Source organism: Gilliamella sp. Choc6-1, assembly GCF_001690385.1.
In the GTDB taxonomy this organism is placed as follows: domain Bacteria; phylum Pseudomonadota; class Gammaproteobacteria; order Enterobacterales; family Orbaceae; genus Gilliamella; species Gilliamella apicola_A.
Genome location: NZ_LZHI01000013.1, coordinates 56,161 through 113,831 on the forward strand (window position 1 = coordinate 56,161; position 57,671 = coordinate 113,831).

Annotated in this window: 45 protein-coding genes, 1 tRNA gene and 1 other RNA gene (2 of these 47 only partly in view); 24 read left to right on the forward strand and 23 right to left on the reverse strand. The window is 32.3% G+C overall.

Annotated features, from left to right (window positions below; genetic code table 11):
- The 8 genes from rpmI to A9G36_RS01440 all read left to right on the forward strand — a co-directional run.
- Window positions 1–121: the 3' portion of a 50S ribosomal protein L35 gene (rpmI, locus tag A9G36_RS01405; protein ID WP_034945602.1), read on the forward strand. Its footprint begins 77 nt before the window's first position; only the last 121 of its 198 coding nucleotides appear in the window; the start codon falls outside the window, past its left edge; the stop codon is at window positions 119–121.
- A gap of 32 nt (window positions 122–153) precedes the next feature.
- The gene (gene rplT / locus A9G36_RS01410) at window positions 154–507 is read left to right on the forward strand and encodes a 50S ribosomal protein L20 (RefSeq protein ID WP_024496189.1); all 354 of its coding nucleotides are present in this window, start codon (window positions 154–156) and stop codon (window positions 505–507) included.
- Window positions 508–716: 209 nt separating this feature from the next.
- Window positions 717–1,700, forward strand: a complete 984-nt coding sequence (gene pheS / locus A9G36_RS01415) for a phenylalanine--tRNA ligase subunit alpha (RefSeq protein ID WP_065569281.1) — start codon at window positions 717–719, stop codon at window positions 1,698–1,700.
- 16 nt (window positions 1,701–1,716) lie between these two features.
- On the forward strand, window positions 1,717–4,104 hold the full coding sequence (gene pheT / locus A9G36_RS01420; RefSeq protein WP_065569282.1) for a phenylalanine--tRNA ligase subunit beta: 2,388 nt from the start codon (window positions 1,717–1,719) through the stop codon (window positions 4,102–4,104).
- A gap of 5 nt (window positions 4,105–4,109) precedes the next feature.
- The gene (locus tag A9G36_RS01425) at window positions 4,110–4,403 is read left to right on the forward strand and encodes an integration host factor subunit alpha (protein WP_034945619.1); all 294 of its coding nucleotides are present in this window, start codon (window positions 4,110–4,112) and stop codon (window positions 4,401–4,403) included.
- Between the two features lie 139 nt (window positions 4,404–4,542).
- Window positions 4,543–4,638: signal recognition particle sRNA small type (gene ffs, locus A9G36_RS01430), an RNA gene on the forward strand.
- A 1,992-nt stretch (window positions 4,639–6,630) separates the two neighbouring features.
- Entirely contained in the window at window positions 6,631–7,344 is a 714-nt protein-coding gene (locus A9G36_RS01435; protein WP_065569182.1) for a helix-turn-helix domain-containing protein, read from the forward strand.
- Window positions 7,345–7,408: 64 nt separating this feature from the next.
- On the forward strand, window positions 7,409–8,458 hold the full coding sequence (locus A9G36_RS01440) for a YdgH/BhsA/McbA-like domain containing protein (RefSeq protein WP_034945625.1): 1,050 nt from the start codon (window positions 7,409–7,411) through the stop codon (window positions 8,456–8,458).
- Window positions 8,459–8,535: 77 nt separating this feature from the next.
- On the opposite strand, the gene hrpA is transcribed toward A9G36_RS01440, so the two are convergent.
- Entirely contained in the window at window positions 8,536–12,414 is a 3,879-nt protein-coding gene (hrpA, locus tag A9G36_RS01445) for an ATP-dependent RNA helicase HrpA (RefSeq protein ID WP_081296649.1), read from the reverse strand.
- Window positions 12,415–12,488: 74 nt separating this feature from the next.
- On the opposite strand from hrpA, the gene A9G36_RS01450 reads away from it, so the two are divergent.
- From A9G36_RS01450 to A9G36_RS01465, 4 genes are all read left to right on the forward strand, one after another.
- Window positions 12,489–12,911: an META domain-containing protein gene (locus tag A9G36_RS01450; RefSeq protein WP_065569180.1), complete on the forward strand. Its 423-nt coding sequence runs from the start codon at window positions 12,489–12,491 to the stop codon at window positions 12,909–12,911.
- A gap of 314 nt (window positions 12,912–13,225) precedes the next feature.
- Window positions 13,226–14,638, forward strand: coding sequence for a pyruvate kinase PykF (gene pykF / locus A9G36_RS01455; protein ID WP_034945631.1), 1,413 nt, complete (start codon window positions 13,226–13,228; stop codon window positions 14,636–14,638).
- Window positions 14,639–14,763: 125 nt separating this feature from the next.
- On the forward strand, window positions 14,764–16,827 hold the full coding sequence (ppk1, locus tag A9G36_RS01460; protein ID WP_034945634.1) for a polyphosphate kinase 1: 2,064 nt from the start codon (window positions 14,764–14,766) through the stop codon (window positions 16,825–16,827).
- Between the two features lie 9 nt (window positions 16,828–16,836).
- Window positions 16,837–18,360, forward strand: coding sequence for a Ppx/GppA phosphatase family protein (locus A9G36_RS01465; protein ID WP_034945637.1), 1,524 nt, complete (start codon window positions 16,837–16,839; stop codon window positions 18,358–18,360).
- A 72-nt stretch (window positions 18,361–18,432) separates the two neighbouring features.
- Here the strand turns inward: A9G36_RS01465 and A9G36_RS01470 are convergent, their stop codons facing one another.
- From A9G36_RS01470 to A9G36_RS01480, 3 genes are all read right to left on the reverse strand, one after another.
- The gene (locus tag A9G36_RS01470; protein WP_034945640.1) at window positions 18,433–19,902 is read right to left on the reverse strand and encodes a DASS family sodium-coupled anion symporter; all 1,470 of its coding nucleotides are present in this window, start codon (window positions 19,900–19,902) and stop codon (window positions 18,433–18,435) included.
- A gap of 85 nt (window positions 19,903–19,987) precedes the next feature.
- Window positions 19,988–20,947, reverse strand: coding sequence for an FAD:protein FMN transferase (locus A9G36_RS01475; RefSeq protein ID WP_065585304.1), 960 nt, complete (start codon window positions 20,945–20,947; stop codon window positions 19,988–19,990).
- 28 nt (window positions 20,948–20,975) lie between these two features.
- Complete coding sequence (locus tag A9G36_RS01480; protein WP_065585305.1) at window positions 20,976–23,747, reverse strand: flavocytochrome c; 2,772 nt, start codon at window positions 23,745–23,747, stop codon at window positions 20,976–20,978.
- Window positions 23,748–24,242: 495 nt separating this feature from the next.
- On the opposite strand from A9G36_RS01480, the gene A9G36_RS01485 reads away from it, so the two are divergent.
- A complete protein-coding gene (locus tag A9G36_RS01485; RefSeq protein ID WP_034946208.1) occupies window positions 24,243–25,304 on the forward strand; it encodes a dihydroorotate oxidase in 1,062 nt (353 codons plus the stop codon).
- A 523-nt stretch (window positions 25,305–25,827) separates the two neighbouring features.
- Here the strand turns inward: A9G36_RS01485 and A9G36_RS01490 are convergent.
- A tRNA-Asp gene (locus A9G36_RS01490) sits at window positions 25,828–25,904 on the reverse strand.
- A gap of 116 nt (window positions 25,905–26,020) precedes the next feature.
- Entirely contained in the window at window positions 26,021–26,755 is a 735-nt protein-coding gene (gene dnaQ / locus A9G36_RS01495; protein WP_034945649.1) for a DNA polymerase III subunit epsilon, read from the reverse strand.
- A gap of 180 nt (window positions 26,756–26,935) precedes the next feature.
- Here dnaQ and rnhA point away from each other — a divergent pair, with 180 nt between their 5' ends.
- From rnhA to A9G36_RS01510, 3 genes are read left to right on the forward strand one after another with little or no spacing between them, the layout of a single operon-like run.
- Window positions 26,936–27,415: a ribonuclease HI gene (gene rnhA / locus A9G36_RS01500; protein ID WP_034945652.1), complete on the forward strand. Its 480-nt coding sequence runs from the start codon at window positions 26,936–26,938 to the stop codon at window positions 27,413–27,415.
- A 23-nt stretch (window positions 27,416–27,438) separates the two neighbouring features.
- Window positions 27,439–28,167, forward strand: coding sequence for a hydroxyacylglutathione hydrolase (gene gloB / locus A9G36_RS01505; protein ID WP_034945656.1), 729 nt, complete (start codon window positions 27,439–27,441; stop codon window positions 28,165–28,167).
- 42 nt (window positions 28,168–28,209) lie between these two features.
- Entirely contained in the window at window positions 28,210–29,460 is a 1,251-nt protein-coding gene (locus A9G36_RS01510; RefSeq protein ID WP_051825216.1) for a transglycosylase SLT domain-containing protein, read from the forward strand.
- On the opposite strand, the gene A9G36_RS01515 is transcribed toward A9G36_RS01510, so the two are convergent.
- The 3 genes from A9G36_RS01515 to rlmC form a co-directional block, all read right to left on the reverse strand.
- Window positions 29,447–30,220 carry an endonuclease/exonuclease/phosphatase family protein gene (locus tag A9G36_RS01515; protein ID WP_065569177.1) on the reverse strand — a complete coding sequence of 258 codons (774 nt, stop codon included), beginning with the start codon at window positions 30,218–30,220 and terminating at the stop codon, window positions 29,447–29,449. The genes A9G36_RS01510 and A9G36_RS01515 overlap by 14 nt on opposite strands.
- A 1-nt stretch (window position 30,221) precedes the next feature.
- Window positions 30,222–31,784, reverse strand: coding sequence for a glutamate--cysteine ligase (gshA, locus tag A9G36_RS01520; protein ID WP_065569176.1), 1,563 nt, complete (start codon window positions 31,782–31,784; stop codon window positions 30,222–30,224).
- A 248-nt stretch (window positions 31,785–32,032) separates the two neighbouring features.
- A complete protein-coding gene (gene rlmC, locus A9G36_RS01525) occupies window positions 32,033–33,190 on the reverse strand; it encodes a 23S rRNA (uracil(747)-C(5))-methyltransferase RlmC (protein WP_034945666.1) in 1,158 nt (385 codons plus the stop codon).
- A gap of 209 nt (window positions 33,191–33,399) precedes the next feature.
- Here rlmC and map point away from each other — a divergent pair, with 209 nt between their 5' ends.
- On the forward strand, window positions 33,400–34,188 hold the full coding sequence (gene map / locus A9G36_RS01530; RefSeq protein ID WP_065561423.1) for a type I methionyl aminopeptidase: 789 nt from the start codon (window positions 33,400–33,402) through the stop codon (window positions 34,186–34,188).
- A 58-nt stretch (window positions 34,189–34,246) separates the two neighbouring features.
- On the opposite strand, the gene A9G36_RS01535 is transcribed toward map, so the two are convergent.
- Together A9G36_RS01535 and A9G36_RS01540 are read right to left on the reverse strand one after the other, a co-directional pair.
- Window positions 34,247–35,116 carry a co-chaperone YbbN gene (locus A9G36_RS01535; protein WP_034945671.1) on the reverse strand — a complete coding sequence of 290 codons (870 nt, stop codon included), beginning with the start codon at window positions 35,114–35,116 and terminating at the stop codon, window positions 34,247–34,249.
- Window positions 35,117–35,143: 27 nt separating this feature from the next.
- Entirely contained in the window at window positions 35,144–35,914 is a 771-nt protein-coding gene (locus tag A9G36_RS01540; protein WP_034945672.1) for an SDR family oxidoreductase, read from the reverse strand.
- Window positions 35,915–36,014: 100 nt separating this feature from the next.
- Between A9G36_RS01540 and A9G36_RS01545 the strand changes: the two genes are divergently transcribed.
- Window positions 36,015–36,707 carry a 5'-methylthioadenosine/adenosylhomocysteine nucleosidase gene (locus tag A9G36_RS01545; RefSeq protein WP_034945673.1) on the forward strand — a complete coding sequence of 231 codons (693 nt, stop codon included), beginning with the start codon at window positions 36,015–36,017 and terminating at the stop codon, window positions 36,705–36,707.
- Window positions 36,708–36,734: 27 nt separating this feature from the next.
- On the opposite strand, the gene rnd is transcribed toward A9G36_RS01545, so the two are convergent.
- Together rnd and A9G36_RS01555 are read right to left on the reverse strand one after the other, a co-directional pair.
- On the reverse strand, window positions 36,735–37,817 hold the full coding sequence (gene rnd, locus A9G36_RS01550) for a ribonuclease D (RefSeq protein WP_065574000.1): 1,083 nt from the start codon (window positions 37,815–37,817) through the stop codon (window positions 36,735–36,737).
- Between the two features lie 9 nt (window positions 37,818–37,826).
- Window positions 37,827–38,969, reverse strand: a complete 1,143-nt coding sequence (locus A9G36_RS01555; RefSeq protein WP_034945678.1) for a metallophosphoesterase — start codon at window positions 38,967–38,969, stop codon at window positions 37,827–37,829.
- 72 nt (window positions 38,970–39,041) lie between these two features.
- Between A9G36_RS01555 and cmoA the strand changes: the two genes are divergently transcribed.
- Both cmoA and cmoB read left to right on the forward strand, forming a co-directional pair.
- Window positions 39,042–39,773, forward strand: a complete 732-nt coding sequence (gene cmoA / locus A9G36_RS01560) for a carboxy-S-adenosyl-L-methionine synthase CmoA (protein WP_065569172.1) — start codon at window positions 39,042–39,044, stop codon at window positions 39,771–39,773.
- A 36-nt stretch (window positions 39,774–39,809) separates the two neighbouring features.
- Window positions 39,810–40,781: a tRNA 5-methoxyuridine(34)/uridine 5-oxyacetic acid(34) synthase CmoB gene (gene cmoB / locus A9G36_RS01565; protein WP_065569171.1), complete on the forward strand. Its 972-nt coding sequence runs from the start codon at window positions 39,810–39,812 to the stop codon at window positions 40,779–40,781.
- A 253-nt stretch (window positions 40,782–41,034) separates the two neighbouring features.
- Here cmoB and A9G36_RS01570 read toward each other — a convergent pair whose 3' ends face one another.
- The 4 genes from A9G36_RS01570 to A9G36_RS01585 all read right to left on the reverse strand — a co-directional run bounded on the left by A9G36_RS01570 (window position 41,035) and on the right by A9G36_RS01585 (window position 48,879).
- On the reverse strand, window positions 41,035–42,018 hold the full coding sequence (locus tag A9G36_RS01570) for an AEC family transporter (RefSeq protein WP_034945687.1): 984 nt from the start codon (window positions 42,016–42,018) through the stop codon (window positions 41,035–41,037).
- 1,833 nt (window positions 42,019–43,851) lie between these two features.
- Entirely contained in the window at window positions 43,852–44,982 is a 1,131-nt protein-coding gene (locus A9G36_RS01575; protein ID WP_034945691.1) for an ABC transporter permease, read from the reverse strand.
- 5 nt (window positions 44,983–44,987) lie between these two features.
- Window positions 44,988–47,792 (reverse strand): ribosome-associated ATPase/putative transporter RbbA, encoded by a 2,805-nt coding sequence (rbbA, locus tag A9G36_RS01580; RefSeq protein WP_065569170.1) that lies wholly within the window; start codon window positions 47,790–47,792, stop codon window positions 44,988–44,990.
- Between the two features lie 13 nt (window positions 47,793–47,805).
- The gene (locus A9G36_RS01585; RefSeq protein WP_065569169.1) at window positions 47,806–48,879 is read right to left on the reverse strand and encodes an HlyD family secretion protein; all 1,074 of its coding nucleotides are present in this window, start codon (window positions 48,877–48,879) and stop codon (window positions 47,806–47,808) included.
- A gap of 262 nt (window positions 48,880–49,141) precedes the next feature.
- On the opposite strand from A9G36_RS01585, the gene argE reads away from it, so the two are divergent.
- Window positions 49,142–50,299 carry an acetylornithine deacetylase gene (gene argE / locus A9G36_RS01590; RefSeq protein ID WP_034946217.1) on the forward strand — a complete coding sequence of 386 codons (1,158 nt, stop codon included), beginning with the start codon at window positions 49,142–49,144 and terminating at the stop codon, window positions 50,297–50,299.
- 44 nt (window positions 50,300–50,343) lie between these two features.
- On the opposite strand, the gene rnz is transcribed toward argE, so the two are convergent.
- The 3 genes from rnz to A9G36_RS01605 form a co-directional block, all read right to left on the reverse strand.
- Complete coding sequence (gene rnz / locus A9G36_RS01595) at window positions 50,344–51,261, reverse strand: ribonuclease Z (RefSeq protein WP_065585306.1); 918 nt, start codon at window positions 51,259–51,261, stop codon at window positions 50,344–50,346.
- 98 nt (window positions 51,262–51,359) lie between these two features.
- Window positions 51,360–51,803 carry a lysozyme inhibitor LprI family protein gene (locus tag A9G36_RS01600; protein WP_034945745.1) on the reverse strand — a complete coding sequence of 148 codons (444 nt, stop codon included), beginning with the start codon at window positions 51,801–51,803 and terminating at the stop codon, window positions 51,360–51,362.
- A gap of 109 nt (window positions 51,804–51,912) precedes the next feature.
- Complete coding sequence (locus A9G36_RS01605) at window positions 51,913–52,140, reverse strand: YccJ family protein (protein ID WP_034945764.1); 228 nt, start codon at window positions 52,138–52,140, stop codon at window positions 51,913–51,915.
- Window positions 52,141–52,216: 76 nt separating this feature from the next.
- On the opposite strand from A9G36_RS01605, the gene yaaA reads away from it, so the two are divergent.
- Window positions 52,217–52,990: a peroxide stress protein YaaA gene (yaaA, locus tag A9G36_RS01610; protein WP_034945779.1), complete on the forward strand. Its 774-nt coding sequence runs from the start codon at window positions 52,217–52,219 to the stop codon at window positions 52,988–52,990.
- A gap of 10 nt (window positions 52,991–53,000) precedes the next feature.
- Window positions 53,001–53,954 (forward strand): AEC family transporter, encoded by a 954-nt coding sequence (locus A9G36_RS01615; protein WP_065569167.1) that lies wholly within the window; start codon window positions 53,001–53,003, stop codon window positions 53,952–53,954.
- A 13-nt stretch (window positions 53,955–53,967) separates the two neighbouring features.
- Here the strand turns inward: A9G36_RS01615 and A9G36_RS01620 are convergent, their stop codons facing one another.
- Complete coding sequence (locus tag A9G36_RS01620; protein WP_065569166.1) at window positions 53,968–54,825, reverse strand: carboxylate/amino acid/amine transporter; 858 nt, start codon at window positions 54,823–54,825, stop codon at window positions 53,968–53,970.
- 780 nt (window positions 54,826–55,605) lie between these two features.
- On the opposite strand from A9G36_RS01620, the gene A9G36_RS01625 reads away from it, so the two are divergent.
- Window positions 55,606–57,198 carry an ABC-F family ATPase gene (locus A9G36_RS01625; protein WP_034945790.1) on the forward strand — a complete coding sequence of 531 codons (1,593 nt, stop codon included), beginning with the start codon at window positions 55,606–55,608 and terminating at the stop codon, window positions 57,196–57,198.
- Between the two features lie 63 nt (window positions 57,199–57,261).
- Here the strand turns inward: A9G36_RS01625 and A9G36_RS01630 are convergent, their stop codons facing one another.
- Both A9G36_RS01630 and rhlE read right to left on the reverse strand, forming a co-directional pair.
- A complete protein-coding gene (locus tag A9G36_RS01630) occupies window positions 57,262–57,597 on the reverse strand; it encodes a YggL family protein (RefSeq protein WP_034945793.1) in 336 nt (111 codons plus the stop codon).
- A 17-nt stretch (window positions 57,598–57,614) separates the two neighbouring features.
- Window positions 57,615–57,671, reverse strand: partial view of an ATP-dependent RNA helicase RhlE gene (gene rhlE / locus A9G36_RS01635; protein ID WP_080715886.1) — the final stretch only. The gene runs 1,239 nt beyond the window's last position; the window shows 57 of its 1,296 coding nt (coding positions 1,240–1,296); the start codon falls outside the window, past its right edge; it ends in the stop codon at window positions 57,615–57,617.

Sequence of the window (57,671 nt, forward strand, 5' to 3'; positions counted from 1 at the left end):
AGCTAACAAGAGCCATATCTTAACTAAAAAATCAACCAAACGTAAACGTCATTTACGTGGTTTGACAACTGTGTCAAAAGGCGATTTAGGTTTAGTTACTGCGTGTGTTCCATACGCTTAATTCATTGGTTAATTATTTAGAGGATATAGTTTATGGCTCGTGTTAAACGTGGTGTTATTGCTCGTGCACGTCACAAGAAAATTTTAAAACAAGCAAAAGGCTATTATGGTGCTCGTTCACGTGTATATCGTGTTGCTTTTCAAGCTGTAATCAAAGCTGGACAATATGCTTATCGCGATCGTCGCCAACGCAAACGTCAATTCCGTCAATTATGGATTGTTCGTATTAATGCTGCAGCTCGTCAATGCGGTCTTTCTTATAGCCGATTTATCAATGGGTTAAAGAAAGCATCAATTGAAATTGATCGTAAGATCTTAGCTGATATTGCTGTATTTGACAAAAATGCATTTGCTGCATTAGTTGAAAAAGCAAAAGCGGCATTATAATGTTTTCATAAAAGCCGAGTTATCTCGGCTTTTGTCATCTTAGTAATTAATATTTTAAAAAGTAAATTAATTATGAAGTTAGTTATTTTTTGTTTCTTTTTTGACTTAATGAAAACTTTACTCATGAGGCAAATGAAAAACGAAAAATAATTATAAAAGCCTCAGAAGAGGCTTTTTTTATATGATGAATAATAAGCAGGAGAGAACCAATGTCTCAACTAGTTGAACTAGTAAATAATGCCAAATCCGCTATTGAAAGTACTAATGATACTAATATGATCGAACAGATTCGCGTGGAATATTTTGGTAAAAAAGGTCATTTTACAATGCAAATGGCTTCATTACGTAATGTTCCTGCCGATGAGCGCCCAGCTGTTGGTCAAAAAATTAATGACGCAAAGCAAGAGGTTATTGAGATATTAAATCAAAAGCGCAATTTTTTAGAGCGCCAGGCTCTTAATGTTAAATTAGCTAATGAAACAATTGATATTACATTGCCAGGTAAATCACTTGAATTAGGAGGGCTACATCCAGTAACAAAAACAATTAATCGGTTAACTGATTTATTTTGTGAACTAGGCTTTGTTGTTGAAACAGGTCCTGAAATTGAAGATGATTACCATAATTTCGATGCATTGAATATTCCTGCTCATCACCCTGCTCGTGCTGAGCATGATACCTTTTGGTTTGATACAAAACGATTGTTAAGAACACAAACTTCAACTGTGCAAATTCGTACTATGGAAAATCAAAAACCACCGATTCGAATAATTGCACCAGGTAGAACTTATCGTAATGATTATGATCAAACTCACACACCGATGTTCCATCAAATGGAAGGTTTGTTGATTGACAAAGATATTAGTTTTACGCATTTAAAAGGATTACTACATAATTTTCTGCAATGTTTTTTTGAAGAAAATATGGAAATACGTTTTAGACCAGGATATTTTCCATTTACAGAACCTTCAGCTGAAGTGGATATTAAAGCTAAAAATGGTAAATGGTTAGAAGTATTAGGCTGTGGAATGGTTCATCCTAATGTATTACGTAATGTGGGTATTAATCCTGAAGTTTATAGTGGCTTTGCTTTTGGTATGGGTATAGAGCGATTAACTATGCTACGTTACGGTGTCACTGATTTACGTTCTTTTTTTGAAAACGATTTACGTTTTTTAAAGCAATTTAATTAATTCTGGAGATCAAAACATGAAATTTAGTGAAAGTTGGCTACGTGAATGGATCAATCCAGAAATTAGTAGCGAAATGTTAGCCGATCAATTAACAATGGCTGGTTTAGAAGTTGATAGTATTGAAAAAGTAGCAGGTGATTTTACTGGTGTTGTTGTTGGTAAAGTTGTGGAATGTATGCCACACCCAAATGCAGATAAACTTCGTGTAACAAAAGTTGATATTGGTAAATCAGAATTACTTGATATCGTGTGCGGTGCAGCAAACTGCCGACAAGGTTTGATGGTTGCATGTGCTACTGTAGGTGCAATATTACCAGGCAACTTTAAAATTAAATCAGCTAAGTTACGAGGAGAACCCTCAGAAGGCATGTTGTGTTCCTATTCAGAGCTCGGGATTCCTGATGAACATAATGGCATTATTGAATTACCAAATGATGCGCCTTTGGGACAAGATATACGCGAGTATTTAAATCTAAACGATGTCATTATTGACATTAGTGTAACTCCTAATCGAGCCGATTGTTTTGGTATTGTTGGTATTGCTAGAGATATTTCTGCTGTTAACAATATTCCAACAAAGGAACTTAATATTGCAAACATACCAGTAAAAATTACTGATACCATTCCAATCCAAATTGAAGCACCCAAAGCTGCTCCTCATTATATAGGGCGAATAATTAAAAATATTAATACTAATGCAATTACACCATTATGGATGAAAGAAAAGCTTCGTCGAGGGGGGATTCGTTCAATTGATACAGTAGTTGATATAACTAATTATGTATTACTAGAACTAGGCCATCCAATGCATGCATTTGACTTAGCTAAAATTGAAAAAGGTATAGTTATTCGTTATGCTCAACAAGACGAAAAAATAACATTACTGAATGGCAATGAAATTAAATTGAATGATAAAACCTTAGTTATTGCCGATCATCATAAAGCATTAGCTCTAGCGGGCATTATGGGAGGAGATAAATCTGGAGTTAGTAATTCTACCAAAGATATATTCCTAGAATCAGCTTTTTTTGCTCCGTTGGCTATTGCAGGTAAAGCTCGTGAATATGGTTTACACACTGATGCTTCACATCGATATGAACGAGGTGTTGATCCAACTTTACAACTTACCGCTATGGAGCGAGCTACTCAATTAATAATTGAAATTTGTGGTGGGGAAGTTGGTCCAATTAATGAAGTAGTAGCCCAAGAAGAAATGCCAAAACAGGCAACGATTCGATTACGTCGTGAAAAAATAGATCGTATTATTGGCCATGTTATCGAAACACAAAAAATTACTGATATTTTAAATCGACTTGGTTGTAAAGTTGAATATATGAATAATATTTGGCAAGTCAAAGTTCCAAGTTGGCGTTTTGATGTGCAGATTGAAGAAGATTTGGTTGAAGAAATTGCTCGTATTTATGGATATAACAATATTCCAAACGCAACTTTAAAAATTGAATCTATTATGAAACCAAAACCAGAAGGAGAAATCTCGTTAGATCGATTGAAAAATTTATTGGTTGATAAAGGTTATCAAGAAGCTGTAACATATAGTTTTGTTGATCCTAAAATACAAAATATAATTCATTCTGAGCAACGTGCCATTAATTTAACTAATCCAATTTCAAGTGAAATGTCTGTAATGCGTTTATCATTATGGTCGGGGTTAGTAGGCGCTGTTTTATATAATCAAAATCGCCAGCAATCACGAATTCGCTTGTTTGAAACTGGATTACGTTTTATACCCGATGATAAATTTGAATTTGGTGTACTTCAAGAATTTATGTTATCTGGTATTATTACTGGAAATTTATATGAAGAACATTGGGAGCTTCCTAAAAGGGAGGTAGATTTTTATGATCTAAAAGGCGATATTGAATCTATTTTTTCACTATTAGGTTGTTTAGAAGATGTTCAGTTTAAGAGATCTGAGTTATCAATTTTACATCCTGGGCAAAGTGCAACTATCCACAAAAATAATGAAATTATTGGTTATTTAGGGGTGTTACATCCAGAAATTGAAAAAAAATTATCTTTAAATAGTAAAACGCTTGTTTTTGAAATAAATTTAGCTAAAATTAGTGGTAAAAAAGTAACTGTTGCTCAAGATTTATCGAAATATCCGTCAAATAAACGTGATATTGCTATTGTAGTTTCAAATGCAATTCCAGCTGCAGATATTATTTCTGAGTGTAAACGTGTTGGTGGAGAGCAGCTAGTAAAGGTGAACCTGTTTGATGTTTATCAGGGTGATAATATTAAAGAAGATCAAAAAAGTATTGCTATCAGTTTGATTTTACAAGATAAATCACGTACACTTGAAGAACAAGATATAACAGACATTGTAAGCAAATGTATTTCTGCTTTACAAATTCGTTTTAAAGCCCTATTAAGAGAATAACAAATATGACATTAACTAAAGCTGATATTGCAGATCGTCTTACCGATAAATTTAATATTGATCGTCAAGAAGCTAAAGTACTTGTTGAACTTTTTTTTGAAGAGATTCGAGTGGCTTTAGAAAAAGGGGAACCTGTTAAATTATCTGGATTTGGTAATTTTGCCATTCGTGATAAAAATTCACGTCCAGGTCGTAACCCTAAAACAGGTGAAAGTGTAGATATTTCAGCTCGAAGAGTTGTTACATTTAGACCTGGTATTAAATTTAGAGCAAGAATAGAAAATAATTTAGTAATTTAATACTAATTTTTATTATTTTTGTTGTATCAATAATAGCCTTTTTTGTAAAAGTCATAAAAGGCTGTTTAATTTTATTTTTAAAAAAGTATTTGTAATTATTTTATAATTCAAGCATAATATATCCGTTCAATGAAGATCCTATGGGTCCTCTTGCAACATTTTTTTGCTCACTAGGTCAGGTCCGGAAGGAAGCAGCCAAAGTAAAGAATATGTGTGTGGGATGTGGCTGATAGGGTCTTCTCCACATTGTTTCCCTTCAAGAATTATTTTTATTAATAATCAAACCGAGAATTTATCTCAAATGAAATAAATTATAATGATCACTTTACTAGTATACTAATTGATAAAACAAAAATAGGTTTATGTAAGAATTGTAGTTATACTTTATTTTGGCAATCATATAGTTATGATAATTATAGAAAAATATATTTTGATAAGTATTAAAAAATTATATTAAACTTTGTATTTCATAGGATTTAATATTGTTACTTACGAACAACACTTGTTATCAAAAAAGATAATAATCAATTAAATAATTTATATGCTTTATTCAAGTAGAAGTAAGATCTTTTAAAATAGAAGAGTGGTATAAAGATTTGAGCTATGTGAAGTTAAGAATATCATTGCTTTTTATCGTCAAAAATTAGATAAAATTTTATCTGAATAATCTACTTATGTGCTGCATCAATTGGTAACACAGAATATCTTTTCAAACCTAATTCTAACAAAACATTTCATCGAGATATTACAGACTATTTTGTAAATGGACGTAGCCCCAATATTGGTATTTTGATTCGTCTATCATTATATTAGATCTGAAAAAATATTAGCCAATGAGATGTTTTAAAGATCTTTATAAAAAGAGAATTTTTGGCTTTAGCTAATAAAGTTGAATAAATTTTAACTAATTTGTCCGTGTTTATCCTAATGAAATTCCTAAACAAGTTAATTACAAAAAGTGAGGATGGTGTTTGCGATAAACTAGAACTTAACGATAAATTTAATTTAGCCAATTATCTCGATAAAGTACTTAAAACTATAGGGATAGTTTGGGCGAACTATATATTATCCAACTGATTTTACTATTAATTTATTTAAAGTTTATTTTATTTCTAATAGTAAACTTAATCATTTTTGACGAGATATTATCCAAAATTTAACTACTATAAGATTAGCAAATTACAGACCTAAAAAACGTAAAACAGAAATCAAACCAATCCCAATATACCCAAATAATTAACTAAGTTATTTGGCTAATGTTTTATAATTATAGAGCTTGTGAATTTTATAAATAGCATTGTATCGAATTAATCGAAAGTGCTCATAAAATTGATAAAGTAAAACATGGCGTTCCTTTAATTTTAATAAAAAATTCATACACTATATTTAACATAATATACATTATTTACACATTAACATTTTGATTTATTTAATTATATTTTTATTTAAAGTTTGATTTTTAATCATAAACGTTAAATTAATAAAATTGGTTGGATTTTAATTAAAATTCAGTATTGTGAAATAATAATAGATTAGATGTGAAATTTCTAAAATCATAAGTTCAATAAATACTACAGAAATAAATGTAGGCACAAGTTTTTAATTTTGATAAAAAGTAATTTAAATCAGAATTATATATTAATATTATAAAAAATTAGTATTGATATAAAGCAGTGTCACAATTTAGCTAAGCTTAGTCTAGTAGTTGCAGATTTCCAAATATAAAATTTGTGTCTAAAGCCACAAATTTTTAAATTAGCGGCACCAATAATTTTATTGGTTGCATCTACAGAAATCACCTACGTTCATCATAGTTCGTATAATGTATATTATGTTAAATATAGTGTGCATTAATTAGTTTAAATATTTATTCTTTTTATCTATATCTAAAATAACAAACTACAGCTTTTAGTTTGAATTGACAATAACACTTAACAGAAATAACTTATAGATCTGGTAACATTATTTTAATTAATAATAATAGTCAATCAAATCAATTGATATTATATTAATTACCATTAGTGTATAATTATTAACTAGAACTAGTGTGCTTTTCATTATTTATATTTACTTTTGTTGTGTTTTCGATTTCTTACTTTCTTTTATTTAAATTAACTGAACGTTTTGTTGATTAATAATTTAAACAATATGAATTAGCTGATCGTTGTTTATTCTAGAATATACTACTTTTAGCTAGACCTGAACTTGGGCTAATGATTAATTTACTATGCAAACTATTAATAAGAATTTAAGATCAAAAAGTTATTCAGTTCCCTGCGAATTGTGCAGCATTGGTTCTTTATGCTTACCGATGTTGTTGAATAATACTTTAGAAACGATTTTAGAACGAAAAAAATCATATTCTAAAAATGAACTTTTAGTCACCAAGAATACTGAATTTACTAAACTCTATATTATTCATTCGGGAGCAGTAAAAACTTATGTTACGACACCGGATAATAAAGAACAAATTAATGGATTTTACTTGCCAGGTGATATTGTTGGATTAGATTCTATTTCTACTAAGTTATATAATAACAATATTAAAGCACTTACAAATACTTTGGTTTGTGAATTAAAATATAATGAACTTATGGCATTAGTCGAATCAAAGGAATGTGTTAGAAATATGGTGTTTAGATTATTAAGTACTGATATTTATAATTATCAAAAACTAGTTTTATTTTATTCACAGAAAAAAGCGGAAGAACGACTAGCCTATTTCATTTATTCTCTTTATAAACGTTATCAAAATCGAGGGCTTTCCTCATCAAATATAAAGCTATCCATGAGCAGAAGCGACATCGCAAATTATTTAGGGTTAACAATTGAAACCGTAAGTCGAATATTTTCTAAACTTCAAGAACAAGATATTTTGGAAGTAAAAGGAAGATATGTTTTTATAAAAAATTTAAATGCCTTAATTAGTTTAGGTAACTAATTTTTTATATGCTAGAATAGCAATAATATTATTTTAAGTCATTAAAATTGTGGGTTCATTAAATATGACAAGTTTAAAGAAGAAACTTATTGCTGTAACTATTGCAATTATTCCTATATATTCATTTGCCGCTCAACAATTAAATGAAGAGCAAGCAAATAGCATGCAATCTTTTAAACAAATATCTGTTAGAGGTGCTTTTTATACTGATAAAGATTATGTTTTAGCCATGTCGAAAGCTGCAGATAAAGAAGGAGCCTCTTCATTTTATATAACATCAACGAATATAAATCCATCCAATGATACTTTGCGTATAGTTTATGCAAAATTGTATAAATCTGACGCACCAAAAGCAGAGGAACAAGTTGATAGTCTTCGTAAATTTGAGGGTATCTATGAATATCCCAAATTTAAAGCTATACGATTAGAACCATTTGACATTGTTCGTATTAGAGGTTATTTTCCTAATGAATATGATATAAATCAAGCGATAGCAAAAGAAGCTTCTAAAAAATCAGCTTATGCTTTCTATATTGATAACCGTACAGAGCTTGGCAGTAATTTACAGATTATTGCATATCTATTTAAAAAAGATGCACCAGAACGTAAACTTCAACCTGAAAATGCTATTCCTTATGATTCAGAAGCTGGGCAATCTGCTTTAGCTCAAGGTGGAGAAGCTGCAATGCAAGTTGAGCGGCCTGGTTATTATTCTCCTTCTGCGTTTAATGAAAAGTTTTATGCTGATAAATTTAAAAATAAAGTTATAGATAAAACTAAAACAGAAAATGTAAATAACACAACAATGGATTCAAAACCTATAGCAAACATACCTCCAACTTCATCTGTTGTAGCCGAACCTCAGAAAATCAATCGTTACACTGTCACACTATCTGATGGTCGAAAAATACAAGAATTAAATGATGCTACTGCAGCGAAAATGGTGCCATTTAATACAATCAAATTTAGAGGATATTACGTAACGGATCAAGAAATTTCTTATCAGGCAGGAAAGCGAGCTATTGATTCCAATGCTAAGTATTACCATATAGCCAGAATAGCACAAGACTCAAATGGACCGAATATTACCGTATTTGTGGATCTGTACCGCTAATTTTATAAGGGTACATTAGTGCCCTTTCTTTTTTTATCATCTTATGTCTATTTTATAAAAAATAGAATCAAATTATCTTATAACGCGAGTTTTACCGCCTCTATTTTTTGTTTAATTCTTTTAGCAGAAACTTGATATGGCGTTCCGATTTGCTGAGCAAATAAATTGACTCTTAATTCTTCAATCATCCAATGGATATCAGTCACTTTTGTATCTAATCGTTGATTCTTTTGTAGACTATTAACCCAATTATCATACTGATTCTGAACATCTTCTATAATGCTCATTGATTGTCTATCTCTTGCCATATTTTGAAATAATTTTTCAATTCTTTTCTCAATTGCCGATAAATATCGATAGATATCATTCAATCTTTTATAACCTGATTGAGCAACAAATCCTTTATAAACCAATTTGTTAAGTTGCTGTTTAATATCTGACAAGGCAAATGCTAAAGATAAATCAACGCGCCCTTTTAACTTTTTATTAATGCTAAAATGCAAAGTTAGTATTGATTCGACTTGCTTAGCAATATCAACAACTATTTCATTAATATGAGTTTTAGTATAATCAAGTAATTGCTGATAATCATTAGCTGAATGTATTGCTTTATTATTTGTTTCAATTAAATAATCAACACCACAAGCAATACAATCATCAATAAGCATTAACACGTTACCAAACGAATTAAAATATAAACTTAATTTCGATTTATTGGGTAATTTTTCATGTAAATACTTGATTGGTGAGGGAATGTTAAGCATTAATAAACGTCTTAAACCTAATTTAGTTAATCTTTGTTGCTCTGATTGATTATCAACTAACTTTATACTTACGGAATTTTGATTATCAATAATTGCTGGATAAGCCTTAACTGTATAGTTTTTTTGTTTTTCTTCATAAACATCAGGAAGTTTTCCAAATGTCCAATCGGTCAAATTATTTTGCTCAATTGAGTTATCTTTTTTATTAATAGTAATAGATGACAAAACTTGTTCAAGTTGAGTTTTGAGTTGCTGTTTTAGCATATCAAGATCTTTACTTGAAGCAATTTCGTTATTATTACTATCAATAATACTAAAATTCATTTTTAAGTATTCAGGTACTTGTTCTAATTGCCAATTTTCTGATGTAATTTTCACACCAGTCATTTTATGAAATTCATTTTCTAAGCATTCAAGAAGTGGTTTTTCTGTGGTATCTACCCTACCTAAAAATACATCTGCATAATTTGGTGCAGGGACAAGGTTTCGTCGTAAAGATTTAGGCAATGATTTGATTAATGCAATTATTAAATCTTTTCTAAAACCTGGCACTTGCCAATCGAATCCCCTGTTTTTAATTTGGTTTAAGATATCAAGCGGAATTTTTATAGTGACACCGTCACGGTTATGACCAATATCAAACTGATAACTAAGTGCTAGCTTAAAATGATCTTGATACCAGAAATCAGGAAAATCATTTAAGTTAATTAATTGTGCTGATTGCCTGATCAGCATCTCTTTTTGTACATTAAGATAATTAGGATCAGATTTTTGCTTCAGCTTCCACCATTTATCAAAATGTCTAGATGAAATAACGGATTTATCTATGCGTTTATCATAGAAATCAAATAATTCATCACCATCAATTAAAATATCCTGGCGACGCGATTTATGTTCTAAATCTTCAACTTCATTAATCAATTTTTGATTTTGCTTGTAAAATTTATGACTTGTTAACCAAGCACCTTCGACTAATGCATGCCGAATAAACAGAGTGCGACTTAAAATAGGATCAATTTTACTGTAATTTACTATTCTATTAGTAACAATTGGTAATCCAAATAAAATTACTTTTTCGTTTGCTATTGTTGTGCCCTGCTTTTTAGACCACCTAGGTTCGTTATAGTTATATTTCACTAAATGTTTAGCTATAGGTTCAATCCATTCAGCTTCAATTTTTGCTGCTGTTCTCCCCCATAATCTATTTGTTTCAACAAGTTCACTAGCAATACACCATTTAGGTTGGTTTTTGAAAAGCGCTGAATTAGGAAAAATTGCAAATTTGATATTACGTGCACCGATATACTCACGCTTTTCAAGCTCTTTCATTCCAATATGAGATAGTAAACCGCTCAGTAACGAGATATGTAATGAATTATAATCAGCTGCTTTACTATTAATCGGAAATGCTAATTGTTTAATGGTTTGTCTAATTTGCGTATAGACATCTTGCCATTCTCGAATTCGAAGATAATTTAAAAACTCTTTTTGGCATAATCGTCTAAATTGATTTCCTGATAATATGTTCTGCTGTTCTTTAATGTAGTTCCATAAATTAATTAAAGAAATAAAATCGGACTCTTTATCAACAAAACGACGATGTTTCTCATCAGAAGCTTGCTGTTTATCAAAAGGTCTTTCTCTTGGATCTTGAATTGATAAAGCAGCAGTAATTATCATTATTTCTTTAATGCACCCCAAGCGTCTTGCTTCAACCAACATTCTGGCTAGTCTTGGATCAATAGGTAGTTGTGCTAAAATTTTACCTATTTCAGTTAAATGATATCGATTATGTTTGGTATGAATTGCGCTAAGTTCTTCTAATAACCGAATGCCATCACGAATATATTTTGAATCGGGTGGTTGAACAAAAGGAAAAGCAGCAATATCACCTAATCCCAATGATGTCATCTGTAATATTACGGAAGCCAAATTAGTACGTAATATTTCGGGTTCGGTAAATTCGGGACGAGATAAAAAATCTTGTTCATCATATAAACGTATGCAGATACCATTAGATGTTCGCCCACAACGTCCTTTACGCTGATTGGCAGAGGCCTGTGATATTGGTTCAATCGGTAAACGCTGAACTTTAGTTCGATAGCTATAACGACTAATTCTGGCTAAACCCGAATCGATCACATATTTAATGCCAGGAACGGTTAACGATGTTTCAGCCACATTAGTTGCAAGGACAATTCGACGTTTAGTATGCGATTGAAAAATTCGATTTTGTTCTGATGCTGATAATCTTGCATATAAAGGTAAAATATCTGTATGACGAAGATCTAATTTATTTAGTATATCAGCAAGATCCCGAATTTCTCTTTCACCTGTCAAAAAAATCAGTATATCTCCATAACTTTCTGCTGACAGTTCATCAATTGCATCAATAATGGGTTGAAAATCACTATTTTTATCGTTTGAATTATCATCATTATCCAATATCGGTGGTCGATACCTAACTTCAACGGGATAAGTTCTCCCCGATACTTCAATAATTGGTGCTTGATTAAAATGTTCTGAAAACCGTTCTACATCAATAGTTGCTGATGTTATAATAACTTTTAAATCAGGACGCTTAGGTAATAATTGTTTAAGGTAACCTAGAATAAAATCAATATTCAAACTACGTTCATGGGCTTCGTCAATAATAATAGTATCGTATTGTAATAACAGTTTGTCTTTCTGAATTTCAGCAAGCAATATACCGTCAGTCATCAATTTAATAAGTGTTGTGTCACTGACATGATCAGAAAATCTAACCTTGAAACCAACTAAATGCCCTACTTCTGTTTTTAGCTCTTCAGCAAGACGATTGGCTATTGAACGAGCCGCTAACCGGCGTGGTTGGGTATGACCAATATAGCCTTTGATTCCTAAGCCTAATTCTAAACAGATTTTGGGAATTTGTGTGGTTTTACCTGAGCCAGTTTCACCCGCAATTATGACTACTTGATGATGTTTAATTGCGTCATAAATTTCTTGTTTTTTTTCAACAACAGGTAAATTATTAGGATATATAATTTGATTTGGCAATGATCTTAATCTAGTTTGATAATGTGACACAGCTTGAGTTATGTCTAAATCAATTTCAACTATATTCTGGCTGTTTTTAAACAATCTTAAAATTTTATTCTTATCCAAGAAAGTCATTGATTCTAAAAATTTTAATTGCTGTTGAGATAACATAAAGAGTAAAATAATACCATCAAATTTTGTATAAAATTAATTATAACAAACTTTACCTATCATTAGGAGTGAATATGAAAAAGACATTAATACTTACCACAACGCTATTTGCTAGTGCTTTAATTTTGTCTGGCTGTGGTGAAACTAATAAAATAAAAGCAGAAGATCTTACTCATCATCGTTTTGTGCTAATAAAAGCAAATGGACAAGATGTTCCTGTTGATAAAGAAGCTGAAATAGAATTTGGCGAAAACATGAACATCATTGGAAAAATGTGTAATAGATTTGTTGCTAAAGTAACATTGGAAAACGAAAAAATCAAAGCTCCTGGTGTTGGTATGACAAAAATGATTTGCAATGATGATCAACTAGATAAATTAGATGGTATTATCACAAAACTAATAACAGAAGGGGCAACAATAAGCCTGAATAAAGAGCAGTTAACTTTGAAGAACCAGGAAAATGAACTTATTTATCAACTCAAAGATTTAATGTAACCCATTTAGAAACATCTTGTAAATAAACATCAAAACCAAGATGTTTCTCTTCTTAATTTTCATCAAAGACAATCCCTAGTTATTGATAAAAAACTTTATTTAAAATGTAGTTAAGACTATAATATACCCAGTTTTTAAAGAATCTAAATTTTTGATGAAAATAGTTAATTTTTCAAATATTGTATGTAAAAAAGTGACCTCTATCAGTTACTTATACCCTTTTATATGCCAATGCGTCAGCATTGGTTTTTTTTTGCGCAAATTCAGTTTATTTAAAATTTAAACATTAACCTTAACTATTAGTAGATAATATCATGAAAAAAACAAAAATTGTTTGTACTATAGGACCTAAATCGGAATCTAAAGAGATGCTAGCAAAGTTATTAAATGCAGGAATGAATGTTATGCGTTTAAACTTTTCTCATGGCGATTATCAAGAGCATGGTAATCGAATAAAAAACTTACGTGAAGTAATGCAAGAGACAGGTTTAAAAGCAGCTATCATGCTTGATACAAAAGGTCCTGAAATTCGCACTATTAAATTGGAAGGCGGGAATGACGTTTCGCTAGTTGCAGGTCAAACTTTTACCTTTACAACTGATGAATCAGTGATTGGAAACTCTGAGCGTGTTGCTGTTACATATAAAGGTTTTGCTCAAGATCTTAAACCAGGTAATCGTGTATTAGTTGATGATGGCTTGATTGCTATGGAAGTAAGAGAAATCAAAGGCAACGAAGTTGTTTGTACTGTTTTGAATAATGGTGATTTGGGTGAAAATAAAGGGATTAACTTACCTGGTGTTTCCATTAAATTACCCGCTTTAGCTGAAAAAGATAAAAATGATCTTATTTTTGGCTGTGAACAAGGCGTTGATTTTATTGCTGCTTCATTTATTCGTAAAGGTTCAGATGTTGAAGATATTCGTAACCACTTAAAAGCTCACGGTGGTGAAGATATAAAAATTATCTCTAAAATCGAAAATCAAGAAGGCTTAGATAATTTTGATGAAATTCTTAAAGCCTCTGATGGTATCATGGTTGCACGTGGTGATTTAGGCGTGGAAATTGCTGTAGAAGAAGTTATTTTTGCTCAAAAAATGATGATTCAAAAATGTAATAAAGCCTCAAAACCTGTTATTACAGCAACACAAATGCTTGATTCAATGATTAAAAACCCTCGTCCTACTCGTGCTGAAGCTGGGGATGTTGCGAATGCAATTATTGATGGTACAGATGCTGTCATGCTTTCTGGTGAAAGTGCTAAAGGTAAATACCCCCTTGAAACTGTTAATGTTATGGCGACTATTTGCACTCGAACTGATATTACAATTCCTGCTTCTTTAGAATTAACTTCGAAAGAAGAACCCCCTCGTATAACTGCGGCTGTTAGTTGTGGCGCTGTCGAAATAGCTGAACGTTTAAATGCACCATTAATTGTCGTTGCTACTCGCAGTGGGAAATCAGCTCGTGAAGTTCGCCATTATTTTCCTAAAGCGCGTATTTTGGCACTTTCTTCAAGCCAAAAAACAGTTAATCAGCTAGCATTAACTAAAGGTGTTGAACCAATTTTAATTGATTCAATTAATTCTACTGATGATTTCTATCGTTTAGGTAAAGAAATGGCGGTTAAAAATTGTGGATTAAAAAAAGGTGATATAATTGTAATGGTTTCTGGTGCATTAGTACCAAGTGGTACAACTAATACAACATCAGTTCACCGAATTTAAGAATTCATAATAAAACTTAATTTCTTTGAATATTTATCTTAAAAGCTAGCTATCAGCTAGCTTTTTTTATAACTTAAGTTATTCTGTAACACATAGTTGCAATTATGTATTGAAAGAGATAAAAAATGATAGAAGAAAAAGTGTATTTACCAAAAGAGTTAAGCTGGCTGGCTTTTAATCAAAGAGTTCTGCAAGAAGCAGCTGACAAAAGTAATCCACTTATCGAGAGGGTTCGTTTTTTAGGTATATATTCAAGCAATTTGGATGAATTTTATAAAGTTCAATTTGCTAATTTAAAAAAATATGTATTAATCGAACAAGAACAAGGTCATACCTCTACTTCCAATGCTAAACAATTGTTACGGCAAGTTAATCAAAAAGTAATTCAGCTTGAATTACAGTTTGATCAACTTTATAACGAACTATTATTAGAAATGGCTAGAAATCAAATTTTTCTGATTAATGAAAGACAGCTTTCATCTTATCAAGAAGATTGGATTAAAAATTATTATAAACAGAATCTGCAACAATATATCACTCCTATTTTGTTAGATAGCCATACTGAATTGATTCAATTTTTAAAAGATGATCATGCTTATCTTGCAGTGGAAATTATCTGTAAAGAGAATGTTAGTTATGCATTACTTGAATTACCGACAGGTCATGCCCCTCGTTTTGTTTTATTACCATCCGAAACTTCAACCAAAAATAAATCTATTATCTTTTTAGATAATATTTTACGTTATTGTTTATCAGACATATTTAAAGTTTTTTTTGATGCTACTGAATTAAACGCTTATTCTATCAATATTAATCGTGATGCGGAATATGAATTAAATACAGAACTAAATAGTTTAATAGAGCTGATGTCACAGGGTTTAAAACAACGATTAACAGCACAACCTGTCCGTTTTACTTACCAAAAAGATATGCCTAAAGCCCTGTTTGAGCTCTTAATAAATAAATTGAGACTAACTGAACAAGAAGCAATGCCTGGTGGTCGGTATCCTAATTTCAAAGATTTAATAAATTTTCCTGATTTAGGTGGTAAGAATTTATTAAATAAACGCTTACCAAGCCTTGCATATAATCGTTTTAAACAGTTTCGTAATGCATTTGCAACAATAAAAGATCGTGATGTATTGCTTTATTATCCTTATTATTCATTTGGTCATGTATTAGAAATAATGCGACAAGCATCATTCGATCCAGCTGTTACTCATATTCGAATGAATATTTATCGTGTTGCAAAAGATTCTCGTTTTATCCATGCAGCTATTAATGCAGCTAATAATGGAAAAAAAGTAACAGTTGTTGTCGAATTACAAGCTCGTTTTGATGAAGAGGCCAATATAAAATGGGCTAAACGATTAATTAGTAGTGGAATAAAAGTTATTTATTCGCAGCCTAAACTGAAAATTCATGCTAAACTTTTCTTAATAGATCGCCGTGAAGAAGATAAAATAGTTCGCTATGCTCATGTTGGATCAGGAAATTTTAATGAAAAAACAGCCCGAATTTATACTGATTTTTCACTATTAACTGCAGATCAAGCTATTACTGATGAAGTAATTAAAGTTTTCAATTTTATTGAAAATCCATTCAAACCTGTTTCATTTAACCATTTACTTGTTTCTCCTCAAAATACACGTTTACGATTTTATGAATTTATTGAACGTGAAATAACTAATGCCAAAGCAGGTAAAAGCGCAGGTATCTATCTAAAACTTAATGCTATTACCGATAAAGATATGATAGATCAACTCTATCGAGCATCTTGTTCAGGAGTAAAAATCAGAATGGTTGTTAGAGGAACTTGTGTTTTAATTCCACAAATACCAAATTTAAGCGAAAACATCTATATTACCAGTATTGTCGATCAATATTTAGAACATGCACGTGTTTATATCTTTGAAAATAATGGAAAAAAAGATACCTTTATTTCATCAGCTGATTGGATGCCACGAAATTTAGACAATCGAATTGAAGTAGGTGTGAAAATCTTCGATCCTATTTTGAAATCGACTATCCATGATATTTTCAACATTCAATGTAAAGATAACATAAAAGCTCGAGTTATTGATAAAGATAATATGAATAACTATGCTCAAAGAGGTAATAAGAAAAAAATTAGAGCCCAGCATGCTATCTATGATTATTTAAAACAATTAGAAGCCAGCCATAAATAAGGGGCAAATATGAATAAATTTAATGAATATGCAGTAGTGGATCTTGGTTCTAATAGTTTTCATATGATTATTGTGCGTAATATTAATGGTGCTACACAAATTATTTATAAAAATAAAAAAAATATTCATTTGGCAACAGGTTTAAATGAAAAAAATGAATTGAGTGAATCAAGTATCATGCGAGGTATAGAATGTTTAGCATTATTTGCTGAAAGATTAAATGGTTTTCCACCAGAAAACGTTAGAGTTGTTGGAACTTATACTTTGCGAGTAGCAAAAAATCGCCATAAATTTTTAATGGCGGCAGCTAAAGTATTCCCCTTTCCTGTTGAAATAATTTCAGGCCAAGAAGAAGCTCGCCTGGTTTACTTAGGTACAATGACATCTGAACCTACATCTTCTACTGATACTAAATTTGTGATAGATATAGGTGGAGGTTCCACCGAAATAGCTGTTGGTAAAGGTAATGATCTTAAACCTTTAATCGTCACAAGCCATTCAATGGGATGTGTTACTTATACAAAGCGTTTTTTCCCAGAAAAAAAAATTGATGCTATATCATTTCAGCGTGCTAAATTAGCAGCTGAACAACAAATTGAAAATATAATTAATACAATAAAAAAACAAAATATTACCGTTTCATTTGGTACTTCAGGTACAGTCAAAAGTATTTGTAACATATTACTCGATCTTGGTGTTAATGATAGTATAATTACACCTAAGAGGTTAGATGATTTGATTAGCTATATTTTAGAGTTTAAATCTTTCCACGATATAAAATATCCGTCTCTTTCTGAAGATCGAAAAAATGTATTTGTCAGTGGTCTTGCAATATTTGCTGGTGTGTTTAACGCATTGGGCTTAAAGGAATTACAATTTAGCCCTTGTGCATTACGAGAAGGTGTATTATATGAACTTATTGATGGGCAGAATTATCCTGATATAAGACAAAATACGGCTGAATCATTAGCTCAACATTACAACATCGATCAGCATCATGCACAACAAGTTGTTAAAACTACAAATTATTTCTTTTTGCAATGGCAAAAACAGGTGTCCATTTGTATATCGGAAAATCTCGAAACAATTTTATATTGGGCAGCACAATTGCATGAAGTTGGATTAAAAATAAATTTTTCTTCCGTTCATAAACATTCGAGCTATATTTTAAAAAATAGTAACCTTCCTGGTTTTAATGAAGAGCAACAGTTACTTTTATCGACTCTTGTTCGTTATCATAGAAAATCAGTAAATATTAATGATTTTCCATATTTTAGCCTATTTGAATATAAGCATATTATTTCAATGCTACAGATACTTAGGTTATCTATACTTATTAATAATCAACGAAATACCGATCTCGACCTAAGTGCATTTCATTTAAAAATAACAAAAAATAAACTCTGGGAAATAACATTAAATATTAGCCAAAAATTTGTTGAAAATAATAAATTGATATTGCTTGATCTAGAACAAGAGAAAAAATATTGGGAACTAGTGAATGACTGGAAATTATCGATAAGAATTTTTTAGTTAATTCTAAACTGTCATAACAATAAGTATTGCTAATAGAATAGCAATACTTATTGTTAAGTAGGCTATTTTCTAATTAGTCACTCCTAGATCAATAATACTCCACCATAGAAGACCAACAGTAAAAACAATAAATAAATTCACAACACTACAAACAAATCCAACTTTCCACCATGTTTTAACTGGAACAAAACCCTCTGCAAATAATAGCGGATTTCTTGCATTAGCAAATTGTGTAATAGAACCAAAATAATTTGTACAGATAACTAAAGCAAAAATAGCAATCATTTCTGGCACCCCTAGTGTAATTGCTACAGATAAAAATACAGGGAATAACGCAGCGATATGCGCATTTCCACTGGCGAAAAAATAGTGTAAATAAACATAAGCAATACATAAAACAATTAAAACAACGACCCAGCTACTTTCACCTAAATGACCTTGAACGGCATTGCCAATTGTATTGCCTAGCCATTTTGTTACACCAAGTTTATTTACTTGTCCTGCCATCATCAATAATGCTGCAAACCAAATCAATGTATCCCAAGCGGCTTTTTCCCCTTTAATGTCATCCCAACTTAACACACCAGCTAAAATCAAAATGGTCAAACCAATAAATGCAGTAGTTGTTGAATCAATACCAAAGTTTTTACCGGCAATCCAAAGTACTAATAATAGAACAACTGTTAAACCCATAATGATTTCTTTGGCAGTAATTGCCCCCATTTTTTTTAGCTCTTCAGCCGCTAATTTTGATGCTTCTGGTGTTTTTTTAAGTTCAGGATTGGTTAAAAAGTAAATTACCAAAGGAATTACAATGAATGATACTAAACAAGGTATAATTGATGCTAAAAACCATTGCCCCCAACCTAATGTAATATTTAATGAAGTTGTTACTAATTTAGCAGCTAATAGGTTTCCTGTAAAAGCAGTTAAAAACATAGCAGAGGTAATGTCATTTACATGGCTAATTGTTAACATTAAGAATGTACCAATGCGGTTTCTTGACTCATCTTTTGGGCTAGATTTGAAATTAATCGCTAAGGCTTCAGCAATAGGATAAATTACGCCGCCAGCACGCGCGGTTGTACTTGGAATAGCTGGAGCTAAAGCAACATCAGTAACTGATAAACCATAGGCCAGTCCTAAAGTGTTTTTACCTAACAATTTAACAAGATAATAAGCAATTCGTTTACTTAGTCCTGTTTTAATAAAGCCCCGCGCAATCATAAACGCAATAACAATTAACCAAATTAAACTACTGTTTAATTCACTTAATGCTATTTTGATTGCATCAGTAGCACTACCTGCACCAGATGGTCTTAAAACAGCAAATATTGTTATAGCTAAAAGACCAATAGCGCCTATTGGCATTATTTCAGCAACGATACAAGCAATAGTTGCAACGAAAATAATACTAGTTTGCCAACCCTGAATACTGATTCCTTCTGGAGGTGTAACCATTAACCATAACACAGCTGAAATGGCAGCAATAATTATGAGTGGCAGCCATTTTACTGGCATTTTTTTTACTATGTTCATAGTTTTTTCCTTCTAATTTAAAAATTATCAATCTATAACCAAATTCTATTCTCAGACAATAACAGGTTAATTTGCCAGCTATTTTTTAAACTATTTCATATTCATCATCTAAAAGTTGAAAAGAAAAATTATCACAATTTACTAATTTTATAGTTTTATTTTTTAATAAAAATATTGCTGATAAATGTCTATTTTTTTTCAAATATTCACTTCCTTTTAAAACTCCTAATCCATATAAAATAGTTGAATAAATATCGCCTTCTAGTGAGGTATTAGAAATAATTGTGACGCTTTCTAATTCATTATTTAGTGGGTATCCCGTTAATGGATTAAATATATGATGATAGAGAATATCATTTTGCATAAAAAAGCGCTCATAGATACCAGAAGTAACAATTGATTTATTTTTTACCTTAACAATTCCTGCTAATTCATTATGATGAGAAAATGGTTTTCTTAACCCAACATGCCAATAACCATTATCATTTATTGGGGAATGACCTAATGTAAGAACATTACCACCTAAATTAATGATAGCCTGATAAATATGATATTGATGTAAAATATGCTTAACTACATCAGCTATATAACCTTTAGCAATTGCACCTAAATCAATTTTCATACCTGCTTTTTTCAAAAATACAGAATATGTATTTGCATCGAGTTCAATATATCGAGGATTGGTTAACAAGAGTTGTTGCTTAATTTGCTCAGAGTTTGGCACTTGGTATCCTTTAAATCCAATTTTCCATAGTTTTACAACTGGTCCAATTGCCAAATTAAAATAATCAGTGAAATGTAAACTTACTTTAACTGCTTGTTCAATAAGAGAATACACTGGTGGACTCACTTTAACTGGATGTTGACCTGCAGCTAAATTAATTGACATTACTTCTGATTCAGGACGATTAACTGTCAATTTATCTTCAAGTATTTTAATAGAATTAAAAACGGTTTGGGCAGCGATTTCATCAGGTTCGAAAAGTATTAATGAAACCTCTGTTCCCATTAAAGTTTGAGTATATTTATAGCTCGAACTTGCCATATTAAATTAGTTCAACTACTGAAATAAATTAACTATTAATATAATCTGTGGCTTTTTTACCAGCTTGAATACCAAATATTATGATATCAGCAACAGCATTTCCACCAATACGATTTGCTCCGTGAATACCTCCTACAACTTCTCCTGCCGCAAACACACCTTGAATTACTTTTTTATGAGTATCTAGTACTTGTGTTTGTGTATTAATCGTCACACCGCCCATAGTATGATGAACTCCCGGAGCTATTTTAATAGCATAAAACGGCCCTTTATTGATAGGGTGGCGCATACCTGTTGTTCTTCCAAAATCTTCATCTTTTTTATTTTCGGCAAATTGGTTATAACGGGCCACTGTTCTAGTCAAAGTTTTGCTATCAATAGATAGTTTCTGTGCCAATTCTTCTATGGTATTAGCTTGAGTAACAAGCTCGTGTGAAACATACTCTTCAACATTCTTATTTTCATCCCGAATTTGCTGATCAAATAAAATATAAGAATAATGTTCAGGTAATTTGATAATCTCAGCCGAGACCTTATCACGAGTATCAAGCTCATTGATAAATCGTTGACCGCTTTGTGAAACTAAAATAGCTCCACCACCACGTATAGATTCAGAAATTAAATATGAGGTCGTTTGTTCAACCGTTGGATGGATTTGGATTTCTCCCATATCAACAGTACCAGCGCCAAGCTTTTCCAAAATTACAATACCAGAACCGGTTGCTCCTTTATGATTGGTAGTTACAAAACCCTTAAGATCAGGACGATATTTTTCAACCATTTTTTCATTAGCACTGAAACCTCCAGTGGCAATAATTACTGCTTTGGTTTTAATAGTTTGGCTAGAGCCATCTTCTTCTAAAATTTTCACTCCCACTACTTTATGGTTTTCTGTAATAATTTCAGTTACGGAAGTTTCTAACATAACTTCAATGCCACGTTTATTAATATTTTTTACCAATCCGCTAATCAAAAATCCCCCCACAGCCGCACCATTGGCAGGGCGATGAGTTCGATCTATACTCATTCCACCAGTAGTTGTAATGCCACTTAGTTCTATACCATTATCATCTAACCAATTTATTGCATTAGGTGCATTATCAACAAAATAACGGAGTAGATCAGTGTTATTTTTATTTTTACCACCTGCCAGCGTTTCTTTATAAAATAGATCTTTGCTATCTACAATGCCTTTAAGTTTTTGAAATTTCGTTTCTGCTGCGTTCATACCAGCTGATGCTTTATTTGTATTTCCGCCAATTACTGGCATTTTTTCAATAATAATAACATTTGCTCCGAGATCATAAGCTTGAATAGCAGCAGCTAAGCCTGCTCCACCACTGCCTACGACAACAACATCGTAAGATTTATCGTTAGGATCCCCTCCTTCAGCTAGAATTGCTTCTTTGTTAGATTTTGCCATAGCTTTTGTTACGGCTTTCTTAAATGCCTCACATTGCGTGGTTGCACCAGAAATTGCATCAACATGTGGGCTATTAGAATCGATAATTCGACTTTTGATAGCAACAAAATTATTTAACACTTCATTATTAAATTCATTTGCATTGATTAATTTTAAATCTTTGATGAAGTCTTTACCTAATTCAACATTAATCAAAAACTCATAAGTTTCATCATTAACTTTTTCCTGATAATTGCCAGGTTTGAATTTTTTAACATTGAGATTAACATCACGAATTAAGCTTTCAACAAGTGAAAAATGCCATAGAGGTTCTGGAATATTGAGTGCTTCACGCTTATCACTATTTATCGTTAATTCTAATGTTTCTCCTTTCTTTATACGATTAACCCAATCTGGATAGGCAATGCAAGCTCGACCAACAGCAACTAAATCATAGCCATTATCGATTGCAGTATCAATATCACTTTTATTAACAACATTACCAACACCAACAACCGGAATTTTAGCTAATACATCAGAACGCATCGCAATGAACTTCTTGATTAATGGTGTTGGATCTTGAGTATCAACAATCGATGATCTAAGGGTTGTTCCCATTGAAAAATGAACATAATCAAGTCCTTTTTTAGCTAATTTTTCAAGTAAATACATTGTGTCATCAAAACGAATACCTGGGACTTCTAATTCTTCCGGAGAGAAACGATAACCAACAATAAACTCTGAGGATGCATATTGTTTTGCCATGCTATGAGTGATATCTAAAACTGCTAATGGAAATTGAGTGCGATTATCACGACTACCACCCCACTTATCATCTCGTTGATTTGAATTTGGGGAGTAGAATTGTTGAATAAGATAAGTATTTGCACCGTGAATTTCGACACCATCAAATCCTGCTTCGATAGCACGTCGTACAGCTTGACCAAATTTATCGACCATTTCATCTACTTCATTAGCCGTTAGTGCTATTGGAGTTGCAGCGCCAGGACGTGGTGCTGCTATTGCACTTGGTCCTACAGGCAATTGTCCACCAATCAATTTTGGCTCAACCATGCGACCACCATGGTAAACTTGAATAACCGCTTTGGATCCTTTTTCTTTGATTGCTTTTGCAACCTTTGCTAATCCTTCAATTTTGTCATCGCTATCTAATCCAATAGCACCAGGAAAAGCTAATCCTTTATTATCTACAAAGCCACATTCAACGATAATAGTACCAATTTCACCTGCTCTTGCTTGATAGTATTCTATTAAATCTTGTGTGACAGAGCCTTCATGAAAGCCAGAACAAGTCGTCATCGGAGCCATCATTATACGATTTTTTAGCTCAACACCGTTGGGTAATGTGAATGCACTAAATATGTCTTTATTTTCCATTTTAATATACCTAATTATTTTATTTTGATTCAATTACTAACTTTAATAATAACATTACTTATTCTGATACTCCACTTACTTTAGTTTCAAAAATGTACTAACGTATCAATTTTGAGAAATAATATTTCTTATATTTATTAAAGAATTATGTAACAATTTATTCTTTTAGCAGTGATTTTTAGTTATTTTATCAGTTGAATTTGCCAAGCATTGTTTAAACCTACGCATAAAAATCTAAAAAAAAACACTATAACTATTTCATTTAGTTATATATTTATTGATTAATTTATTCTTGAACTTTATTTTTATTTAGCTAGAATTCCTTGAAGCTTAACGAAAAGAGAACATTGATAATGAAAATAAAGTTAATCCATAAATTAGTTCTAAAACTACGTCTCTTTCATTGCCTATTAATTTCATTTACAAATCCTCCTTTATGGAGGATTTTTTATTTTAAACAATACCACTTAAGGACGTGCATAAATGGGAGACAATATGAAATCTTTGACACCTTTCTATAATCCATATATTAGCTATGAAGATAATTATGCTAAAGGACCATTTGGGCTTTTTGTGCAATTAAATAAAACAGAAAATGTTCCTACTAAGTTAACCAAATTTTTGAATATAGAGGTAAATCTACCTTTTGGTATACCCGCTGGCCCCTTACTAAATGCTAACTATATTAAAGCTGCTTTTGCTTATGGATTTGATTTATGTGTATATAAAACAGTACGAACTAAACTTCATAAATGTCATCCTTTACCTAACATCTTATCGGTACACGCTAAAGGTAAATTATCAAGTAATTTAGATACGGTATTAGCAGATACAAATTATGATCAACCATTATCAATAACAAACTCATTTGGTGTGCCTTCCTTTTCACCTGATATATGGCAACAAGATATGGAAGATGCGGTAAAATCTGCAGGTCATGGACAATGTGTAATTGGTAGTTTCCAAGGCACGGAAGGTAATGGCAAAATAGAAAATGATTACGCTTTAGCCGCAAAATTAGTTAAAGAAACCAATGCGCCTATTCTTGAAGCAAATTTAAGTTGCCCGAACGAAGGGGCAAATAAATTACTTTGCTTTGATATAGATAAAGTCGAAAGAATTGTCAATGCCATTAAGACAGCTGTTCCTGATCGTCCACTTATTTTAAAACTAGCCTATTTCCCTGACGATGAAAGGATTGTTTCTTTATTAACTCGTATCGGTTCTATTATCGATGGTTTAAGTGTAATCAACACACTATCCGCTAAACCAGTTGATGCTAAAGGGAACCCAGCATTAGGTGAAAATAGAAAAGAAGGTGGTGTCTGTGGGGATGCAATTCGTTGGGCAGGTTTAGATATGGTGAGTAGATTAGCTAAATTCCGTCAAGAAATGGAATTAAAATTTGTTATTGTAGGTGTTGGTGGAATAAGCAACAGTGAACATTATCGTCAGTTCATCGGCAATGGCGCTGATGCAGTCATGAGCGCTACTGGGGCAATGTGGAACCCTCTGCTTTCTATAGAAATCAAGAAAACCTTGAATAAAATTATTTAACGTTATGCTCATGTCTGTTACAGGGTAACTTACCCTGTAATTTTTTACTGACAATACACCCTACTATATCCTTATTACTTTTTCTTAAAAAATAAAATCCAAAACAAGATGAGCAAAAAACGATAACTAAAATAATTGACACATGCAAGGAAGGAATAAAAGATATTAACAGTACAATTAAGACCATTGCTAATATTTTAAATAAACTTTTTTTGTTGCTCTCTTTTCAATAAGTATCTTTTATATATGAGGTTGATACTAATATCTTTTAGTAAAATAATAATAAAGGCAATCTGAACTATTGAGCTAAAGTAAGACGTTAATAAATAAAAAAGGCACTGTCGTTAAAAGTGGCACAAAATGCCAATGATTACCAACAAAAATGAAACACCATCTATAATAAAAAGCTATTGTTTAACATTACTAAATGTAACTCAGAAAGGTTTCAGTATTTAACTCAATATAAGTAGATGGCGTCAATAATAGAATAAAACTTATAACGTACTAACTAGACAATTTGAATTGGCGGAACGGACGGGGCTCGAACCCGCGACCCCCTGCGTGACAGGCAGGTATTCTAACCAACTGAACTACCGCTCCGCTTTATTTAATAATCTTAACGTTGGAACGTTAAAGTAGGCGTGATATTAAAGATAATTTTCATTTCCGTCAATAAAATTTTTGTATTTAATGATTGATTGCGTATAAAATCATCATTAGTTAATGAGCCATAAGGCCCCCGCACTTTTTTTATCAATTTTTTTTAAAACAGCTTCATGTTCAGACAGTTCAACTTCAGAAGCTTTAATTACTTTTAAAGGTATAGAGCTACGTTCAACTCTACGAATAGAAGTATTATTACCAGATAAAGAATTCTGATCATCCATATTAAAAGATAATGTTGTTTGTCCCCCTGTCATAGCTAAATAAACTTCAGCTAAAATTTCAGCATCCAATAATGCTCCATGAAGTGTTCGATGTGAATTATCGATTTGATAACGTTCACAAAGCGCATCTAAGTTGTTGCGCTTACCTGGAAATAAGCGTCTTGCCATAGCCAAGGTATCAGTAATAATACAATGATCTGCTGTTTTGAAATCTAAACCGCATAAGCGAAACTCATAATCCATAAATCCAACATCAAAAGATGCGTTATGAATAATAAGTTCAGCACCATCAATAAATTTTATAAAATCATGAGCAATATTTTTAAAAATAGGTTGATCTTTAACTAACTCATTATCTATACCATGTACTTTAAAAGCATCTTCATCAATCAAACGTTCAGGGTTGATATAAACATGAAAATGATTGCCAGTTAAGCGACGATTTATGATTTCAACAGCACCAATTTCAATAATTTTATGACCTTCATAGTGATTATTGCCTTCTTGATTCATACCTGTTGTTTCTGTATCTAATACTATTTGGCGCGCGGAATTATTTATCACGTTATTCTCTTTTATCTGTTAACAATTGGGGAAAAAATAAATTAGTGTTATAGTCTATCACCAAAAGTGATTAATGTTGATATCTAGCGATTATACAAATACAAAACTCATTATGAATTAAAAATAGTTGTCATCAATGAATATATAACCAACTTAAACAATTTAATCGACAATCAAAATATGCTGAAAAAAATAGAAATTTATACAGACGGATCATGCTTAGGAAACCCTGGACCTGGCGGCTATGCAGCCATTTTAAAATACAAACAGCAAGAAAAAGTGGTAGCAGAAGGTTTTTTTAAAACAACCAATAATAGGATGGAATTATTAGCAGCAATTACTGCCTTAGAACAATTAAAACAAGCTTGTGAAATTGACTTATATTCTGATAGTCAATATTTACGTAATGGCATTATGAATTGGATTCATGGTTGGAAGAAAAATGGTTGGAAAACGGCTAATAAAAGACCTGTTAAAAATGAAGATTTATGGAAAAAATTGGATGAGCTTGTTCTGTTACACAAAATCAACTGGTTCTGGGTAAAAGGTCATTCTGGTCATATTGAAAATGAACGATGTGATATTCTAGCGAAAAAACGGGCTCAATCTCCAACATTAAAAGATATCGTTTTTGAGCAATCTAATAAAGAAAACATTTAATTAACAATTTTGAATAGCTTTCTATGTTTAAATTACATATTATTCCTGCGTTAAAAGATAACTATATTTGGTTGTTATCAAATACGGATAACCAAGCCATCATTATTGATCCCAGTGAGGCGGATACTGTCATTAACTATGTTAAGAAAAATGATCTCTCACCTATTGGAATTTTACTTACTCATCTTCATATAGACCATATAGGTGGTGTAACAAAATTAAAAGAACGGTATAACCATATTGAAGTTTATGGTCCCAGTGAGATTAATCTACCAATAAATTATATAGATAATCAAAATACAATTTCTATTGGGAATTTTACATTTGATCTCATCAGTGTCCCTGGACATACATCTGGACATCTTGCTTATTATTGCCATCCTTATTTGTTTACAGGAGATGCCCTATTTTCAGCAGGATGCGGACGAGTTTTTGAAAAGACTTATCAAAAAATGCTAAATTCACTTAACAAATTAAAACAACTTCCTGATGATGTTCTTATTTGTGCTGGTCATGAATATACTTATTCTAATTTGTTATTTGCTAGCACAATGTTACCAGAAGATGAAAATATTAAGTCATATTTGAATACAATTAATGAAAATTCAATTACTTTACCTTCAAACTTAGCAACAGAAAAATTGATTAATTTATTTTTACGATGCTCTGATAAAAAATTACAACAAAAATTCAAGTTCAACAATGAATTAGATTTATTTATTTTTTTTAGAAGCCAAAAGGACAATTTTTAGGTATAATACGCGGTTTTAATAAATGTTTAATTTTACAGGCTAATGAAAAAGTTATTTATATTCACAATATTATGTTTAATTTTGGTTGCATGCCAAAACCATGGTTCTAATACCAATAATAGTGTCTATCAAACACATAATTCATTATCGGTAGTTGCAAGCAGCATTAAAAGTAGTGGTATTAATCACATATTAATAACTCAAAACCCTTGGCAATATATGCTAAACCAAATTGATGTTAATGTTCCCGAGAATAAACGTGTTAAAGAAGAAAGAGATCGTTTATTACTTAATCCACAGGCTTTCGAGGTGACAGCACTTCGCTCTGAACCCTATGTTTACTATATCATTAACCAACTTCGTAAAAATCGTTTGCCGGTTGAATTAGCGTTAATTCCATTAATTGAAAGTGCATATGATCCGCTTGCAACATCTTCCGGTAAAGCGGCAGGTTTGTGGCAGTTTGTACCTATTACCGCAAAAGAGTACGGTTTAAAAAAGAACAGTAATTTTGATGATCGTCGTGATCTTATAGCCTCTACAAATTCGGCCATTACACTTTTACAAAATTTAAATAATCGTTTTAATGGTGATTGGTTATTAACATTAGCCGCTTATAATGCTGGGGAAGGTCGAGTAAAAAAAGCTATCGAAAAAAACCAGGCAAATGGCTTACCTACTAATTATTGGTCTTTGGAATTACCAAATGAAACAATGCGCTATGTTCCGAAAATTCTTGCCATTATTGATATTGTGAAAAATAGTAAACAATATGGAATTAAGTTACCAGATTGTAGCTATGAAAATTCTCTAGTTAGAATTGACATGTCTAAAAACATTTCTTTAGCTAAAATTGCTCAATACAGTGATATACCACTTAGTGATTTAAAAAGTTTTAATGCTGGGTATTTAAAACAGACAGTAAATGGCCCTTTCCATTTGCTTGTGCCTTATGCCTATGCAGAAAAATTACATAAAAAGCTACAGGAAAAAAATCTTGTTACAACAGAAATTACTGAATTACTACAAGATGTGCCGCATAGCACAATGCCAATAGAAGTCAAAACAGCAACAATTCAACAATCGACTGGAATTAACAATAAAAATACCATACTTCATACAGCTAATACAAAAAAGCAGATAACTTATCAGGTTAAAGCTGGTGATAGTCTTCATTCAATTGCACGAAACTATCAAGTAAAAATAACTGATATTTTGACGTGGAATAACATGAAAGATTCGCAAGTTAAAGAAGGGGATGTATTAACAATAAATCTTATCAATCCAATCTAAATTTTATTAAAAGAGGATTATGGTCAGATGTCTTAGTGTTAATAATTTCAGCTGTTTCCAATTGTAATCCTCGATAAAATACAAAATCCAATGGTCTACCCATGAAAGTTTTGCGATTATCTATAGTAAAATTCACTGACCTAAGACCTATTGAATGTATCAAATCATATAATAAATTCAAACGTTGTTGGCTCCATGCATTAAAATCTCCTCCTAATATTATTGGACCATTATGTTCTTTAATACGATTTAATAACATGTGAATTTGCTGACGATAAATTTTAACACCAATACTAAAATTAACGGCATGAACATTAGCCACAAGAAATTGCTTTTTTGAATGAGCAATAGGATAAATTGTAATTAGTGCAGATTTGGGAACTCTAATTAATGGCTCTTTTTCTCTGAATGAGAGAAGAGCGCTAGGTAAAGATTCAGTAATCGTCATCACACCTGCATAAATATCATTAAAGCAATATGTAGGAACATGATCTGCAACCTTATGATGTTTTGAAATAAAGCTTAAAAGCTGAGGGGTATTTTGGGCTTCTTGTAGCAATATTAATTTAGTAGTATTTGCATACTGCTCTAAAATATCAATACAATCTGCCCGCTTTTGTTTATAAATATTCCAAACTAAAACCGAAAAAGAAGTATGATCAATAAGCGATTTATTAACACTTAATTGGTGATTAGGTAAGATTACTTCTACATCATTATTTGATCGATAACGTAATGTATAGTTGCGTTTTTTAAACATACTACTGCGAGTTTTTCAGCTTTAAATATTCATCAAATGATAAAGTATCACTTTGCTCTTTTATTTTTTGTTTTTCAAGCGATAAATGATGTTGTTGAACAAAATCATTATCTGTTAATAAAGTTAAAGGTTCTGAAATAAGCTGCCTTTTATATTGGTTAGCTAAAGCTACCCCAAACTTTGATGTACCTAGATCGCTAATTGCTTGTAGCGTCCTTGCTGATAAAGTTAACTCAGGTTGTTCAAACATCAAATCCAAACGTTCACAGACCTTACGGTAATGTTGATGACCATTTTGGTGATCTAAAACATCGGCAACACGAAGTAAATCTTTAAATAATTCGTGCCCTACTTTGGACAAAGGTTTTCGATAACTATCACAACCTATACTAATTTCAAGCCCCGGCTTTCGCCCTTCAATAATTACTTTATTCCAATTCATCTTAGCGCACTCAAGTTCTTGGCTACTCATTTCTGGAGCTGGAGCTAATGCACACCAAATCAAAAATAAATCAATAAAACGAATTTGTTCTTCAGTAATACCTATTGGTGAGAAAGGATTAACATCAAGCGCACGTACTTCAATATACTCAATTCCACCACGTAAGAGCGCATCTGAAGGTGTTTCATTTGCTCTGGTCACTCGTTTAGGGCGAATTGGTCCATAAAACTCATTTTCTATTTGTAAAATATTATCATTTAATTGGCGATATTGGCCATTTACTTTAATACCTAATTTACTAAACTCAGCAGATTTAGTATGAGTTGCACGTTTCAATCCCGCTACATAAGAATCCAAATGATTAAAAGTAATACCTAATTGTTTCTGAGCACTATTCGTATAACCGATATCGCTTAACCTTAACGAAGTTGCATAAGGTAGATAACAATTACCATTTGTTTGCTCAATGAAGGATTTGGCTTTTTCTGGATCTTGAATAAATGGAGAACATATTGATGGCGAAGCACCAAATAAATACGGAATTACCCAGCCAAAACGATAATAATTGCGAATCAAGGTAAAATAACCTTCAGATATTATAGTTTTACCTTCTTCAATATTTTTGATACCGTTTCTTGCCTGCCAAAATGCGGTAGGTAATGAAAAATTATAATGTACTCCAGAAATCGTTTGCATCATTGCGCCATAGCGGTTTTTTAACCCTTCACGGTATAGCGTTTTAAATCGCCCTTCATTGGAAGTACCATATTGGGCTAAAATAATGTCATCTTCATTTGCAAGAAAACAAGGCATACTTAATGGCCACAACATTTCATCTCCAATGCTTATGCTAGCATAACGATGCAAATCCCGTAAAAAAGACAGCATATAATCAATATTGGTATTAACTGGTGTAATAAACTCTAACATTGATTCAGCAAAATCAGTTGTTATCCAAGGATGAGTTAACGCTGACCCAATTTTTGAAGGAAAGGAAGTTTTCGACAATGATCCATCAGGTAAAATACGCAAAGTTTCACGTTCTAAACCTCGTTGAATCCCCTGTAAAATAGTATAATGTTTTTCTAACCAACTAAGCGCTTTGGAAACATCAGGAATCATAATCTAGCTTTTCCTAATTTAATTATTTATAGCATTAATATTATCATAATTTACTAGTTACTATAGATGATTTTGATATTTTAAGAATAGCTGAAATGAACAAAAGCATTTCAAAAACTAAATAAAAAAATAACTCTATCTATTTCAATAGGTAAAAATAAAACTCACAACATACATTTTTATCTATTTCATAGATAGGATTAGTTAATTGCAATTAAAATAATGATAAATTGATACATTAAAGCAGTTTATTTTTGCATATGATCTTTTTTTTCTAACAAAATTAAAACTTCCATATGTGCGGTATGGGGGAACATATCAAATAATTTTGATTTGGTAATTTGATAATCATTTAACAACTTTAAATCCTCAACAAGCGAAGATAAGTTACAACTTGAATATAAAATATAGTTTGGTTTCATCTCTTCAAGATACTGGATTAATTGCTTCCCTGCTCCTCGTCTTGGTGGATTTAACAAAACTAAATCAGGGATATTCTGATTGGTAATCGCATATTGAGTAGCATCTAATGATTTAAAAAATATTTGCTTATAACCGAGTTCGTTAGCTGATTTTGTTGCGCATTCAATTGCATCTGAATTTATTTCAATTCCTGTTAATTGAACATCATTTTTTGATAAATTATTCAAGCAATGTAAACCAAATCCACCCACACCGCAAAAAAGATCCCAAATCGAATGTATATTCAAATCGGTGACCCAGTCACTTGCTGTTTGATAAAGATTGGAGGCAACATCGGTATTTGTCTGAAAAAAGCTTTTAGGCTTTATAAAAAGAGGAATATTATTTAATGTTATTGATAGAAAAGAATTATTGGTTAAAACTATCTCTTCATCCCCTTCTAATATAGCTGAATGATTAGGTTGAATATTAATTGAAACAACTTGCAGATTTTGAATTTTATCTTGTAATTGATTAAAAGAATTCTTAATTTTTTCAAAAAATTTTGGTGACTTCAAAACAAATCGCAACATAAAACTACTTATTCCATCACAAATACTCTCAGTGATAATAACGAATTTTAGCTCTCCTTTTCGCTTATTGATATTGTAAGGCACTAATCCTTGTTTTCTGATATATGTTCTTACAATTTTTAGAATATTTTGCATATTGTTAGAGTAAAGAGGACAATCACACAGATCAATAGCTTGATCGCCTGTTTGAATACCTAATATGGGTTTTTCAACTGTACCTAATACAGCCATTTTAGCTTTATTACGAAAAGCATGTTTTTTACTTGCCAAAGGCTCTTTAATTTCTTTAGGATTAAATTCACTTAGCTGCTCAATTAGCATTGTTTGCTTTTGTTCTAATTGTATTTGATAAGGATGGTCAAGCCAATGACATGATAAACATTTTTTTTGTTGATAATAGCTACATTGCATCGTAAAAACCTCTTTTTATAATTAATTATTATATACCTAATCAACCTTAATAATCAGTAGTTTTAGTTATATATACTGTTTCAGCGTTACAGTAAGTGGAATTAAAATCGATTTAATATGAATCATATACTTAATTAATCACTTCCATTTATTTGACGAAATAACGGTATATGATAGGATATGTTCATTAACATTACAGGAACAATTTAATGTCTATTAAGTTAAAAACCCCAGAAGAAATCGAAAAAATGCGTATAGCAGGCAAACTTGCTGCTGAAGTTTTAGAAATGATTGAATCTTATGTAAAACCTGGTATTAGTACAGGCGAGCTTGATAAAATCTGCCATGAACACATTGTTAATGTCCAAAAAGCTATTCCTGCAAATATTGGTTATCATGGCTACCAACATACTAGCTGTATATCAATAAATGATGTTGTTTGTCACGGCATTCCAAATTTTGAAAAAAAAATAAAGAATGGTGATATTTTAAACATTGATGTCACTGTAATCAAAGATGGCTATCATGGCGATACATCTAAAATGTATATTGCTGGGAAACCGACTGTCACAGGTGAAAAGCTATGTCAAGTTACCCAAAATAGCTTATATGAAGCGATTAAGATAATAAAGCCGGGTATTCGTCTAAAAGAAATTGGTAAAACAATTCAAAAATATGTTGAAAAGTTTGGCTTTTCATCAGTACGTGAATACTGTGGTCATGGAATTGGAAAAGTTTATCATGATGAACCACAAGTATTACATTATGATGCTGATGATGGTGGTGTAATTTTAAAACCAGGCATGACCTTTACAATTGAACCTATGGTCAATACGGGCGATTGGCGTACTCGAACGATGAAAGATGGTTGGACAGTTAAAACCAAAGATCATGGACTTTCGGCTCAATATGAACACACTATCTTAGTTACTGAAAATGGCGTTGAAGTTTTAACATTGCGCAGTAACGAAGATTTTCCTCGCATTATCGAACACTAAATAAAATGGCTTCAACAATAGTTTATGATTGAAGCCATTTTATTAAATTTCATAAATCTTAATATAATAAAGTATACAATTTACGTCGATAACTGCTGGCCAACGGATTACTTGTTCCTAATGCGGCTAGTAAATCAAGTAATGTTTTCTTTACTTGCCCATCACCGGCGTTAAGATCTTTTGTCAGCGGTTTAAATAACAGCTCTAATGCTTCCTCATGACGTCCTACATGCATTAATTGTGAAGATAATTGAATCATTAGTTCAACATTATCAGGATGTTGAGCAAACTCTGATTGCAATTGCTGTAACTCAGGCGAGTTAGCTGCTTGTTCAAGTAGTTCAATTTCGGCTTGTAATCCGTGATAACTTGAATCTTGATCTTGTAGAGGAATAGTTGCAAGTACTTCTTTTGCTTCACTTAGCTGTTTAAGTTCAATTTGTGATTTCACTAACATTAATGCAATATCTGTTCTTGGTTTCCCCAAATGATCGGTAAGTGATTTCCAAGCTTGACGTAAAAGTGGTAATGCTTCTTCATATTTAGCTTCATGAAATAAATTTTGAGCTTCAATTAATTTAAGTTCATCTTCATTTGGTAGTACTTTTTCTAAAAAAGCTTTAATGGTTTCTTCAGATTGAGGTCCTTGAAAGCCATCTATAGGTTGACCATCTTTAAATAAATAAACAGTAGGAATAGCACGTAAACCAAATTGTGCTGCTAACATTTGCTCTTCATCACAATTAACACTAGCTAAAATAAATTGCCCATGGTGTTTATTAGCAAGCTTTGTTAATGTTTGTGTCATAGCTTCATAATCTGGGCTTCTTGAAGACCAAAAATAAAATAATACGGGATATTTAGATGAACCTTCTATAACTTCTTGAAAGTTTTGTTGATTAACTTCAAAAATAAATTGATTTTGCATATTGTGTCCTAAGAATATTTTGATTCATTATTTATTAATTAAAATTCTATCCATTAATTTATCAGGAAGCAAACGTTTAGCAAATGCAGCAAGCTTGGTTACCTTTGTTACCCTGTAACGTATTTTAGGCGCTGAATGCTCTAACGCATCAAATAAACATGGTAATATGGCTTCCGGTGATAACGTAAATCGCTTAGCTATCGGTGGATTTTTAATAATATTTGATTGTTCCGTTTGATTCACATTTTGTGAAAAATGAGTTTTTAACGGACCTGGCTCAATTAAGCAAACTTTGACATTGGTATCAGCTAATTCTAATCTCAAAACGTCAGACCAAGCTTCTAAGGCATACTTACTTGCTGAATAAGCACCTCTACCAGGAGTTGCAACAATACCGACAATTGAACTTGTTTGAATAATACGGCCTTCATTTTGTTCAAGCATGGCAGGAAGTAGTAACTGCGTTAACTGATGTACTCCAAAAAAATTAGTTGAAAATTGCGATTCTAGCTGCTCTCGGCTAATTGTTTTTAATCGCCCATACAGACCAAATCCCGCATTATTAAATAACGCATATAATTTTCCACCAGTTAATGCTAATACTTCCTTAGCAGCTTGTTTAACGGAATTAGAATCATCTAAATCAAGTAATACCGTTTCAAAGCCTTGTTCAATCAAATGTTGCTGATCAGATGCCTTGCGACAAGATGCAATAACACGATAACCTCGTTTTTTTAATGCAATGGCTGAAATAAGTCCTATCCCGCTTGAACAGCCAGTAATAAAAATTGTCTTCAATTTTTATCTCCGTTTTACTCACATATTGTCAAGTTAATCTACTGCAATTATGATATCACACCTAAATAGAAGTTACCGTAAGTAAAAGAAAGAGGATTGTATGAAAATCGCTATTATTGCCGCAATGGAAGAAGAAGTTGCTATATTAAAAAGTAAAATTACCCATTATCAAATTGAACGCCATTTAGGTTGCGATTTTCACCTTGGGCAAATTGCTGGTTGTGAAATAGTTCTACTTCAATCAGGCATTGGTAAAGTAGCCGCAGCTTCAGGCACAACATTATTATTAAATAATTACAAGGTTGATGCCGTTATTAATACGGGTTCAGCTGGAGGACTTTCAACCGAACTCAATATTGGTGACATTATCGTATCAAAAGACGTATTTTATCATGATGTCGATTTAACCGCTTTTGGTTATAAACCAGGACAAATGTCCGGTTGCCCAGTTGTATTTGAAGCGAGCCAACAATATCAATCATTAGCCAAATCATGTATAAAAAAACAAGGTGTTAATGCAGTTGAAGGATCAATTGGTAGTGGTGATACATTTATTAATGGTAAAGATACATTAGAACGAATCAAACAAACCTTTCCAAATGCCATAGCAGTAGAAATGGAAGCCGCAGCAATTGGGCATGTCTGCTGGCTATTTAAGGTACCGTTTGTAGTAGTAAGAGCAATTTCAGATAATGGTGATAATGAATCTGCAATGGATTTCCAATCATTTTTAAAACTCGCAGCAAAACAGTCTTCCTTAATTGTTGAATCGATGTTAAGCGAGCTAGCCTGAACTATTTTAAAAAATAGCATACTGAAATCACAAACAATATTCACTAAACAAGGGCTGACGCCAACCAGTTAGTATTTCTGGTACGTCACCTTTTTTATCAATTTTCCATTTAATATATTGATTAATTAATCGGCGCGAAAGCAGTAAATCTTGATTAAGCCCTGTTTTTGATGAAATCATTTGAGCCGCTTTTTTTAATTCATCCGAGATCTTCTTGAAATCGGGATAAGTATTAATTCTACGAATAGGTGGTACCTCTGGTATCGGTTCGGATAAAATATCGAGAATTTTCTGCCCATATAAGCGAATTTCTTTTCCTTTCATTCCTAATTTATCTAGTTCAGCTAATGATGACGGCAAATACCGTGCAATCTTCCACAAAACCTCTTCATGTATGACAAAATTTAAAGCGATATCTTGTTGTTTTGCCAATTGGTATCGGAAACGTGCAATTTTAAATAATTGTCCTAAATTTTTGCCTTTTAATTGCCAACTATTTTTAATAGTTAAATAGGCATCATCAGGGGACATCACTTCACTTTTACGCGCAATCACCATTTGGCATTCTTGGTAAGCAGCATCTAACCAATTTTGATCAGCTAATAGCATTTTCAATTTTTCCATTAATGGAAAAAGATAAAGCACATCATTAATAGCATATTGGCATTGTTTCTCGGTAAGGGGACGTTTTAACCAATCAGTACGAGTTTCACTTTTATCAAGATCAACGCCTAAATATTTTTTAGCTAAACTAGCATAACCACTACTTAACGGATTATCTAAAAAAGAAGCCAATATTTGACTATCAATTATCGAGGAAGGAATACAATTAAAATGATGCAAAAAAACCTCAATATCTTCACTGCAAGAATGAAAATATTTTTCAATCATAGGATCATTTAATATAGCTTCAAAAGCTTGCCAATCAGTGATAGAAATGGGATCGATAAGTGCCGCAAATTCACCATTAAAAATCTGTAATAATCCCAAATGCGGATAAAATGTTCGAGTTCTAACAAACTCAGTATCTAAAGCTATAGCGGAACTATTGTTGATTTTTAAACAATAATTCACTAATTGTTCATTATTAGTAATAAATTGATAAGTCAAAATCACTTCCTATTTAGTTTCATATTTTAATTTATCTACTTTTTTATCGAAGCTCGCATCAATAACCACAATTTCAGAACGAGTCATAAAACGAATTGGCAAACTACCAAAACCATATCCATTACTTACAATACTGGTAAAGTGGTGCTGGATATCTTGATACATACCATAAGCATTTTTATACATTAAATCAGCCAAAAAGTTAACGGGGAAAATCTGCCCACCATGTGTATGACCAGAAATCATCAAATCAACGCCTAAATTAGCTGGTTCAGCAAGATCCTTAGGTTGGTGATCAAGCAAAATAATTGGCGAAGAAGTATCTGAAAAAAGCATCAGATCAGAAAGTGAAGCACGGGTAACCTCATATGATGACGATGAAAAATCGTCTCGACCAATTAGTGTTATGCCTAAATCATTCAAATAGATAATATCATCTTTCAATACATTCATGTTGGCTTGTTTAAAAGCTGTGATAAGATTTTGCTCCTTATCCTTTTCACCTTTAGTTTCCAAGTATTCATGATTGCCAAATATAACATATGTCCCATATTTAGATTTTAATTCTTTCATTTGCTGATTAAATTCATCTTTAACGAAAGGACTCAATTTTTTATCGATAGTATCGCCTGTAATAACAATAAAATCTGCATTAAGCTCATTGACTTTATTAACCATTTGTTGAATAAACTTGTGCCGTGTCATTTCGTTAATATGAATATCACTTAATTGAACAATTCGTAAATGATCCGCATTCGCTTGTTTATTGATTTTAACTTGATAATGAACAATTTTTGAATTTGTTGCCATTTGATTACCGAAAATAAAAATCACAGCAGTACAACCAAGATAGACAGAGCTCAACATAAAATCGGGTTTAAATTTTTTTTTACTTAACAAATAAATAGCATCAAAAATTAATGAGGTGTAAACTAAACAAACAATCAAAGCAACTAACAGAGAAAAATAACTGGTAAAATTAATAAATAATTTAGAAAGTAAAAAAGCGATACCTAGCGCAAATATCCCTAGCCAATAGACAATTAGAAAAAAACCACTTAAATTAAGATCTAACCAAAATTGCAAACGCTTTCCTAAATAAACAGCAATAAAAACACACACCAAACATGTTAAAACAACTACAAAATTCATAAAGTCACATCAAATAAACATAAAAAGTGTTATCATAACAGAATTATTTTTTTGATAGTATCAATAACTTCTATGGGTTTTAAAAAAGATCAATTATTTTCTGCACCTATCGATAAATTAGGTGATTGGACTTTTGATGAAAAAGTAGCTGAAGTATTTCCTGACATGGTTCAACGATCCGTTCCAGGCTATTCTAATATTATTTCAATGATTGGCATGTTAGCCGAACGGTTTGTACAACCCAATTCGACTATTTATGATTTAGGCTGTTCACTTGGAGCAGCTACATTGTCTATTCGTCGTAATGTTACGCAAGATAACTGTCATATTATCGCTGTTGATAATTCTCCACCAATGGTTGAACGTTGTAAGCGCCATATAGAATCATATAAATCCAAAACACCTGTAGATATTATTTGCGATGATATTTGTAATATCAATATGCAAAATGCATCAATGGTGGTACTCAATTTTACGTTACAATTTTTAAGTCCTGAAAATCGGCAACATGTTTTAACTCAAATTTATAATGCGCTAAATCCAAATGGCATATTAGTATTGTCAGAAAAGTTTAATTTTTCAGATCTCACCATAAATGAATTATTGTTCAATATGCACCACGACTTCAAACGTGCAAATGGCTATAGCGAACTTGAAATCAGTCAAAAACGAAATATGTTAGAAAACGTCATGCTAACTGACACGATAGATACCCACAAAGAACGCCTTTATAATGCAGGTTTTGAACACATAGATACCTGGTTCCAATGTTTTAATTTTGGCTCTATCATTGCCATAAAATAACGTTTTAATTTAGTGTAATTGAATAAGGAAACAAGAATGATTGATTTTGGTGATTTTTACCAGATTATAGCAAAAAGTAAACTTAGCAGCTGGTTAGAAGTATTACCAGCTCAGCTTGCGAGTTGGCAACGACAAAATATCGACAATCGTTTTAACCAATGGTTAAATAGCATTAAGCATTTACCTTCTATTGAACCTTATCAAATTGACTTATTACACGGTGTAACAACCTATTCAGATGAGCCATTGTCTACTGGTGAACAACAACGTATTACCCAATTACTCAAAAATATGATGCCATGGCGTAAAGGACCTTTTCACTTATATGGTATTCATGTTGATACCGAATGGCGTTCAGACTGGAAATGGGAACGTTTAATCAATCATATTGATAATTTAAAAGGAAAAACAGTATTAGATGTTGGCTGTAACAGTGGTTATCATTTATGGAGAATGGTAGGAGCTGGGGCTAAACTGGCTATAGGTATTGATCCTATGGCGCTTTATTTATGTCAATTTGAAGCTATCCGCAAACTATTAGGCAATGATCAACGTGCTCACTTTTTACCGCTTGGTATTGAAGCCTTACCTAAACTTAATGCTTTTGATACTGTATTTTCAATGGGCGTATTATATCACAGACGATCACCACTCGATCACCTATTCCAATTGAAAGATCAACTTGTTGAAGGTGGGCAATTGGTTTTAGAAACATTAGTCATTGACGGCAATGAACATCAAGCATTTATGCCGGGTGAACGTTATGCGCAAATGCGTAATGTTTATTTTATTCCGTCAGTACCAACAATGATTAACTGGCTACAGAAATGTGGCTTTATGAATGTCAAAATGGTTGATATATCGCTAACCAGCGTGGATGAACAACGAAAAACAGAATGGATGACATCTGATTCACTTGCTGACTTTTTAGATCCTAATGATTCAAGCAAAACAGTTGAAGGCTACCCTGCTCCAATGCGGGCGGTTTTTATTGCTAGAAATAAATAAACAACGAAAAGAATATAATTAAAAACAGTTTAGAAAGTGAGCTTAGCAAAGTAAAAATATTGCTGTTAAATGCCCCAAGACATAAAAAGTACACAAAAAAGAAAACGGGTTAAAAACCCGTTTTTTATAGGATGAAATAAAAAGATAATCCCTAAAATATCAGATATCTTTTATAAAAGATTCCATTAAAAATAAATGAAAAATGCCTTAGTTAGCTAATAAAATCAAATAAGGTGATATATTTAAATCTTTATTACACACCAGGAATAGTAAATTCCATAATAAGCAATAATGTTGGCAGAATAAATATTGATAACACTGTTGAAGCAAAGAAAATACTTGACGCATGTTCTTGTTCAACATTCCAATTGTAAGCCAAAATAACCGCAGTTGATGCAGTAGGCATTGCCAATAAGAAAACTAATGCTTCAGCATCTTTGCCTGTTATTCCAAAAAGATATACAGCGAAAAGCGCAACCACAGGTGTTAAAAAACTTTTTAACAAAATATTAATTACCAATGCTCTGGAAAAATTCAATTTAACACCATAAATACCAACTCCAACTGCAAGTAATGATATAAAGTTACAAGCACCTGATGTAATTTCAAAAGTATCCATGACAAATTTTGGTAACCAAGTAGTAGTACCATTAGTCGAACTTACAATTAACCCCAGAATAACGGCTAAAAACATAGGTTTCATTAGTGAGCTTTTCACAGCACTTAATACCATATCGGCAGTTACTTTACCGCCAGATATTTTTGTATCGCATAACTCTAATAAGAAAATGGTTATTGGAATCAATGATAACGCCACAACAAAGTTAGCTATCGCAACAAAAATAGTTGAAGATGCACCTAACATTAAAGTTAAAAATGGTACTCCCATTCCCCCCATATTAGGGAAACAACATAACATTGAGCTCATCGCTGTTGATTTTAATTCTTTATGCAAGATGTATTTATTAGTTAAAAAACAAATTATCCACAAAAAAGACATTGCGCAGAAAAAAGTAACCATCCAAATACCATTAAATATTTCCGATGGTTTGGCATGTGACGTATGTACAAAAAGTAAAGCTGGAAATACAAAATTTGATACAAGTCCAGACAATAATTTCTTAGAATCTTTCGTAAATATCTTTTGTTGTACACACAACCAACCAAGAAAAATTAATAAAAATACCGGAAGACAAGAACTTACTACTTGTCCAACTGCTGACCAGATTAGATTCATTTTTTAAAACTCCTAAAATAATATTACTTAAAATACAAATTCGGTAACGATTCGGTAACTTTGGACTAGATTTTCTATTTATGACCGAGCAAAAATAAGGGGTAACAAAATCGAATATACGCTATTAATTACAAAACTACATTCCACCTTGTTTAAAACTTGAGATAACTTAACGCTATTTGATTTTTAGCGTATTTAAATAAAGACATTATTAATATTACAACTCTTGGCATATTTAAACGTCAAATATCATCACTTAGAAAATATTATACTTATTCTTCTCAACCTTGTGTAAAACAAGAAAGACTAACTTACTTAAAAAAGCAAAAAACATAAAAAATTTATTTGATAAAAATCAAAAAAATAAATTTTATCTATAAAAAACAATAGTCAATTAAACAAAAAGAATAAGTGTTAAATTATGGTAAAAATCAATATGTTAACTATTTTATCTAAATGGTACTTTTTTATACGATATCTTTGATCATAAAAAATACCACTACTAAAGATAACAAACTGACTAATTTATACATTTACTTTGATACTTAAAATTAACGTTATTAGTGATTATATATATAGCAGTGAATAAATAATTCAAGTTATTGTGAATTATGTTTTAAATTAATTAATAAAAATCTAATATAATGTAAATTATTTATGGAGCATTGTGAAATAGGTAATATAAATTTCATCAATTAGTTGGCTGTTATTATTTCTCCTCATCGCACTTTAATCCTTCATAATATAAAACAGCGAGATCAACACGATTGCTCATAGGAAACAACCGATGTGGTCACATCATGTTTAGCCCCCCACAACAAACCTAGCTTCATTTTCCTAGGTAAACACGATATCTGAATCTGGTATTAATAACTTATTTAATTTCGATAGTTTTTTATCTATCTTGGCTTTTGCCGTTTGCACCACAATATTATTATGCCTAAAAGCTCGAACATCTAAATAAGTTCCTCTATCGCCAGTACCCTTCATTAACTTTTTTCAAGTGTCCTGCTTTTTTTCCTTTGTCATAAAAATTTCTTTACAGCCTTTATTTAAATAAAGCTTACTTGACTACCATTCTTTATTTATTAGTTCGTTAGTCGTGTAAATGCATAATCTGTTTTCTTTCATCAACCACCGCTTTGATTTTTTCATTAGCCAGTAGATTGCCATACCGTAGCGTCATGAAAGTAAAAATACTTTGATTGCTTCGATTTGTTAATCCATGAGAATACCCCCCCCTGTAATAAGTACTCGCCAATTTGATTAGATCAATTTAGGTTATCTCTTTGCTAAGCTTGGGTATTGTTGTCAAGTAATACCATTCTTGGTTCGAGCACAATTTAATAGTCTTGATCACTAGATTAAATTCCGTAATCACACCGTAAAGTGTTTTAGTTTTATCAAGCGCATTAAATCAACTTATTTTACTCTGTTGTGGCAATAGGTTTTGTGTATGAAATAATACTGAAATATTTGTTGAAGACTCCAACACATCAATTGACAAAGAATATTGATTAATATGCAATTTTGCTAACTATTGAAGTAAGGGTATTGGCAAATATCTCCTTCATATCAATTTTCGTTTCCTTGTATGCATAAAAGTTAACTTACAATACATGCATAAAAATATGATGGTGATTAACTAATTTGTGTAAGGTAATATACGATTTTTTTAAACAGTCAATATTTTTTCATATAATTATAAAATTGATCTATTAATTTAGATAGAGTGGCAATTAGGACAGTAATTAAATTATAGAATGTGATTTTTTAAGTACAAAATCCAAATATTTTAAATACTGTACTTTGTCGTTTTTATTATTAATTTCCTTACGATCCCATATTGACAATTGAACTGCGAAAACGCTTTAAAGCAATTAAAAAGAACACGGTACCAATTGCCAATAACCAAGCAAATGATGTCCAAACTACCTCTATGCCGGCACCGCGATACAGTATTGCCTGCCCTAATTCAACAAAATGAGTGGTTGGAGCAATTAACATAATATTTTGAACGATTTCTGGCATGCTTTCTTTAGGAGTACTGCCGCCAGATAACATTTGTAGCGGCAGTAAAACTAAAATAAGTAACATTGCAAATTGAGCGGTGGATTTTGCAATTGTTGCCATAAAAATACCAAGTGACGTTGTCACAAAAAGATGTAGTGCCGCACCGATAAGAAATAATGATAGTGATCCAACAATAGGAACATTGAGCCAACCTTTTACAACAACCAAAAGGGCAATCCAAGTTGATATTAATACCACAAGCCCCATTGACCAAATTTTTGATACCATAATTTCAAAGGGAGTAACTGGCATGGCAAGAAGATGGTCAATTGTGCCATGTTCACGTTCTTTCATTAAAGCAGCACCCGTCAAGATTATCGATAATGTTGTTACAATATTGATAATTTCCATTACCGAACCAAACCAAGAACGAGTTAAATTTGGGTTAAATACTGTGTGAACTTGAATATTAACTGGTAAATTTGTTGTATTGCTATAACGGTTTACATATTCACTCACTTCGCCAGTAATAATTTGAGTAATATAACCATTACCTACAAAAGCTTGCCCCATTCGTGTTGCATCAATATTAAGTTGAATTTTAGGGCTTTGGTTATTAAGTACATCACGTTGAAAATTAGGTGGAATATTAAGGGCAAACGTGTAGCTATCAGTATCCATTCCACGGTCAACATCATCCATCGAGAATAATTTAACTGGCTTGTTAAACATTGGGGGATAAAAAGCCGCAATAATTTGCCTAGATAGTGGTGAATCATCTTCATCTACAATTGCAATAGATGCATGATGCAATGAATCAGATGTTGCGGTTGCAGCAGTATAGATGTCAAAAGTAAAGCAGTAAGCGATTAATAGTAGCATGATTGGGTCACGTAATAATCCCCATAACTCTTTTATGCCTAAACGATAAATATTGATTAAACTTTGCATAATATCTACCCTTCCTGCTTTTTAAGAAGAAAAATACTGGCACCAAGCACAATCGGTATTGTTATTAATAAAGCAAATATGGAATTATGCAAATCGATAAAGCCAAGTGCTTTGTTAAATACACCTCTTGCGATGATCAGCATGTGGGTAGTTGGATAAACTTCACCAATGTAACGCCCTCCACCTTCTAATGATGCAACTGGATTAAGTAAGCCAGAAAATTGAATCGCAGGTAACATAGTGCCCACACACGTTAAAAAGATAACCGCAATTTGGCTACGTGTTATGGTTGAAGCCAATAAACCTAGCCCCGTTGAAATAATGCAATAAGTAAAAGCAGCAAGGCATAAAGTAAACAAACTTCCTTTTATCGGTACACCAAATATTGTGATTGCCATAACGAGCAATAATAAAAAGCTAAACATGGAAATAATAATATAAGGTACTTGTTTACCTAACAAAAATTCGGCTTTAGTTACTGGGGTTACATATAAATTGATGATTGATCCCATTTCTTTTTCACGCACAACAGATAACGCAGCAAGCATCGAAGGGATCATTAATAATAAAATTGGAATAATAGCTGGTACCATTGAAGGTAAGCTTTTAATATCAGGATTATAACGATAACGAGTTTCTATATTCGCTAAACTTGTGGGTACTTTTCCTGTCGTTTCTTTTATTTTTTCATTTAACCAATTAAGGTGCATGCCTTGGACATAACCTTTAATGGTTTCAGCACGCATTGGCATAGCTCCGTCAATCCAAATACCAACATCAACAGGATCACCTCGCTTTATATCTCGACCAAAATTGGGGGGAATTTCAATAGCTAATGCAATATTATTACTGCGTAAACGAGCATCCATATTGTTATAATCAGTTATCGGTGCTTTTTCAATAAAATAGCGTTTAGAGCCAGCTAAGTTAAGAGAGTAATTTTCACTAATTACTGTGTGATCGCGGTCAAGCACCGCAAAGCGTAATTCTTCAACATCCATGGTAATGCCATACCCCATAACCAACATTAAAATTGCTGCTCCTAATAACGCTAATAAGGCTCGCAATGGATCACGAGATAATTCCAATGTTTCACGCCATAAACAACCTATCATACGGGTAAAACTAAATCCTTTTAAGAGAAAATTTTGTGAAGCTGTTTGGGAGGAATTATTGGTTGTTGTTTTTAGAGTCACTTCGGTGGATTGTTTTTCTTCATTACTATCATCAGCACCTGCATCAATAAGATATTGAATAAAAGCATCTTCTAATGTTTTAGCCTTTTTTGAACTGATGATATTATCAGGCGTGTCGCTAGCTAATACTTTACCAGCATGCATTAACGATATTCTATCGCATCTTGCTGCTTCATTCATAAAGTGAGTTGTGATAAATACCGTTACTTTATCTTGTCGTGAAAGCTCAATAATTAAACGCCAAAAGTCATCACGAGCAATGGGGTCGACGCCTGATGTTGGTTCATCAAGGATAAGTATTTGTGGATTATGTACAACTGCAACTGACAATGAAAGTCGTTGTTTTACCCCTAAAGGTAAACTATCGGGCAAATCTTGTGCGTTTTGTTCTAAACCAAAACGCCTCAGTAATTCTTCAATGCGAGCAGGTATTTTACTTTCTTCAATACCGAACAGGCGTGCATGTAGAACTAAATTTTGTTTGACCGTTAACTCACTATATAAAGAAAATGCCTGAGACATATACCCCAAATGACGCCTAACGTTAATATCACTAGCGTCAACAGGTTTACCAAATAACCATGCTTCTCCTGATGAAATCGGTAATAAACCCGTTAACATTTTCATGGTGGTTGATTTACCGCAGCCATTTGAACCTAAAAAACCAAATATTTCACCTTGTTTAATTGAAAAATTAACATGATCAACTGCAATAAAATTACCAAACTGTTTAGTTAAATCTTTTGCTTCTATGGCTGTTTGCAAATCTTTATTAAGATCTAAAGGTGGAATTTCGACAGTTTGATAACCTTGTCTAGCGCTTTCTGGCATTAGCTGAATAAATGCATCATCTAAATTATCTTTTCCTGTCTTAGCTAGTAAGGATTTTGGTGTACCAGTTTCAAGAATCTTACCGCCATACATCGCCACCAACCAATCAAAATTTTGTGCTTCGTCCATATATGCTGTTGCAACAATCACGCTCATTTGTGGTCTTTGTTTACGAATTTTGTTAATTAACTGCCAAAATTGAGCTCTTGAAAGTGGATCTACGCCAGTTGTAGGTTCATCAAGAATTAACAAATCAGGATCGTGGATTAAAGCCGAACATAAGCTAACTTTTTGCTTCATACCACCAGATAGTCGCCCTGCTGGTCTTGATAAAAATGGGTATAACCCAGTACTATGCGTTAATTCATCAATACGGCGACGACGCTCAGCAGCATCATTACCAAACAGACGAGCAAAAAATTGCAAATTTTCTTCAACTGATAAAGTAGGATAAAGGTTTTTGCCCAATCCTTGCGGCATATAAGCAATACGTGTGCAAACATTTTTACGGTGTATTTTATCTTTCATATCACCATCAAGCACATATACTAAACCATCTTGAATAACATGCGCACCAGCAATTAATGATAATAAACTTGATTTTCCAACACCGTCTGGTCCTATCAATCCAACCATACATCTTGGTGGTATAGCTAAAGTGATATTATCAAGAGCAAGGTTCTTCTTATAATACAGCGATACATCACTAACTTTTACCACTGCATCGTCGAGCGATTTAGCTTCGGTTGATAAAGCTAAATCCTTATTGTCGGATTCTGACATATGCTATCCCTAATTATTTTGTTGGACATTTTGCAACATCAGATAAGCCAGACGGCCACGGAGCTTTTGAATCAAGTTTTACCCAAGCCACACCCGGCAAGCCTGTTTTTACTTGATTAATAAAGCATTTTAATAATTCAGGGCTTAATTGCGCTTTTACTCTAAACATCAATTTCTGACGCTCATCTTTAGTTTCAACTGTTTTAGGAGTAAATTGCGCAACGCTTGATACAAACGATATTTTGGCAGAAATTGATTTATCTGGTAGTGCATCTAAAATCAATCTCACTTCATCACCAATACCCACTTTACCTGCGACTGTTTCAGGTAAAAAGAATGTGAGATAAACATCATACAAATTAACTAAATTTAATACTTTTCCGCCTGAAGGTAAAACTTCGCCTAATTGTGCAATTCGGTATTGAATACGACCGTCAACAGGGGCATTTAAAGTACTATCATCGATATCAGCTTGAATTCTTCTAATATTAGCACTTGCAACATTGATTGCCGATGTGGCGCTATCAACACCGGCTTGGGCCACAGCAATTGCAGCATCAGCGGCAGTAACTTGTGATTTGGCAGAATCTAATGCTGCTTTAGCATTGTTTACTTTAGCTGTATCATCATCAAATTGTTGAATAGATATTGCCCCTTTTTGATATAGGGCAGCAGTTCGTTGTAGATGTTTTGAGGCAATATCTAAGTCACTTTCCTTTTGGCTTACACCTGCTTGTGCTGCAACTTTATCACTCATTTTTAATGCCACTTGCGCTTTAGCACTTGCTTCATTGCTAACCGCTTGGCGATATTGAGCTTGAGCTTCATTAAGTTGTGCTTGTAAGGTATCAGTTTGCATAACAACTAAAGCTTGACCAGCTTTAACAAAATCACCCTCATCAACATTAATTTTTTCTATTCTACCAGCTAATTTAGCTGAAATATTGATTTCAGTCGCTTCAATACGTCCGTTGCCACTAATAAAATCTGAACCATACCCATCAGTTTTTAATTTTTGCCATAAAATAAAAATGATAGCTATAATAACAACTGCAATAACAATCCATTTTCTGCTTATATTTTTCATATAACACCTTATTTTAAAAAAATTTATAACAAATTTTAACGCAACAATAAATCGTCATAGGTTGTTTAACTTTATTGTTTAAATAGTATCAAATGTTTATGACAAATAAAATCCGTTCATAAAACAAACGCAATAAAAGCTAAAAAAAGATTAAATATAGTGTAATTAAATCAATAAAATTAAGAGATAGGCAAATGAAAAGGCAAATGTTATGCTTATAACATTTAAAAAAGCATATCTTCGATCATTTAAAGGTAATTTTATGGCTCTCCCTTCATTTTTAACCCTTTATAACGAACTAATTTCAACACCAACCATTAGCAATATTACCAATGAAAAAATGGATTATTCTAATCAACCTTTGATCAACAAATTAGCTGCATGGTTTGAAGATTTAGGTTTTGTTATTGATATTCAACCAGTTCCTAATACTCGTCATAAATATAATATGCTTGCTACTTATTCAAACAGCGAAAATAAAACCAAAGGCGGTTTATTGTTAAGTGGACATACTGATACTGTCCCTTTTGATGAAGGGCAATGGACTAAAGATCCCTTTAAATTAACTGAAGATAACAATAAGTTATATGGATTAGGTTCTGCCGATATGAAAGGCTTTTTTGCTTTTATTTTAGATGCACTGCGTGATATTGATCTTAAAAAACTCACTAACCCTATTTATGTTTTGGCAACTGCTGATGAAGAGACCACAATGGCAGGCGCTTCATTTTTTGCCAAAAATACCCAACTGCAACCTGATTGCACAATTATTGGGGAACCAACATCGTTAATACCAATCCGTGCACATAAGGGCTTTATCTCCAATTCGATAAAAGTGATTGGCAAATCAGGGCATTCGAGCGATCCCGATAAAGGTATTAATGCTATCGAAGTCATGAATTTAGTCATTGAACGCTTGTTAATATTAAAACAAAAATTTAAAGAACAATATCATAATGATGGTTTCAGTGTACCTTATCCTACCCTAAATTTAGGCGTTATCCATGGTGGAGATGCAGCCAACCGTATCTGTGGTTGTTGTGAGCTTGTCATTGATATTCGTGTATTACCCGATAATAATGTCGATTCAGTTCATAATGCACTTTGTGAAGCATTACAGCCCGTCATGGATAAATACCCAAATCGAATTGCTATTGAATATGAGGTTGCTCCAATTCCAGGCTATGAATGTAAAAAAGATCACCCAGCCTTAAAACATATTGAAAAATTGGTAGATCATAATGCTGAAACGGTTAACTATAGCACCGAAGCACCTTATCTAAACCAAATTTCGCCAACGATTGTATTAGGACCTGGATCTATTGAACAAGCACATCAACCCGATGAATTTATTTCAATGGAGTTTTTAAAACCGACAAAATCAACTATAGAAAGGCTAATTAGAGATTTTTGTCTTTAATCTCTTTTTTTATTCGCTGATATGATAATGTCAGCGAAATTTTATTAAATGGAAAAAGTTGCAAAATCGGTAGCCATTTCTGTATTAGCAAAAACGTCTTTTGCTTCATCAACTAACTTTTTATTGTCATTTAAACTGTATCTAGGGCTTATATGAGTCATAATAAGCTTTTTTGCATTAGCTTGTTTGGCAATATTTGCAGCATGTATAGTGGTGGAATGTCCTCGCTCAATGGCTTTTTGCTCCAACGCTTTTTCTTGCGTTGCTTCATGAACTAGCACATCGACATTTTTTGCCAATGCAATTGAGGCATCACAAGGTGTTGTATCACCTAAAATAGCCAGCTTTTTGCCTTTTTTAATATCTCCTTGATAGTTACTACCATCAATCACTCGCCCATCTTCAAGTGTCACTGTTTTCCCTGCTTTTAAAAAAGCATAATAAGCGCCAATATTAACATTATCTTGCCGTAATTTATCAATATCTAAGGCTGCAGGTCGATCTTTTTCAATTATGCGATAACCAAAGCATGGTACACGATGTCTTAATAATTTGGCTTCAACATAAAATTTCTCATCTTCAAATACGGTTCTATCTGCTTCTAGTTCAATAATATTAAGTGGATAAGTTAGCCAAGAGTAACTAATTTCTATCACAGTTTCGATAAATTGTTTAATGCCTTTAGGCGCAATTAATGTTAGCGGTGATTGGTTTTGCATTAAAGAACGGGAAGTTAAAACGCCAGGCAATCCAAAAAGGTGATCACCATGTAAGTGGGTAAAAAAAATAATTTCGAGTTTTGAAAGACTAAACTTAGCTTTTTGCATTTGAATTTGCGTTGCTTCACCACAATCAAACAACCATAATTTCCCCTTCTCTTGTCTAAGATCAAGTATAATACTACTGACATTACGCTCAGTAGTAGGCAAACCTGCACTAGTACCTAAAAAAGTAATTTTCATGCTAATATATTTTATAAACCTTTATATTTTCAAATTAGTTTATCTATCTAATTAAACAAGCTATTTTAAGTAAAATTTCTAAGTGATCTTTGACAGCTTTACTTCAAGGACATATCTGACAACGCATTTCGTAGTTGTTCTGCTCGTCGATTATTCAGCTCAGTAATACAGGCTAATCGACTTATTTCAGCTGTATTACCTATGCCTCCTCCTCTTAAAGATGAAGCAAATGCACATTGGGAATCTCGATACTTCACAAAATCCCGGCTTGATGCAGTAAGTTGTACTTTTACCTGATGAATATATTTACGATCTTCTTTCAAATTTGAAAGAGAATTTGCCATTTTTTCTTCTGCTTGGCGCAAGGCTTTCTGACTACCTATAACTTTTTTCTTTAAGCAATCACGCATTTCTGCTTGAGAAAAAATACCACATTCTGCTCGTAAATCACGTTCATTTTGAACAGGGGCCGCTGGGGCAACAAAGGCTAAAAATGGCATATAAGCTATTAGCAAAAAACCAATTAGCTTTATACTTTTCATTTCTTATCCTTTTTTGAAAAATCATTATTATACATTATTAAACTTCATAAAATAGAGCCCATGCCTAACTTAATTAAACAATAATTTGTTAACGCATGGGCTTAAAATGCTAAATATTCTTACGCTCAATAGTCTGTTCACCCCAAAATAATTTATCTGCTTTAGTTTTGGAAAAGGCTAGTGGTAAAACTTCATCGTTGCCTTCTGACCAGATCTGTTCAGCTAATGTTTCGTCATAATTGGCTAATTCAAAAATAGCTTCGGCAATTTCTATTGAAGTTTCTCGAAGATTTGCCCAAGCGTGGATATTATGTATATCTTTTTTACTTGAATTCATATTATGATTCCTTATTTTGTAAGATTAAGTGTAAAATACCCTCTATTGATGTAAATTACAATAGGTCTATGTTTTTATGCTAACAATTATTTCACCAGCTAAAACACTTGATTACCAAAATCCTCCAATTACAACACAGCATACTTTACCACAATTTATACAAGCATCTAAAGATCTCATCGAATATTGTAAAAAGTTGACAGTATCTGATTTAACTCAATTAATGTCCATTAGTTCAAATTTAGCCAAACTTAACTATGAACGCTTCCAAAATTGGCATAGTGATTTTAACATTGAAAATTCAAAACAAGCTATACTTGCATTTAAAGGCGATGTTTATGAAGGATTATATGTTGAAGATTTTACTGATAAAGATCTAAAATTTGCACAATCTCATTTAAGAATATTATCTGGTCTTTATGGCATTTTAAGACCACTTGATCTAATTCAGCCTTATCGGTTAGAAATGGGGATCCGCTTAAAAAATGGTAATAATACTAATCTTTATCAATTTTGGGGCGATAAATTAACTGAATATCTTAATAATGAACTAGCCAAATCATCACATCGCACATTAATCAATTTAGCCTCAAACGAATATTTCAAAGCGATCAAACCCAAACAATTAAATGCAACTATAATTCAACCTATCTTTTTAGATCAAAGCAAAGATACCTATAAAGTCATTAGTTTTTATGCTAAAAAAGCACGTGGACTCATGAGTCGTTTTATTATAAAAAACAGCATTGACAATTATCAGGATATTAAAAGCTTTAATCTTGAAGGCTATCAATTTGATTCTAAGCGCTCAACTGATTTAGAATGGTACTTCACTCGTAATCACCAGTAAAATAACAGATATGGAATTTCTTACTACATTATGGGCACAGTTTTTATCTACCTTGCCCTTATTTATCTTAATTCTATTAGGATATTTAGCCGTAAAAATTGGTCGTTGGTCAAAAACAATAACTGACAGTTTAACCAAATTTACCTTTTATATTGCCTTTCCGATTATGCTATTTCAGATTATGAGCCATTTTTCTGAACACTTACAAATCGATATAAACTTATTATTGGTTTTTTTTGGTGGATCTTTTATTGTTTTTACAATAGGGTGTTTGATTGCCTCAAAATTATTGAAATTAAATGGTTCGCAAAGTACCCTATTTGCCATGGGAGGAATCTATACTAATACTGTATTTGTCGGCATTCCTATTATCAAAACGTTACTTGGCGATGAAGCCATTCCTATTGTGGCAATAATCGTTATCTTTAATGCTTTAATTTTATGGACATTAGCGACAGTTTCGATCGAATTTGTACAAATGGGTAAATTTTCAGGCAAAGGGTTTATTAAAGCATTTAAAAATGTCTCTAAAAATCCGATAATTATTGGTATTTTTACAGGCATTGCTGTGAATTTTATTGGTCTACCTATGCCTAACTTTATCGATAAATCAGCCAAAATGGTCAGTGATATGACAGCGCCACTGTCGCTCATTGTTTTAGGTATGGGACTTTCTGAATATAAAATTCGCGACAAATTACTCATTACTGCTTCTATCTGTATTTTAAAATTAGCCGTATTACCGATTGTTACCTATATTATGGGCAAACTCTTAGGGCTGCCAACTTTAGAATTACAAGTGTTGGTCTTACTCAGTTCGGTATCAATTGCAATAAATTGTTATATGATGGCAAGGCAATTTGAAGTGTTACAAGGTCCTATAGCTTCAAGCTTGTTAATATCAACGGCACTGTCTTCAATCACAACGCCATTGATTTTATCGATTATGACACATTTACCTTAACTACTTATTATTCTTAATATAATGAGCGGTTTTTAACTTTGTAGTGTAGCAAGAGTGCCAACACAATAACTACACTACCTAATATAAAGCGTAGCCAATCGAGCGATTGATGCCAAATCACCACATTCACTAAAATTCCTGTTGGAATCACCACATTATTCATAATAGCCAACGTGCCAGAATCGACTTTTGTTGCGCCATAGTTCCATAAAAAATAACAAACACCAGATGCAATCACCCCAAGCCAAATAAGAATGCCCCACTGTAAATTAGATGTAGGTAATTTTGATACATCGCCAAAAAGTAACCACCCTAATGTGGCCACAATTACCGCCCCAAAGTAAACCCAAGCAAAAGCCTGATGTTGGGGCATTGGGTACATTTCCATAATTCTTTTATAACCAACCTGCCCTAAGGCAAAAACAATATTAGCTCCTTGAATTAATAAAAAGCCAATAATAAAGTTTGAGCTAATATGATCATAACGAATGATAGCGGCACCAATAACTGCTATTATTGCCGTTAAAAGATAACTAAACCTTAACGGGTGACGTTGTAACAAATCATAAATAACCGTGACATAAATTGGCGTAAAAATAGTAAACAACAGCACTTCAGGTACTGAAATATATTGGAAGGAATTATAATAAAAAAAGTACATAATCCCCAATTGACAAGCCCCAACGCCCATTAAAAGAAACGTGGTTTTAAGCTTAATATGTTTAAAGCGTAAAAAAGGTAAAAAGGTAATAAATGCTAACAAAACGCGCGTAACCACTGCAAACCAAGTATCAACCTGCCCACTTAGATAAACGCCAATAAAACTAAACGAGAATGACCAAACAATGGTCACAAAGATAAGATAAAACATCGTTAATTAATATAAAGAATGATAAATAGTTTGCATCGTATCAATTGATATAACACTTGTAAACTTTATATATACTCAAACTTATCTTAGTACGAATATCAATAAAATTATTGAAGCAATTAATAATTAAAATTAGATCTGAGATTAATATTTAGCGATTTTAATAATATTTATTTCTTCATTTCTCTATACTAATAACTTAAAAATTAGCTGAATTTTTCTTATTTACTCCACAGTCCCACTTTTGTGTAAACCTTATTAAATAACTCAATGTATTTTTTATGCTTCTATTATTTCACTATCTATTACTTTTCTTTTTGATTGTTTATCTTCAATATCAATTTCAATTGAAAACATCTATATAATTCAAATAATATTCGACAATACCCTGTCTTCGTAGCAATAATAGCCTTCTTCAATAGCATAATTTAAATATTTAATACTTTTTCCTAATTATTTATCTTTATATGATGACACTATTTCTTTTTCATCAAAACAATAAAAAACAATTCCCCCTTTTCATAATCTTGATTTTTAAACTCCTGTAATGGTTTACTCGTATTTTAAGATAAAATGAACTAAATAATTATTTAAAAATATTAATTGTTTTAAATAAATGATAGCAAAGCGAAAATAACGCGCTGCTTTTTACCTTAAGTAAAACAATCATCCTCAAAAAACTTAAAATATGGCATAATGTGCGCCAATTCATATTTTTTTGCGACTTCACTCAAGGTTGATACCTTTTGGGCAAACGCATGTTAAAGAGAGTAAATTTTCGTGTTAAGTACAAATAACATTACAATGCAATTTGGCAGTAAGCCATTATTTGAGAATATTTCAGTTAAATTTGGTAATGGCAACCGTTATGGCCTAATTGGTGCCAATGGTAGCGGCAAATCCACTTTTATGAAAATTATTGGTGGCGATTTAGTGCCAACTTCAGGCAATGTTGCTTTAGATCCGCATGAACGATTAGGTAAGTTACGTCAGGACCAATTTGCTTTTGAGGAGTTTACCGTACTTGATACCGTAATTATGGGACACACCGAATTATGGCAGATCAAACAAGAACGTGATCGCATCTACTCTTTACCCGAAATGAGTGAAGAAGATGGCTTTAAAGTTGCGGATTTGGAAACCCAATACGCCGAAATGGATGGCTATAGTGCCGAAGCTCGTGCAGGAGAATTATTATTAGGTGTGGGTATTCCAATTGAGCAACATTATGGATTTATGAGTGAAATCGCTCCAGGTTGGAAGCTACGTGTACTTTTAGCCCAAGCCTTATTCTCAAATCCCGATATTTTATTGCTTGACGAACCGACCAATAACTTGGATATCGATACTATCCGTTGGCTTGAAGATACTTTAAATCAACGCGAAAGTACGATGATTATTATTTCGCATGATCGACATTTTTTGAATATGGTCTGTACACATATGGCAGATTTGGATTATGGCGAACTTCGAATTTATCCAGGCAATTACGACGATTATATGACTGCATCAACGCAAGCCAGAGAGCGTTTATTAGCAGATAATGCTAAAAAGAAAGCCCAAATAAGTGAACTACAATCTTTTGTAAGCCGATTTAGCGCAAATGCCTCTAAATCAAAACAAGCCACATCACGCGCAAGACAGATTGAAAAAATCCAATTGGAAGAAGTAAAAGCATCAAGCCGTCAAAATCCATTTATTCGTTTCGAGCAAGATAAAAAGCTTTATCGTAATGCATTAGTCGTTGAGAACCTAACCAAAAGTTTTGACAGTGATCCCTTATTTAAAAACTTAAACTTAATGGTTGAAGTGGGTGAAAAAGTCGCAATTTTAGGGACAAACGGTATTGGTAAAACCACATTAATAAAAACGTTAATGGGCGAGCTTACGCCTGAACAAGGTGATATAAAATGGTCAGAAAATGCCAATATTGGCTATTATGCCCAAGATCATGAATACGAGTTTGAAGAAGATTTAACGGTCTTTGACTGGATGAGTCAGTGGAAGCAACCAACCGATGACGAGCAAGCGGTACGGAGTATTTTAGGGCGATTATTATTTTCACAAGACGATATTAAAAAGCAAGTTAAAGTCTTATCTGGTGGCGAAAAAGGACGTATGTTATTTGGTAAATTGATGATGCAGCGCCCTAACATTATTGTTATGGACGAGCCAACAAACCATTTAGATATGGAATCCATTGAATCACTTAATATGGCGTTAGAGCTTTATCAAGGCACCCTATTTTTTGTTTCACACGATCGTGAGTTTGTGAGCTCATTGGCAACTCGTATCATTGAAATCACCGCTGAAAAAGTGATTGACTATACTGGTAATTATGAAGATTACTTACGTAGCCAAGGAATAGAATAATCTCTCATCAATAAAATTAGCCACATTAGTGGCTAGCTTTATTTCAATTGATTAGTTAACACATCAAAAATCCAATTCATCCCACCAGATATCTATAAGTGAGCTGGTTTTAACATTTTTTAAACCGTGGCTTTCTAACCATTTTGTGACAATGTCACGGTGTTCTTCAGTACAGTTACCTAGTTTTTGGGTGCATACTATACCTTTCCAATTTAAATAACCACTTCCTTCATAAGCTAAGCCATTGGGCTGAATAGCTTCAAGAATGAATTGATCAACAATATTATCTAAAGTTTCTTCGGTTGTGCCTTCGTCAAATGACCAACTAACAGTAAAACCTAATTCTTTAAACTCTTCAATATGTAATTTTTTTCGTAAACGTCTGCTGCGATTTACCATAGTAGTTTCCTTCTATTTTATTGAGTATAACTTTGTTTATTTTTAAAGTTCATGTGTTTATTAGTTTGTTTCAC

What these genes read in the sequence shown, in the direction of transcription:
- rplT (WP_024496189.1), top strand. Translation starts at nt 154, where the DNA reads ATGGCTCGTGTTAAACGTGGTGTTATTGCTCGTGCACGTCACAAGAAA.
- pheS (WP_065569281.1), top strand. Translation starts at nt 717, where the DNA reads ATGTCTCAACTAGTTGAACTAGTAAATAATGCCAAATCCGCTATTGAA.
- pheT (WP_065569282.1), top strand. Translation starts at nt 1,717, where the DNA reads ATGAAATTTAGTGAAAGTTGGCTACGTGAATGGATCAATCCAGAAATT.
- A9G36_RS01425 (WP_034945619.1), top strand. Translation starts at nt 4,110, where the DNA reads ATGACATTAACTAAAGCTGATATTGCAGATCGTCTTACCGATAAATTT.
- A9G36_RS01435 (WP_065569182.1), top strand. Translation starts at nt 6,631, where the DNA reads ATGCAAACTATTAATAAGAATTTAAGATCAAAAAGTTATTCAGTTCCC.
- A9G36_RS01440 (WP_034945625.1), top strand. Translation starts at nt 7,409, where the DNA reads ATGACAAGTTTAAAGAAGAAACTTATTGCTGTAACTATTGCAATTATT.
- hrpA (WP_081296649.1), bottom strand. Translation starts at nt 12,414, where the DNA reads ATGTTATCTCAACAGCAATTAAAATTTTTAGAATCAATGACTTTCTTG.
- A9G36_RS01450 (WP_065569180.1), top strand. Translation starts at nt 12,489, where the DNA reads ATGAAAAAGACATTAATACTTACCACAACGCTATTTGCTAGTGCTTTA.
- pykF (WP_034945631.1), top strand. Translation starts at nt 13,226, where the DNA reads ATGAAAAAAACAAAAATTGTTTGTACTATAGGACCTAAATCGGAATCT.
- ppk1 (WP_034945634.1), top strand. Translation starts at nt 14,764, where the DNA reads ATGATAGAAGAAAAAGTGTATTTACCAAAAGAGTTAAGCTGGCTGGCT.
- A9G36_RS01465 (WP_034945637.1), top strand. Translation starts at nt 16,837, where the DNA reads ATGAATAAATTTAATGAATATGCAGTAGTGGATCTTGGTTCTAATAGT.
- A9G36_RS01470 (WP_034945640.1), bottom strand. Translation starts at nt 19,902, where the DNA reads ATGAACATAGTAAAAAAAATGCCAGTAAAATGGCTGCCACTCATAATT.
- A9G36_RS01475 (WP_065585304.1), bottom strand. Translation starts at nt 20,947, where the DNA reads ATGGCAAGTTCGAGCTATAAATATACTCAAACTTTAATGGGAACAGAG.
- A9G36_RS01480 (WP_065585305.1), bottom strand. Translation starts at nt 23,747, where the DNA reads ATGGAAAATAAAGACATATTTAGTGCATTCACATTACCCAACGGTGTT.
- A9G36_RS01485 (WP_034946208.1), top strand. Translation starts at nt 24,243, where the DNA reads ATGAAATCTTTGACACCTTTCTATAATCCATATATTAGCTATGAAGAT.
- rnhA (WP_034945652.1), top strand. Translation starts at nt 26,936, where the DNA reads ATGCTGAAAAAAATAGAAATTTATACAGACGGATCATGCTTAGGAAAC.
- gloB (WP_034945656.1), top strand. Translation starts at nt 27,439, where the DNA reads ATGTTTAAATTACATATTATTCCTGCGTTAAAAGATAACTATATTTGG.
- A9G36_RS01510 (WP_051825216.1), top strand. Translation starts at nt 28,210, where the DNA reads ATGAAAAAGTTATTTATATTCACAATATTATGTTTAATTTTGGTTGCA.
- A9G36_RS01515 (WP_065569177.1), bottom strand. Translation starts at nt 30,220, where the DNA reads ATGTTTAAAAAACGCAACTATACATTACGTTATCGATCAAATAATGAT.
- gshA (WP_065569176.1), bottom strand. Translation starts at nt 31,784, where the DNA reads ATGATTCCTGATGTTTCCAAAGCGCTTAGTTGGTTAGAAAAACATTAT.
- rlmC (WP_034945666.1), bottom strand. Translation starts at nt 33,190, where the DNA reads ATGCAATGTAGCTATTATCAACAAAAAAAATGTTTATCATGTCATTGG.
- map (WP_065561423.1), top strand. Translation starts at nt 33,400, where the DNA reads ATGTCTATTAAGTTAAAAACCCCAGAAGAAATCGAAAAAATGCGTATA.
- A9G36_RS01535 (WP_034945671.1), bottom strand. Translation starts at nt 35,116, where the DNA reads ATGCAAAATCAATTTATTTTTGAAGTTAATCAACAAAACTTTCAAGAA.
- A9G36_RS01545 (WP_034945673.1), top strand. Translation starts at nt 36,015, where the DNA reads ATGAAAATCGCTATTATTGCCGCAATGGAAGAAGAAGTTGCTATATTA.
- A9G36_RS01555 (WP_034945678.1), bottom strand. Translation starts at nt 38,969, where the DNA reads ATGAATTTTGTAGTTGTTTTAACATGTTTGGTGTGTGTTTTTATTGCT.
- cmoA (WP_065569172.1), top strand. Translation starts at nt 39,042, where the DNA reads ATGGGTTTTAAAAAAGATCAATTATTTTCTGCACCTATCGATAAATTA.
- cmoB (WP_065569171.1), top strand. Translation starts at nt 39,810, where the DNA reads ATGATTGATTTTGGTGATTTTTACCAGATTATAGCAAAAAGTAAACTT.
- A9G36_RS01570 (WP_034945687.1), bottom strand. Translation starts at nt 42,018, where the DNA reads ATGAATCTAATCTGGTCAGCAGTTGGACAAGTAGTAAGTTCTTGTCTT.
- A9G36_RS01575 (WP_034945691.1), bottom strand. Translation starts at nt 44,982, where the DNA reads ATGCAAAGTTTAATCAATATTTATCGTTTAGGCATAAAAGAGTTATGG.
- rbbA (WP_065569170.1), bottom strand. Translation starts at nt 47,792, where the DNA reads ATGTCAGAATCCGACAATAAGGATTTAGCTTTATCAACCGAAGCTAAA.
- A9G36_RS01585 (WP_065569169.1), bottom strand. Translation starts at nt 48,879, where the DNA reads ATGAAAAATATAAGCAGAAAATGGATTGTTATTGCAGTTGTTATTATA.
- argE (WP_034946217.1), top strand. Translation starts at nt 49,142, where the DNA reads ATGGCTCTCCCTTCATTTTTAACCCTTTATAACGAACTAATTTCAACA.
- rnz (WP_065585306.1), bottom strand. Translation starts at nt 51,261, where the DNA reads ATGAAAATTACTTTTTTAGGTACTAGTGCAGGTTTGCCTACTACTGAG.
- A9G36_RS01600 (WP_034945745.1), bottom strand. Translation starts at nt 51,803, where the DNA reads ATGAAAAGTATAAAGCTAATTGGTTTTTTGCTAATAGCTTATATGCCA.
- A9G36_RS01605 (WP_034945764.1), bottom strand. Translation starts at nt 52,140, where the DNA reads ATGAATTCAAGTAAAAAAGATATACATAATATCCACGCTTGGGCAAAT.
- yaaA (WP_034945779.1), top strand. Translation starts at nt 52,217, where the DNA reads ATGCTAACAATTATTTCACCAGCTAAAACACTTGATTACCAAAATCCT.
- A9G36_RS01615 (WP_065569167.1), top strand. Translation starts at nt 53,001, where the DNA reads ATGGAATTTCTTACTACATTATGGGCACAGTTTTTATCTACCTTGCCC.
- A9G36_RS01620 (WP_065569166.1), bottom strand. Translation starts at nt 54,825, where the DNA reads ATGTTTTATCTTATCTTTGTGACCATTGTTTGGTCATTCTCGTTTAGT.
- A9G36_RS01630 (WP_034945793.1), bottom strand. Translation starts at nt 57,597, where the DNA reads ATGGTAAATCGCAGCAGACGTTTACGAAAAAAATTACATATTGAAGAG.